This window comes from Psychromonas sp. MB-3u-54 (assembly GCF_002836415.1).
In the GTDB taxonomy this organism is placed as follows: Bacteria; Pseudomonadota; Gammaproteobacteria; order Enterobacterales; family Psychromonadaceae; genus Psychromonas.
The window spans coordinates 1-57671 of record NZ_PJBP01000085.1 but is presented as its reverse complement, the minus strand read 5'-3'; the positions used below and the strand labels follow the sequence as shown (position 1 = coordinate 57671).

Here is a 57671-nt window from a genome sequence, read left to right as displayed (position 1 = left end):
CACTTTTAACTTGGAGCGTTATGACATAAGGTGTGACGAGTGAACACCATTGAAGAATCAACAGTGCTAAATTAATAAACGACGGCGCAGACGCCTGCCGTTCAAAAAATTTAATTAACGAAAGATTCGCTTTGACTGACATTCAATAATCAAAAGATAGGGAAAAATCATGAACAAAGTTGTTTTATTAGCGCTTATCTCCACCTTGAGTGCTTCACCGCTATGGGCTGATCATTTTAAGGGTCATGTTGATGTAAAAGTAGGGGAATTGTCACCGCGTGCGGCAGCAGGTCAGACGATTTTCAATCAAAACTGTGGCGCCTGCCACGGCATCGACGGTGAAGGAACACACGCAGGGCCACCGTTAATTCATGATATTTATAACCCTGGTCACCATGGTAATGGCGCTTTTTCCAGAGCGGTAACTAAGGGTGTTCAGCAACACCATTGGCCATACGGAAATATGCCGGCACAACCTGAGATTGGATTCTCAGACATGGCCGGAATTGTATCTTTCATTCGAGAGGTTCAGAAGCAAAATGGCATAGTAAAGAAAGTCCATAATATGTAGAAACCGCGCTGTATTATTCCCTTGCCTTGAATCGAAGAATCAGGTTTAGGTTTAATTCATTCAAAATCAGTTTGCGCCTATTTACGATCTGGAAAGCTAAGTCGCTAACGCCTCCTAAGCGTTACACACTAAAAATAAGCGACTAACTTAACTTGGCTATCGGGAAAACTCAAGCGTGGCGATAGCTTGAGTTTTCCCGATTTGAGGCACGTCGAAGAAAAACTTCCACTTTTGATTCTCTAAAATCAACTTATCAGTCCATGTTTTAAAAAAATGAAAGGTTATCAACCTAAAGCCCCCTAATTATCATAGCGTTAAATACTATAAAATAGCCCTCCGTAGAGATCCGTAAGCGCACGACTAACGTATAAAGTTCTGTATAGAGCCAAAAAAGTGAAACAGGGTGATCGGTAATCATTTGTATAATTGATAAATATTCTGATTAATTTTGTTCTGCACTGCCCGTTGAGATAACTTCCTTTTTGGCTACCTGTGCTTAATGTTTTATTGCCTATTTTTTTGGCAAAACGGCGAAATTCAGCAGCTGCGTTTACACTGGTTGTACAAAGGATTTAATAAACGACATGGCCGGCAACGTTATCATTAGAGTATTTTCAAATTGAGGCACCAAAAATTAGCATACTTGTAGATTGCTACCAAAGCATGTTTTGAAAAAATGGGGTGTCATCTAAAGTGCTTACTTTGGGTGATTATGTTGTGCTGTTAATTAAGATTCATGTATGTCATCTCACCAGAGGAAAATGAATATGAACAAAAATGCGACAAACACTGGCGGTAAATGTCCCGTTATGCACGGCGGTGCAACCGAGAGCAGCATGTCGAACGTGGCATGGTGGCCGAAGGCACTGAACCTCGACATTCTGCATCAACAGGATAGCAAGACCAATCCCATGGGACCGGACTTTAACTATCGGACAATGGTCAAAAAGCTTGATATCACCGCGCTCAAGAAAGATATGCACGCACTCATGACCGAGAGCCAGGACTGGTGGCTGGCGGACTGGGGGCACTACGGTGGTCTTATGATCCGCATGTCCTGGCACGCGGCGGGAACCTATCGTATCGCCGATGGACGAGGGGGTGCCGGCACCGGCAACCAGCGCTTTGCGCCAATCAACTCCTGGCCGGACAACGTCAATCTTGATAAGGCACGACGCCTGCTCTGGCCAATCAAGAAAAAATACGGCAATAAGCTCAGCTGGGCCGATTTGATTGCCTATGCGGGTACTATCGCTTATGAATCGATGGGCTTAAAAACCTTTGGTTTTGCCTTTGGGCGTGAAGATATCTGGCATCCGGAAAAGGACACCTACTGGGGTGCGGAAAAAGAGTGGCTTGCGCCCAGCGGCAGCGAAGGCAGCCGCTATTCCGGTGAGCGTGATCTGGAGAACCCGCTGGCCGCGGTGATGATGGGATTGATTTACGTTAACCCCGAAGGTGTGGACGGTAATCCCGATCCGCTTAAGACCGCGAATGATATTCGAGTCACCTTTGAGAGAATGGCGATGAACGATGAGGAAACCGTCGCGCTGACCGCAGGTGGTCACACGGTGGGCAAATGTCATGGCAATGGTGATGCCGCGCTACTTGGTTCGGAGCCTGAAGGTGCGGCTATTGAGGATCAGGGCTTTGGCTGGTTAAATAAGACCAAACGCGGCATTGGCCGCGATACTGTATCCAGTGGCATTGAAGGCGCATGGACAACAAATCCTACCCAGTGGGACAACGGTTACTTTCAATTGTTACTAAATTATGAGTGGGAACTGAAAAAGAGCCCCGCCGGTGCATGGCAATGGGAACCTATCAACATTAAGGAAGAAGACAGGCCCGTCGATGTTGAAGACGCCTCGATTAGCAACAATCCAATCATGACCGATGCCGACATGGCGATGAAGATGGATCCTGAATATAGAAAAATATCAGAGCGTTTCTACAATGACTTTGAATATTTCTCCGAAGTTTTCGCCCGCGCATGGTTTAAACTGACCCACCGTGATATGGGGCCAAAAGTCCGTTATCTCGGTCCCGATGTGCCGCAAGAAGAATTGATCTGGCAGGATCCGGTGCCCGCAGGAAGCACTGATTATGATATTCAGGCGGTGAAAGATAAAATAGCAGCCAGTAGTCTGAGCATAAGTGAAATGGTATCTACGGCATGGGACAGTGCCAGAACCTTCCGTGGTTCCGACAAACGCGGTGGTGCCAATGGCGCACGTATTCGCCTTGCTCCGCAAAAAGACTGGCAAGGTAACGAGCCTGCGCGTCTCGGTAAAGTGCTGACGGTGCTTGAAAAGATTGCGGCCGAAAGTGAGGTAAGTGTCGCTGATATGATTGTGCTGGCAGGTAACGTCGGTGTTGAGCAGGCAGCAAAAGCCGCTGGCTTTAATGTGACGGTACCCTTCTCCTCGGGACGCGGAGATGCAACCACTGAAGTAACCGATGAAGATTCTTTTGACGTACTAGAGCCCCTACATGACGCCTATCGCAACTGGCTCAAGCAGGACTACATTGTTAGCGCTGAAGAGCTGATGCTTGACCGTACGCAATTAATGGGCCTAACCGCTCATGAGATGACGGTACTCATTGGCGGAATGCGGGTGATTGCTACCAACCACGGAGGCACTAAACACGGTGTATTGACCGAGCATGAAGGAGCACTGACCAACGACTTCTTCGTCAACCTGACGGACATGAATTACACCTGGAAACCGACCGACAATAATCTCTATGAAATCCGCGACCGTAAAACAGATAAGGTCAAATGGACGGCAACACGGGTTGATTTAGTCTTTGGTTCGAATTCGATTCTGCGCGCCTATGCCGAAGTGTATGCACAGGATGACAACAAGGAAAAGTTTGTGCGAGACTTTGTAACTGCATGGACTAAGGTGATGAACGCTGATCGTTTCGATCTGCTCTGATTTTTGAGCACTAATTCCTATGAGGCTGATCGCTGCGCCGTAGGATCGGCAAATAGCGGGACAGATCTGGACGCTGCACATCTGCTCTGCTAAAAAAAAGGGAAAACCGTTAGTAGTTAATATAATAATCGCCTTAAACAGGCTAAAAAGATCGAAAAACGGGGTTATGTTCGCACATAAACCCCGTTTTTTATCCTGTTCAGAATACTTCAATTCTCTCTTTAGCGCGCTTTAAAACTATTCGAATGCAGCTGAACCATCAGAATTGTGCTTTATCGACGGTTTTTAGCCATATTGGATTTGAGAAAGCTTTCTGTTCTTGCTTATCTTCTACGACTAAACTTACCCAGCCTGATTTTTGTGGAAGATCAAATACGACCGATGCCTTCTCGCCCGATAACGTCTGCTCACTGATCACACCCTCATTGCCGATTAACTGCACCGACTTAAGCCCATTGACCGACAGCAGATCAAAATCGATTGATTGCGGCTGATTTTTAGCCAGCTTTAGGGTGTCGCCAAACATAACGTCTTGTGGGTATATGACAGGACCAAAGGACACATAAGCGCGGCCATTTTTCATTGCCTGAGCAAATGCTTTAGCGTTTGGTTTACTTCCTGTATAGACAAACATACGGTTAAGACCGGTTGTTTGATTCCAGACATCATGGGTGTCAGAACCGGCAGTATAGTAATAAGGTAAACCTTCAGACCATAGCTGACGTGCTTTATTAATCGCTTTTTTATAGTCCACTACCGCATTTATCTCGATCAGATCAATGCTTGGATTAAAGCCGCCGGGTGCCGTATTTTTTTCCAGGCTGCTCAGATAACCATAAGGAATATAGGGATGGTTAGAAGCGACTGCAGTTGCACCCATAAAGCGGGCATCTTTAATAATGCTGTGGATATCATCCACACCGGGATCCACCGATAACTGCGCACCAACCTCAACAGGGAAGACATTAAAATGCCCCCACGATGCTGAGATTTCTATCGATGGAATAAAGGGTACACCACGCTTATCCGATAGCGCTTTAATAGCCGCATTGTTTTTTGTTGAGTCATGGTCACTCACAAAAGTAACACTAAGACCCGCTGCCAGCTGTGAACGTACCAGATACTCAGGTGATGTCGACCCTTCCAACACATCGGCATGATGATGCAGATCACCCGCGTACCAGCCTTGTTGCGTTGGATAGGTACTGACCGGGATTGCGCTGGTCAGATTAGTTGTTTTATTGGGCACAATGCTGGCATCAAGCAATACAGGTTTAGCTAAAAAATTATCACCCGCAGAAACTTTAAGCTGATAATCGCCGGGAGCCAATGTAAATTTGGCCTGACCGACACTGTCTAACCCGGTGAAGAATGTTTTCGCGCCAAAAAATTCAATCAGCGGTTTATTACCCTTTTCAATCTGAATTTTAGCGTCTAATGCAGACCTTGTTTGCGCATCCGTTACCTGAATATTAACTTTACCCGGAACCAGAAGATCAGCAAATGAAAGCGTTTGTGACTCATTATTTTTGATACTGATATTATGCTTTGTACTGTCTGAATAACCTTTACCCGCTGCATATACCTGGTAATCTCCCACGGGCAGATCAAAATTATACTGACCATTCTTACCTATTACCCAAATGTACGGCACATCATCTTTAAGCACGACTACCGCTGGCTGATCGACAGATTGACCATTTTTAGTTTTTACGCTGCCCGTCAATGTTCCGGCCTGCAGATTTTTACGCTCAATCTCAGCCTTCACCACCGGTGAAAGGTCGCCGCTGGCCAGTACCTGATAGTCACCTTCAAAGGTCATTGATTGTGACTTTTTCAGGCTATGTTTTGTATATAGATCCCGAGATTTGTATTTCAGTTCTGTCATATACGGCGCATGCAATGCAATTGCCCAATCAGCGTCATAGCCAACAAAACGGTCTGCGATAGGATTATCAAGCAGCGCTTCATCTTTACCCGCATAACCCGGCACGGCAAACTTATAACCACCATCCGGCCACAATGTATAACCGGATAACATATCAGCGACTGCTTCACCTTCGTTGGTCATGGTGGTTTTAACATGAATGAGATCAGAATCGGATGCCAGGCTATAAACAGTACTAATAATAACCTTACCAAAATCACGGGTAACCTTAACTATCGCCTCATCCTTACTGTCTTTAATTATCTCAACGTTTTGATAAGTGTTCGGCCAGCTTGACCAGTTATTCGGAATAAAATCTGCAAAGGCGACACGATCATTGCTTAAGGATCCATCTTTTTTAACATTCGCAATATCAACAATACAACCGCGCGCTACACCCCAAGGAGGCGCGGAACCGATCGCTAACGAAAAGGCTAACTTGTCATTCCTGACGGTTAAGTCTTGATCAGAAGTTGCGTTACCGGCGGGGATAATAGTCTTGCCTTGAATAATACTGACCGCTGCATGACTTTGCGTCGTGGTAGCCAAACCAGAAGCTAATATAACGGCACTAACAAGCAGGGTTTTACGAAATGACTTTATCATTACTGTTTACCTTACGCAGACACGGTAGCCTGCTTTTTATTTACATGAGTGTTTCGAAAAAAGCAGGCTACCGTGTCTTTAACACAAGTGCAAAAAAGCCAAGTTCTTGATTTTTAATGAAATATATAAAATTTGCAAATTTGAAATTAACACGCTGAGCCGAACAGCATACATGTTTTCAAATTTCAACGTTGGTTTGGGGCGAAATAATCCAAGAAGTGCATGATCATTCAAGTGTTATTAAAAAATGCGTAAGTGCTCGGCATTGAATTAAGATCATAGTTTTTTGTGAATACCACTGTATTTAATTTTTTTCATTAACAATTAATTGAACTATAGTTGATTAAATATTGATTAAGTTTTTGGCAGAAAAAGCGTCACAGTAAAGATTATTTCACACGAGAAGTAGATGTTGTGCTGATTAATTTAAATAGGTGGCATGTGTTTTTGTGCACAGTGCCGTCTGTAAGCTGTTAGCTTATAAGCCCTTTCAATATAATGGCGACTTCTTTAAAAAAGTGTATTACAAAAAGTTACTTGTAGGCTGTAACGATTTTAATGCCTGATTTTAATAAAAGTTATTGGTTGATTTTGATTGATAAGGATATATCACTATGTGTAATGACTTATGCATAATGCCCCCCTCTCCGGATCTGCACAACAAAATAGACGAGTCTAAGCGTGCATTCCTAAAGGGAAGTCTTCTTGGTGTAGATCAGGTCGATTTACTCGACATGCGAACATTTACCTTGATCACCGGGCGTCCGGCAAAAACCCGTTCACACAACAATTCGCTAGAGTCTGCTTCTGTAAAAGGCGTGCGTAAAGCGCTGGTTTTATTAGTGGACTTCTCTGACAAAAAAGCCATCGAACCAAAAAGTCACTTTAATGATCTCATGTTTTCATTAGGTAAAAAAAGTATGCGGGATTACTACCGCGAGGTTTCCTATAACAACCTGGATGTACAAGGTGAAGTAGCAGGCAGCGGCGCAACTAAAGATTGGTTTCGTGCACCCAAGACAAAAAGTTATTATACCAATAATGACTTTGGCTTCGGCAGCTACCCGAAAAACGCACAAAAACTGGTTGAGGACGTCATTGACTTAGCGGCATCCCACGTCAACTTTGCCAATTATGACAATTCCGGCGATGGGAAAGTTGAGTCGTTAGTAATTATCTGCGCCGGCATCGGTGGCGAGCAATCTGGTAACAAGAGTGACTTCTGGTCACATAAATGGAGCATAGCGCCAAAGTCGGTCGATGGGGTGATCGTTGATCGTTATTTCATGGCACCGGAGAATGGCAAAGTAGGCGTAATGGCACACGAGCTTGGGCATCTGCTAATGGGGTGGCCTGACTTATATGATACTGACTACTCCAGTCGAGGTACCGGACGCTGGGATCTCATGGCCGGAGGTAGCTGGAATAATAATGGCGAGACCCCTGCTCACCCTACTGCCTGGTGTAAAGAAAAAGCGGGCTGGATCACGCCAACGGTTATTTTTTCTGCCGATCAGGCGATCAATCTGCAACCTTATGCAGATCATGCCCAAGCTTATAAATTGCCTATTGGTAGTGCAGGCAGTAAAGAGTATTTTTTGCTCAGTAACCGAAAAAAGCGCGGCTTTGATCTGCATTTGCCCGGTGAAGGACTGATTATTGAGCATATTGATGACAATAAAATCAATAACACCGACGAGAACCATTATCTGGTAGACATAGAACAATGTGATGGACTGAGGGAGCTAAACTTAAACATTAATAGCGGAAATGTTGGTGATGCTTACCCTAGCACTGCTAACAATTCATTCACTAATAGTACTTCGCCAAGCAGCAAAAGTTACGCTGGCGCAGACTCCAAGATAGCGGTAACCAATATCACTAAGTCCGGTGACAACGTGACAGCTAATGTCAATGTTGGTGGTGCTACGGCTAAGGTTTGGAAGAATAATGTGACCGTTAGCAAAACCTATGCGACTTACCACAGCAAAAATGCCTGGGCATACATTGCCGGTTCCGGCTGGCGTAAAATAGACGGTCTATCAACCGATGGTGTTACCAATGTATTTATATTGCTGGTCTATGCACAAGCATTCAACAGGAAAGTTTCAGTGCAAATTGATAGCAGTAAAATTTATATCGCTTATATGAACTAGGAGAGATCAAATGAATTTTTCAAACAAGGCTGTAACACGTACTTTCGCATCACCTAATTCTCAAAATTGCTGGGGTTATCTCGCCACGATTGGCTGGAGAAAAATAAAAACAAGCACTAATGATGGTTCTACTAATCTATTTATGATGCTGAATGCCGCCAAAGCCAGTGGCAAAACAGTTTCTGGAACGATTGAGGATAGCACCAGCCAAATTACTATCCTTTACCTTAACTAGGAGATTGTAATGGCACAAACCATCAATATTAATATAAATGAAACCGGCGGAAGTGCTGGAGGTTTAAGCATTGAGCAAGCGGCTGAAGTAGATACTCCAAGTCCTGATATGACAGAGATAAGCTCATCGGATAACTTTGATGGGGCTCCTGCACCGGAAGGTGCTGACATTCCAAAAATAGGATATGGCGAAGCTCCAAGCCCTGATATGACAGAGATAAGCTCATCGGATAGCTTTGATGCAGCTCCTGAACCAGAAAGTGCTGACATTTCACAAATGGGATATGGCGAAGCCCCAAGCCCTAATATGGCCGAGGTAAACTCATCGGGCAACTTTAATGATGATCCTGAACCGGAGGGTGATGGCATGTCGCAAATAGGACATGCCGAAGTCCCCAGTCCTGACTTAGCAGAGATAAGCTCATCGGACAGCTTTGATGATGCTCCTGCGCCCAAAAGTTGAGGTTATATAACGCAGTAGATGGATTACCTTCTCCGCTGGGGGCTATAACGTCCTTGTCTGAAAGGCAGTTTTAATTATCGGGCTCTGCAGCTACCGCTCTAGAGCCCGAAAATTTTCCAAAGACAAAAGTCATGGAGAAACACGTAGAAAACAAGTCTGATGAATGAATAAAGCAGGCGGCCTACTCGCCAAAAAAGATGAAAATCACCCTTTTCAGCAGCGTTAAAAGCAGCATGAGTAATTACGTAGCAGCAAAGTTCGTAGGTATTACGAGATCCTATTAAAGCGGTTTGTTGCGTTCTAAAATTGAAATCCTATTAAAGCGACTTTGGAAAAAGATGAATAAATATGCTCGAAATGATCGATATTTAATATTGCTGCTGTTTAAAACAATATGATTATTTTCACCCTGGATCTTGAAGTCAATCCGTTATATCGAGGCTGGATTATAGGCCTATGTCTTTTTTTTACATTATCGGGAATATCTATGGCAAACGTAAGTGCTGCACCCAATGAATCAATCTTGGTTGGCCGGGTGATTCGGTTAGAAAAACAAGCTAATGGCAAGACGGAAATGCAGCTAAAAATAGAAGAAGTTGAGTGCATTTACGGGCCCTGTTTTTCTGAAAAAGATCAGGAAATAACTTGTTTTACCTTTCAAGACACTAAACACGTGATCGTCGGAAGTCGCATTAAGGCAAAGGTCGAATATATAGGCGGCCCACACCATGGTCAATATCAATTATTAAAAATTGACGAATAACCGCTTCAAGAGACGGAGGTGTGAACATGAATAATTGGGCTCATGATATTACCTAATGATTTCCAGATATCCCCTCAATATTATTATTTAATTAAAATAAATCAAAGGGAATTGATTAATCTAAAGCATATGACAGTCAGAATATCTAAGGTCCTCTTTTGCGACTTGAAAGCTAACACTAGTTGACCCCATACGCTTTATAAAAATGAACTCAACTACACTAATAGTCTGTGATCTGCTGGTTATTATTCGCCCGGAGTGAAATGTAATAGTCAATTAAATAACTAATTACTTCTGCCGAAAAAGCTTAATAAATAGATCTATAACTCAATTTAATCAGTCTATTATTGAAAATAAAACAATTCATTGAATATCAAATAAATATGAATTACCGTAATTTTCAAGCCCAAAGACTGGAAATGAAAATATCTACAGCCTAGCAAGGTACCCATCAGGAGCATTCATGTTTGAAGCATTAAAGCTTAGATTTTTTATCTCGAAAGTGCAGGCAGAGCTATTAGCTCAGCACCGAGATCAGGATTTTACAAAAACTATATGCCAACTGCCATCAAATATGGAACAGCTCAATTTGCTGCGTAAGCATGCATACTTCCGAAAAGATAGCATGGCTCCGTTTATGGCCGTTTGTCACCTATTAGGTGAAAGTATTGAATCAGACAGCTTAGAAATAGAAATAAAGAACACATGTGCAGCCCTACTTGCTGAGCGGCTACAAAAAGCAAGAACCGATCTTAAATTTCATCGCCGTCACTTTAAGATTTTTGGTAATTTAGAGAGAAAACTAGCGCCATGGATCGAAGTTAAAGACACCTAACGAAGTCGTTCGCTACGCTCACTAGGAAGCCCTTAACCGGAACCTGTTATAAATCAAAGTGAGCACTATGAAATTATTCAAATCTGTCATATCACAGTAACTTCACCGGAATCTTTTCAAAATCACTGTAATGAAAATATTGATGCGTTAGACACCCAGTTTGCAAAGAGCATACTTTCGGAAAAGTCGATAAATCAAAGTATTAGACTAAAAGTAAATGGGCTTTTGCCTTTTCAAATTAATATTCATTTCTCACTTATCAGCGCCCCTCATAAAAACAGGCTATCGCCTTGAAAGCTTCGTATAAACAAATAACGATAAGAAAATAACACTGGCACCTATTATTTTTTGCGGCTCAACTGTCTCACCCAACATTGTTATACTGAGTATTAATGTCCAAATAGGCTCTAAAATCATAATCAATGAAGCGGTTTCTATATTCACTGAATACTGCCCTACTGCCTGAAGTAAATAACGCAGTGAGGTTGCGACAATGGTAGACACAATAAACCAGCCTATAACGCTGTTACTTAGTTCGTAGGGGGCGTGCTGGGTCAAGGAAACAAAAATTGCACTGCTGATCCCGACGGTGAATAGTTGTAAACATATAGAGACTAACGGCTTAACATCTTTTGTCACTTTTTTATTAAACACAAAATAGACGGAAATTAATGCTGAAGCGAGTAAAAAATACCACTGACTTTTCTCAACGTGCCAACCATTAGACAGCGTCAGCAGCATCATTCCGATTATGGCAACCGGTAATGCCAACCAAAAGGCCTTATTGGGTCTTGTTTGAAAAAATAGCCATGAAGTAAAGGGAGCAATTATCATGGCCAAACTCATAATAAAAGCGCCCCCTGAAAGGCTGTTAGTGATAGAAACAGCATACACCCAGACCTGCATTGAGAGCGCTAAAACAAGGCCAACAGCGCAAGCTGAAATCACTTGATTTGTATTCAAACTAAGCACATTTCGGTAGCAAAAAGGAAATAAAATAAGACTGGCAATCAGAAATCTAGCAGCAATAAAAATATCACCAGGCATCTCTACAACAACTGATTTTGATGCAATCCATCCAACAGCCGCAAGCAGTGTTGCCAGTAATAGATGAAATTCTCCGCGCATAGTGTTTTCTCTTGTTAGGGATTGTCAGGCAGTCACGAAATATTTCAAAAGAAATCACAACAACTTGCTTTTATTATAACTTTTGTAACACTGTATGTCTTTGATAAATAAATTTAAACTAGTGCCTTCGGACTTAAATACGAACATTCATTTTCATGATCAAGTGTGCGTGGTCATTCTTTGTACTACCACAGAGGGCAGCGCTACACAGAGAAAAAGTGAGTGGTAACCGACATAAGTTCATATAGAAAAAGTTATTGTCTATACGCCTTTTATCAATTGGTTATGGTTTGTCAGGTTGTTAATTTATAATGCAAACTTAAGTCCGAAGACACTAGGTCATAGAAGTTTAAGAGCAATCTCGCATATGTGCAGGGTTGCTCTTAGAGAGTAGATGTTAGGCGATGCTTGGCGGTTATAACCTACTGGTTATATTCCGGGTAATCAGTCAGCCCCTTTTGTGCACCACCAAACAGAGTCTCCGGATCGTGCGCTGCTAATGGATAACCTTCCTTAATACGCTTTGGAAGATCCGGGTTAGCCACAAAGGATCGCCCGAAAGCAATCATATCGGCGACGCCTTCAGTAATAGCCTGTTCAGCTTTCTCGGCATGATAGCGACCGGCATAAATTAGAACGCCTTGATAGGCTTCACGTACGGCTTGTTTAAATGCTTGCGGCGTATCGGGTGCATCATCCCAATCAACTTCTGCAATATGAAGATAAACAATCTTGTGTGTATTAAGTAAAACCGCCGCTGCCGTGTATGTCTCAATTGGCGTGGCATCAACGGTACCATTTAGAGATGTAAAGGGCGCTAAACGTACACCAACACGGTCAGCGCCTATCGCATCAACCATAGCGCCAACAACCTCTCCCAAAAAGCGCAATCTATTTTCGATGGAACCTCCGTATTGATCGGTTCGATTGTTGGCTTCTGAATCAATAAACTGATTGATCAAATAACCATTTGCAGAATGCAGTTCAATGCCGTCAAATCCAGCCTCAACCGCATTGAGTGCAGCTTGACGATACTCTTCCACTACCTGCTTTATATCTTCTATTGTCATTGCTCGCGGCTCGACAACGTCAACAAATCCATTCTGATCTGTACCGTTATCGATAAACACTTTTACCTTTTCAGCTTTTATTGCAGAAGAGGATATGGGCTGTTCTCCTCCCGTATTATCCGGGTGAGAAACACGTCCAACATGCCAAAGTTGAGCGAATATGACGCCACCTTTATGGTGAACAGCATCGGTAACTTTCCGCCAGCCATCAATTTGCTCAGGTGTATAAATACCGGGAGTCCAGGCGTAGCCCTGGCCGAGTGCCGATATCTGCGTACCTTCGGTGACAATAAGACCTGCAGTCGCACGCTGTGCATAGTATTCAGCCATCATATTATGGGACACATTACCCGGCTGATCGGCTCGAGCGCGCGTCATTGGCGCCATAACAATACGATTTTTGAGTCGAATACTGCCTAATTGTAAGGGTTGAAATAGTAAGTTTGTCATTATCTTTTTCCTTGGAGAATTAGTTTGCTTGAATTAGCTCAATTTGGTATCCCTCAGGCTGGCTAGTAAAAGCAATATGCGTTGCGCCGCCTTTAACTTGTCCCGACTCACGCATAACGTTGCCGCCTAATGTTTTTTCTTCGATAAGGAGAAATATACGCCGATCGAACATATGTTTGAAATTATCATTAATTCTTATTACAATAATTTTTTGTTATTAACATAGGTCGACCTCATCATGATCAATCCTCTTTGGCTTAATACATTTAAAACCTTGATAGAAGTTGGCCACTTTACTCAAACGGCTGAAAAGCTGAATATGACTCAGCCGGGTGTCAGTCAGCATATAAAAAAGCTGGAAAATGCGTGCAGTCATTCTCTAATTAGGCGTGAAAAGAAGGGGTTTGAACTCACTGAACAAGGAAAAATGGTTTATGAATACGCGCTAAAATTCGCTGAAGATGAAGCAAAGCTAATCGAAAATTTGAGTTTTGATAATCCCTATTCAGGACAATGTACTTTATCTTGTTCAGGATCTTTGGCGTTGCTTATCTATCCGAAACTTTTATTATTACAACAACGATATCCGGATTTGAGTATTCATCTTGAAGCGGCGCCCAATCAAAAAATATTAAGTGAAGTGCAATCCGGTAATATCGACTTGGGCATAGTCACCCACATTCCAAATGGTAGCTTTTATCAAAGTGAAATCATTGGTCGCGAAACCTTATGTTTGCTGCTGCCAAAGGCATATCAGAATAAAAAAATCACCTCCGAGTTGCTGTTTAACTGTGGGTTAATTGATCATCCTGATGCAATGCATTACTTATCACTTTACTTTGATTTATGCGGGGAAAAAGAATTGGCGAATATAAATTTGAATGCGTTACCAACCTCAAGCTATATCAATCAACTTAACCAAATATTACTTCCCGTTGCTAAAGGGCTTGGGTTTACGGTACTGCCAGAAAGTGCAGTAGAAAACTTCTCGCAAAAAAAGAGTCTTTATATTGTTAAAACGGCAAAAAAAGTGGAAGAAACTCTTTATTTAGTACAAAAAAGGAACCGAAATTTAGCACACCGTTACCACTCGATATACAGGTTATTACACAGTGTTCTTAAATAAAGAAAAGCTTGAGTAGATTACGGTACCTTGATAATTTGAGGAATAAAATCACATTGATAGATCTCAAAATGACATTGTATTTTTTAATTTACAAGGGTGATATGACAGACTTTATTCATTAATAACGGCTTTGTTACGTCCCAATGATTTCGCCTTATATAAGTTTTTATCAGCATTTTTAATGAATGTTTCTGCCGCAGAATCTTCGATCGATGGAATTTTTATATAAGCGCCAATACTCACCGTAACATAATCAGAGACAGCTGATTTTGGATGCGTAATTTGACATAACTCAACATTATTTTTTATCAACTCGGCTAACTGTAATGTCTTCTGCGCACTCGCCCCGGTAAAAAAAACAATAAATTCCTCTCCGCCAAATCTTGCAACAATATCCGTTTTTCTGGATAAGGCGTTTTTAATGGCATCGGCAACCTGCTTTAAGCATTGATCGCCCTTCAGGTGACCATAAGAGTCGTTATATAACTTAAAAGAGTCAACATCTATCATTAACACCGCCAGCTCAGTCTGATCTCGTTGCGCTTTATCAAAGCTGAAATCGAGTAATTTCATAAAAAAACGTTTATTACCTAACCCTGTTAATGGATCGGTTTCACTTAATCTTTTGAACATCTTATGTCGTGCTTTTGTCCTTCGGTGCTGGCGTTCGATTGCGGTGGTATCTTCAATAACGCCATAAATGATGGCGACCTCACCTTGATCGTTCAGTTCAAGTACCTTAGCTCGGCTTGTAAAGTAATAAGTGATATTTGTTCTTGGATCAGAATAGGGAAATTGATTTTTGTACTCTTCGGTTTCTTGACTGAGTAAGGCCTGATATTCAGCGAATATTAATTTCGCCTGCTGAGATGATTTTAGCTCAACATTTTTAAGATAATCGCCAGCGATTGGGCAAGTGTCAGAAACAGAGTGATAGGGTAAAGATTTATCAAGGTTAAAAACATCCTCCATATACTGATTGCAATAAAATAGACCGGGCGAGTTTTCAATATCAATAATCCACCAGCAAACCTTATGGAAATTAAGATAGAGATTTAGCGCTTGAATATGTTTTTCCAGGGAAGATAACCTCATAAATTCGAACCTTCTTTGTACACGATTTTTAGCTGTGTTTTTCTCGCCAGAAGATCATTACTCGATGCTCGATAAATGAGCACATTGCTATTTACAGCATAAATATCAAGGTCAAAACTAGCGATAAGATGTTTGCAAGTTAAGCTAATTAGCATTATTTGTCCCGAATTATGAACAAAGACACGCTCGTAATCAAGGGCTAAAATCATCCAATTTTGCGCAACTATTGGTATCGGGAGAAAGCGAGCGCAAATGAGATTATCTCAACGGATAAAGAGTAAAAAATTTTCAAGTCGCAATCCCCCTTTGCACCTTACAAAATCATCAAGAACGATGCCACCCATCAAGAACGATGCCACCCATCAAGAACGATGCCACCCATTTTTCTAACCAATAACATAGCCTCTTTCTGCATTCATTTAGATAAAATGTTATGACTATTTATACATACCAATTGAACGTTTTCAATAAATGGGGCTTAGAGGGTAAAATATGAGGAAGATGGCCGTTTTAAATCAGCAGAACAGGCTTGATCTTAATCAGGCGGGGATGAGTTACCGATAATTGAAGAATTCAACTTTAAGCACACAACCAGCGTTGGCAGTTTGCTGCACCTTGGCACCGCTTTCAATCTAAATGTTCACAGTATTCAGTTAATGCCGTATGGCACCTACCGCCCCTTTAAATAAATGACCAAATTCGGTCATGATTTTAAGCCAATTGTCTGCAGGAATATTAAGTCTATTGAGGATATCTTGACTGTTTGAACTGATGGCTCCGCGCTTATCTTCTCGTATGATTCGGCCGGTCTCTTCAACAAGCATAATGTAATCCTTCACACTGAACATTAACCCGTTAGACATGTTCCGGTGCTCACTGCCTACGAATGGCAGTCATTCTGGTTGCTCACCTTTTATAACGGAGTGAATTCGGCGTTGAATGCTGGTGTAATCTGAGGTTTCAGGGGTTGTCGCTATCTTGGTGCGAATCGGGTTTAAATCAACATACGCCATACAAGCCAGTATTGCGGCTTCATCAAGTAATGCCTGAGATTTAAAGCGCCCTTCCCACTCATTTATAAGGGATAAATGAGAACAGCTTTAGCTGACCTGTCTGGCAATCGGCTCACTGAGTGAACGCATAAACCAGCTAATATCAATTAAACGTCGACGATATTCGGTAATGCAGTCATGAACGGTTTCAAGATCAAACGCATTGAGGTCTTCACCTTTAACAAACTTTTCGTCAGTACCGTCCCTTTAAAGCCTTTGTGCCATTGATCAAACACTGCTTTATTTAACCAGCTTTCAGCTTTATCAGCATTCACTTTAAGGACAACATGTAAGTGATTACTCATGACTGCATAAGCACAGAGATCAATTGCAAAGATGGTCGCAAGCTCAATAATGCGAGAATCAACCCACTCTCGGCGATGCTCATAGTTGTCACCTGTTGTGATATCAATGCCACACGAGAATGCTTTGCACACAACACGTGAACAGCAGTGATAGTAAGGCGTGTCATCTAAGCTCACAATGGTTTTTCTTGGCTTGGCCATCATTCATCACCTGAAAGTAAATAAAGATAACTAAAGACCAGACCAGTGGAAAAATATTCGCCAAAAATGATGGGTGGCTAAGTTAAACTCAATTTAAACTCATTTTGCAAGGTACTTAAAATCGAAAGCCAATCAAAAAGGTAATCCACTCGGTGAACAGCACCATAAATACCCGTTCTTGACCGTTAAAATAACCGCCCATGGCTTTATTCTTGACTTTATGAGCCCCTTTGATGCAAGCTGCGTTTTTATCACTATCGTCTAAGGCAATGTTGCCGTGAGTGATAACGTAATATTTAATGATATTTTTAATAATGGCTTGCAACTATCGCTGCCATGGGCTTTTTGAACAATAAAATACCCAACATAAGTGGCTGGGTTTAGCTTCATTGAGACTTCGTCGACCTAACGCGGCCCAGTTGAACGTTTCGGTGATAATCAGGCCGATAAGAAATACTGAGGCCAGAATTTTGACATCGGGTCAGGCGCGCATTGGGGTTGATAGATTTGAGTGCGTCACTCACTTTTTCAATAAATAAGGTCACAAGAGGAAGTTAATTAATTCTGGCCAGGCTTGAAGTTGGAGTCACCGCAGAAATCTTGTCTCGCTTTCAGCATAATACTTTCAATAATTAAAGCTGCTAGAACTGCTGTATCGAATGATACTATTGCGGGTACTTATATCCCTAATACTGTTGCCTTATTTTAAGTGAGGCCCACTCATAAATGATAAAACTGTAATGACAATTACTAAATATTTTCACTTCAATTTAGCTGTGGCGATGCCGTTGTTAACGCTGTTGGTCACGTTTTTCATGACCTATGTGGCATTCGATACCGCCAAGATTGAACTCAAAAAAAATACGCAGACCTATTTTGATTTTCGTGTACGCGATGCCATCAGCCTTATCAATAATCGCATGCGTATTTATCAGCAGGTGTTGTATGGGGCGAGTGGTTTATTCATCGCCTCAAACAGTATCGAACGTAATGAATTCAAAAAATATATTGCAACGCTCAATTTAACTAAGAACTACCCTGGCATACAAGGTGTAGGATTATCCCTCATTATACCATCAGCGACAATAACTCAGCACATTGCATCCATTCGTAGCCAAGGGTTCCCTGAATACACTGTTTGGCCCGAGGCGCAGGGTGATTTTTCCACCGCTATCGTCTACCTGGAGCCATTGATTGATCGTAATCTGCGGGCTTTTGGCTATGATATGTTCAGCGAGCCAGTGCGACATGCCGCCATGCAAAAAGCCACTGATACGGGGCTGCCTCAGCTGTCAGGCAAGATAAAGCTGGTACAGGAGACTGGCGAGCAAGATCAAGCGGGATTTTTGATGTATCTCCCTATCTATCAGAACGGCACTAAGCACAAAACCCTCACAGAACGGCAAGCGCATATTCTGGGCTGGGTATATTCACCTTTTCGAATGAATGATCTTATGGATGGGCTCTTTGGTGAACGGGCTAATGATATGGACATTCGTATATTCGATGGTGAAATTATGTCGAATGAAGCATTACTGTATGATTCTAGTGGCCTTAATGTCACGACTAATAACGCGCTTGAAGCTACTCATGTCTTACATATTGCCGACCATCCATGGACTGTTCGAATCCGCCCTTTAGTGTTAATGACCTCACGCGTTAAGGCTGTTAGTCCAAATTTAGTGGCAGGTATTGGGATAATCCTAAGCGTCCTTTTCACATTATTGATTTGGTTCCTTGTGTCAGGCCGAGAACGTGCTATCAATACGGCACGCTATATAAATAAAGAATTGAGCGTTGAGCGACAACGCTTAAGTGACATCATTGATGGAACAAATGCCGGCACTTGGGAATGGAATTTTCAGACCGGTGAAGTATTCTTTAATGACCATTGGGCCCGAATCATTGGTTATGAACTGAGCGAGCTTGAACCTGTTTCTATTGCCACATGGCTAAATTTTTTACACCCAGACGACGCAAAGCTCTCGATAAAACGTTTACAACAGCACTTCTCAGGCGAGTTAGCTTATTACGAATGCGAAGTACGCATGCGACATAAAGATGGACACTGGGTATGGGCGTTAGGTCGGGGAAAAATAACAACATCGACGCCTGATGGCAAGCGATTATTGATGTCTGGAACGCATCAGGATATCACCGAAAAAAAGTTAGCTTCAGAAAAGCTACAGGATAGTGCTGCCCGGATCAAAGCTATCCTCAACACGGTAGTGGACGGCATCATCACCATGAATGAAGACGGCATTGTAGAGAGCATCAACCCAGCAACCGAGCACATTTTTGGCTATAGCGCTGCTGAAGTGGTTGGGCATAACATCAAGATGCTGATGCCCGAACCTTATCGTAGTCAGCATGACGGTTACATTAAGCATCATGATGCCAAAGATGAGTCGAAAATAATTGGTATTAACCGCGAGTTTGAGGGGAAACGCAAGGATGGTAGTATCTTCCCAATGGAATTAGGAGTGAGTAAAGTACTTCTGGGTAAAAAGAAACTTTTCACGGGTGTTGTTCGTGATATCACCGAGCGAAAACGGGCTAAGGAGGCGCTAATGGTTGCCAAGACCGAGGCGGAAAAGGCTAATCTGGCCAAGTCACAATTCCTCGCGGCCATGAGCCACGAAATCCGTACCCCCATGAACGGCGTGATTGGTATGGTGGATGTGCTGCAACAAAGCAGCCTCAAGGGATTTCAAGCAGACATGGTTGATACCATCCGTGATTCTGCGTTTTCATTGCTGTCGATCATCGAAGATATTCTCGATTTTTCTAAAATTGAAGCCGGCAAACTGGACATTGAGCATGAACCCATGGCGGTAGCCGAAATAGTAGAGAAGGCTTGCTTTATGCTGGCTCATTTGGCTGAGAACAAAAAGGTAGAACTGACACTGTTTACTGATCCCGCGATTCCTGACATCACCCTAGGCGATGCCAATCGTCTGCGCCAGATTTTAATTAATCTGACCAATAATGCCATCAAGTTTTCCAGCAGGTCGCATCACCCCGGCCGCGTTTCGATACAGGCCCTGATGACAGACACTACCATGTTGGAGATCCGCGTGATTGATAACGGTATCGGCATGAATGAGTCCGCCCTATCGGCATTGTTCATGCCATTTTACCAAGCAAATGTCACCACGACACGACGCTTCGGTGGCACCGGGTTAGGCCTCACTATCGCCCATAATTTAGTGCAATTGATGGGCGGTGAAATTACCGTGCAGAGTACACTGAATCAAGGATCTACTTTCAGTGTGCGCTTGCCTCTGAAGGCCAGCAATGACGTAGATCTAGCACAACCCCAACGAGAGGCTTCAACGGGAATAACCCCCGATCGATTCACTGGGCTTTGCTGCTTAGTGATAGGTAACGCAGAGGGGCTGGCTGATCATCTGGCGGCTTATCTGAGGGCCGCTGGTGCAGTGGTTGATCAGTCACCCAGCTTGGCGGTAGCAAAGAAGCAGGTCATTACGACGACATCTGGACCGTCGGTATGGCTGGTTGACGCCAGCAATAGGCCTCCATCGTCGGCGGAACTCCGACTCATAGCAAGTGCCCGGCCAGAACAGACGATTCGTTTTGTCATCATCGGCCGAGGTACACGTCGATACCCGCGTTGGCAAGATGTCAATTTAAGCGTTTCTGTGGATGGTAATGTCCTGATGCGGCAGACCGTGCTGCAAGCGGTAGCCATTGCTGCCGGGCTGGCGCAGCCGGAAGTAGAAAGGCTGCATGCAGGCAAAGGTGAGCAATCATTCGTGGCACCTTTGCGTAGCGACGCGCTAGCGCAAGGCAGATTGATTCTGGTAGCAGAAGATAACCAAATCAACCAGAAGGTGATTGTGCAGCAGCTTGCCTTGCTTGGCTTTACCGCTGATATTACGAGTAATGGCCTTGAAGCATTGGCCCGTTCGCACAGCGGCGATTATGCCCTGCTGTTAACTGATTTACACATGCCGAGGATGGATGGCTATGAACTGACCGCCGCCATCCGCGCCGAAGAAAATGGCCGCCGTCATCTTCCAATCATCGCTATCACCGCTAACGCACTGAAAGGTGAAGCACAACACCGTCGCGATGTTGGTATGGATGATTACATTAGCAAGCCAGTACCATTGGAAAGTCTGAGGGTCATCTTAGAAAAATGGCTGCCGCTTGCCGCAGCAAAACCCGTTGATGTAAGCGTACTTGCGGCGCTGGTAGGCGACGATCCTGTGATAATAAGCGACTTTCTGCAGCATTTTAATGATAGCGCAACGCAGATTGCCGCAGAGTTAACCACCGCTTGTGCCAACGGTGAGGCACTGCGAGCTCAAGCTGAGGCGCACAAACTAAAATCATCAGCCCGCGCTGTAGGGGCACTAGTTTTAGGCGAATTATGCAAAGAAATAGAACTGGCGGCTAAGGCCAGTCAGCTTGAGGCCCTAACCGTATTAAAACGCCGTTTTGAGGTAGAAATGGCCGCCGTGAAAATATATTTAGATAGGTTATAAGCGACTAAAATTAAATATAAAAATATAATAAGGAAGTAATTGTGATTAATAGTTCGCCACTCAACATTATGATCCTCGATGATGAATGCTTTATGCTCAAACTGCTTAAACATATGCTGACTAACTTGGGATTTAATCAGCTGACAACCCATGACAACGGGAAAAAGGCCTTAGCATCGTTAGACAGTGCCAGTAGTCAAACGAATTTAATCCTGCTCGATCTCAATATGCCAGAAATGGACGGCATAGAGGTCGTACGACACTTGGCTGAAAAATCTTATTCTGGCAGTATTATTCTGGTGAGCGGCGAAGATTCTCGTATGTTGCAAACCGCAGAAAGACTGGTGAGGGCGCACAACATACCGCTGCTTGGCTCCTTGCAAAAACCCGTTAATCCACAAAATCTGTCCACCCTAATCGATAGCTGGAAGCCTTCCTGTTATGTAAGTCCACAGGTCGTAAAGAAAATTTATGATGCCGACGATGTACGTGCAGCCATTGTTAATCATCAACTGGTGAATTACTACCAGCCCAAAGTAGATGTTGCCAGTGGCAAGGTAATGGGCGTCGAGACGCTGGTACGCTGGCGTCACCCCCAATATGGACTGGTGTTTCCAGATCAATTTATTGGTGTGGCGGAAGATAATGGGTTGATTAACGATTTGACAAGAGAGGTCATCAGTGACGCATTCTCTCAAACAAAGATTTGGCGAGATGCGGGCTTGGCTCTGCGAGTAGCTGTTAACCTTTCCATGGAAAATCTTGACTCACTGGAATTTACAGATTACCTAACGATGGCTGCCGCCACCGCAGGTATCGTACCGGACGACATAGTATTGGAAGTAACTGAAAGCCGGTTAATTAAGAATTTAACTACGCCAATGGAAGTCCTCTCCCGTTTGCGCCTAAAACGTTTCCACTTGTCGATTGATGATTTCGGCACCGGCCATTCATCGCTTATGCAGTTGCGAGACTTGCCCTTTAATGAGCTTAAAGTGGATCAGGGCTTTGTCCATGGTGCCGCCAACAACGAAACTTTATTCATTATTTATAACGCAAGCCTGAGTTTGGCTCAACAACTCGGCATGAAATCAGTGGCTGAAGGTGTCGAAGATCAAGCTGACTGGGATTTTATACGCAGCTCAGGCTGCGACTTAGCCCAAGGTTACTACATCGCGAAACCCATGCCAGCAGATGAAATTCACGATTGGCTCATAAAATGGGAAGCGAACAGGGTAAATCTCATTACACCCTATGAATAGTTTTTTATAGCCGGAGTAATAAAAAATGCCCACCCTACTGATAGCAACAGATAACAACAAAATATCGGGATTTTAAATCTCATTAGCCCGATATTTTGGTGTTGGGATTTAAAATACTATTTCGGCCTCAGCAGCCTAGTACATATATATCCGCATCGAACACTCATTATATGTAGTAACACTCGTGTCAATAAGCTGTGCAATAAAAATTATTTTGACGATTGTATTCAATTCTGACGGATAATGTATGAGACTCCACAACGGGCAATCGCTGTACATCATGCGATGCGTGATCTGGCTAACATCAAATCTAGTTCTTCTGCAGTGGAGCTTGCCACTCAAGCGCGTCCTTCTTCAGGAATGTAATGCTATTATGGTGATGAGATTATATAGGGGCCAGGCGTCATTTCCTAGCAAATACAGAGTAATAAATGCAAGCTTCACTAGGCAGATTTTCACAATGCCTCACACAAGAAGACGTTGCCAATCTCGTAGGTATAAAGAATGATCAAAGTTTAAAAAAGTCTGGATATCCATTAATTACACTGACTATAATTTAATGGAAAAACTTATAAATATCAGCCCTAACAAGAAAAATTTAACACGTATTTAAGTGCCTCAACGAGCAGAGATGCATAGGTTGTCATTAAAATATTTTAAATCAGGGGGATTAATGTAAAGATCGATGCAGTACATTCTTCTTGGCACCAGTATGTTCAGCGTAAGAGGCTAATTCTTCTAATGACCCCAGCGCACTATGATAATATTTTCCAAACGACTCGCTAATTCACACTAGGTTTGATCATCAATTCCTAATACATCAAGTCATTGTGGCCAAGCACCTAATCCGCTTATCGTCCAATCCAGTCACGCAAGATAATCAATCAGCCCAAAAGAAATGCCTCGAATATATGCTGAACCTTCTCTCCCACAAAACCATACCAAGGTTTAATGGCGCATATTGGGAATCAACGTAAGCCATGCAGATAATTAACGCATTTTCATCTAATAAAGCCTGCGCTTTAAAACGCCCTTCCATTCATTTTCAGGGAAAAAATGAGAATAGCTTTAACTGGCCCGCAGGGTAAATTCCATGGATGCCAGAGAATCGAATCGAATTGAATCGATCAGTGCAATTATCTTCTTTAGTCGCTTACAAGCGATAAATTCATTTAATGAACACAGACTAATTTATTGGGAAAAAATGAGAACAGCTTTAGCTGGCTAAAGGGTGAGCCCTGGATGCTGGTTAATCAACCAAAAGATCTCCATTAATCTTTCTCACCATCTATTGATCACCGTTTTTACATTCAAATACTGCTGCTATTGGCTTAACAATCCTGGCATTAAATAAAGGCCGTTCCAACGCAGACAAAATTCTTGATTGATAACGCTCTGTTTTCTAATTCATCAACATGAAAAACCAGATCATAGCGATCAGATATAATGGCATAAGCGCGGGTATTCACCGTAAAATAATGTATTATTCAGCGATTAAAAAATGCAGAAAACTAAGGGTTATATGACCAAAAAATGGGAAAGTTGGAACAAAAATATTGTTCATAATATCGAACATATTTATTATCCAACGACAGAAGTTGAATTAGCTGAAAAAGTACAACATTCAAAATCAATTCGAGTTGTAGGAAATGGACAGTCTTCCTCGGATATTGCAGCTGGAACAACTGCTATAATTTCTCTTGAAAAATATTGTGCGGTTACAAATGTAGATCGCGATCAGTACAAAATTACTATTGAAGCCGGTAGTTCACTCAAGGGGCTATTAGAAGCGATTCAGCACGAGGGGTGGACATTACCAGCACTTCCAGATATCGATACAATTACCGTTGGAGGCGCACTCGCCACTGCGACTCATGGCACAGGTCATGATGCGAGAATCCTAGCACAGTACATGATTGCTTGTAGATTTGTGAACGCAGATGGAACGGTGGCGGAATATACTGAATTTTCTGAAGAGTTTGATGCTATTAGGGTATCTTTAGGTGTATTGGGTATCTTTTCTACCGTAACATTTCGATGTGAACCATTGTGGAATTTACAATTGGAAGAGCGACCTATGAAAGACCGCGACTGGCTAAAGTCTTACCTATCTATGCTGGATAACCATCGTTTTCTGCGGATTTTATGGCTTCCTCATACCAATTATGGATATGTCATTACTGGCGATATTGCAGATTCACCGTCCAAACAGATAGAAATTCCATGGTATGTGAAATATCGCCGTTCACTGTCTGCAAAACTGTACCGACGAACGGTGAAGAAACCGCGTTTTACAGTCACGGCAAATAAAATCATTCAAAAATTATTTTTCAATCATAGTCAAAATAAATTTGGTTCCCTCTACGATGCGACGGTTACAAAATCGCGAGGATCTACCTTAGAGCTTGCAGAATGGATTGTTTCATTAGATCGCTTTGAAGCGCTCTTTCATGACCTCAAAGATGCACTGAATGACTTGAGTAATGATGCTTATGCTCATATTCCCATGGACATTCGTTTTTTAAGGAATGATAAAAGCTGGCTCAGTTATGCATACGGACAAGATTGTGTCTCTATTGGATGTGTATCTCGTATTGCAGAAGTAGCTGATCAATATGAAGCATTTGCCGTGATTGAGACCGTTTTCAGACGTCATGGCGGAAGACCACACTGGGCAAAACGTCATAAGATGGCTGGCGATGAATTTAGTGAATTGTATCCAAAATGGAACAACTTTATTGCGCTTAGGGAAAAATTGGATCCCAGTGGGAAATTTCTCAATGCGTATTTGACAAAGTTATTGGGATTGTAATGAAACCAGTTGCGCTGATATTTGATTTTGACGGCGTTATTGTTGATAATTTTGAGATCCATCTCTCAGGATGGATCTCTGTATTTGAAAAAGAGTATAGTGTGAGTTTCCGACAATCAGTTCAACGTTATTGACAAAAAAAAGGGCGCACATGCATTAATTACAATGGCTATTATTTAATGCGAAGTCTCATAAATATTAGCCCTAACAAGCTGAATTTAAAGGGGCTTAAGTAACCCAACGAGCAAAGATACAATACATTGTTTCTGGTAATTCAACATTTACCCGAATGTTCAGTGTAAGAAACGAATTATTCTAACGCCCCCACCGTACTATGATAATTTTCACCAAAACGATTCGCTAATTAACACCAGATTTCAGCATAAATTCCGAATGCATAAAGTAATTGGATAGTAAGGCATATCACGCCCAAGGAACCCTGTGCTGCATGAGATTGCGTCATAATCATTCAAAACAGTGCTGAATAAAATAGAGCAGCAGATTAATATTTAGTCAATTAGATGGGTGTTCGGCTATGACTGTCTTACAAAAATAAAAATCAGGGCCCAAATTTACTTAGTTGCCATTACCCGCACAATCCGTACGAAGCGGGCATAGTGCGATCGACCTTTTAGGCTCTATAAATTATGATAAGATAATCAAGTGATGACACATAGGTTTTCACATATATAATCCACATTGCTTCTATCTCTCACATTGATATATAAACATTAAAGGTGTTTTATTTTATATGTTCACCTACTTAGTTGTGTATATTTAGCTGCTGGTATTTATTTCCCAGCATAGCCCCTGAAGCTCCTTGGAAATTGATTATAAGCATATTAGTAACGCGTTTAAATGTAATCTAAAAGCAGAAGTGAAATGCATAAAAATAAGGATTAAATCCGCAAAAATAAAACCAACAAATATTGAGTTGAAAAAAATAATCTCATAGAAGCAGTTAAACAGGATAAAATCATATAAACGCTCAAGCATGGTCTGATTTATTTGCTTAATCGGCATTAACAAGCGCAGATCTAATTAAAAAATAACTTATCAAACTGCCCTTAGTAGAAAAATTACAATGACAAAATTTAACCAGAGAAGAGTTTCCTTGGGTTAGTTTAAAACACCTCTTTTACGGCCTGTCCAAAGAGGATTTATGCAATTAATATTTCGGAGAAAATAACGATGTCAGAAATAAATAAGTATTCAAAAACAGTGACTTTAGATGAATCACAACCGGCTTCACAGGCCATGCTTTATGCTATTGGTTTGAAAGAAGAGGATATGAAAAAAGCGCAAGTTGGTATTGTTTCGACAGGATGGGAAGGAAATCCATGCAATATGCACTTAAACGAATTTGCTAAAGATGTGAAAAAAAGTGTGACCGCCGCTGATTTGGTGGGATTAATTTTTCACACAATCGGAGTGAGTGATGGTATTTCAAACGGGACTACCGGAATGAAGTACTCTTTAGTGTCTCGTGAGATCATTGCTGATTCTATTGAAACTGTTGTCAGTGCGCAATTTTATGATGCGATTGTTGCCATCGTAGGATGTGATAAAAACATGCCCGGCGCAATGATGGCATTGTCGCGTTTAAATCGTCCGGGAATATTGGTTTATGGCGGTTCGGTTAAAGCTGGGAAATGGAAAGGTGAAGACTTAAATATCGTTTCTGCTTTCGAAGCTTATGGAAAAAAATTACAGGGTGTTATCTCCCATGAAGATTATAAAGGGGTAATTCAAAATGCTATCCCGGGTCCGGGTGCTTGCGGTGGCATGTATACGGCAAATACCATGTCTTCTGCTATTGAAGCCTTAGGCATGAGTTTGCCTTACTCTTCATCTAACCCGGCGGTTAGCGATGACAAAAAAAGAGAATTAACAACAGTGGGTGATGCAGTTAAAAACCTGCTGGAAAAAGATATCAAACCAAAAGATATTATGACCAAAAAAGCGTTCGAAAATGCCTTAAGAATTATTATGATTTTAGGGGGCTCTACCAATGCAACTTTACATATGATTGCCATGGCCCGATCATCTGGTGTTGACTTGAGTTTGAATGATTTCCAAAAGATGGCAGATAAAACCCCATTATTGGCAAATTTAAAACCTTCCGGAGAATTCCTAATGCAAGACTTGCATGAAATCGGCGGGATCCCTGCGGTAATGAAATACTTATTGGCAGAAGGTTTATTACATGGGGATTGCTTGACCGTTACAGGTAATACTATTGCCGAAAACCTAGCTGATTTACCCGGCCTTCCAGAAGATCAGGACATTATTAGACCTTTGTCTAACCCATTAAAAGAAACTGGTCACTTACAGATTCTTTATGGAAACTTGGCACCTGAAGGTTCAGTTGCAAAAATAACCGGTAAAGAAGGCGAAGTATTCGAAGGCCCGGCAAGAGTTTATGAAGATGAATTTTCAGCAATAAAAGGTATCGGAGACGAAGTACAAAAAGGGGAAGTTATTGTTATCCGTTATTCAGGACCAAAAGGTGCTCCTGGCATGCCTGAGATGCTAAAACCAACTTCAGCGGTAATGGGGGCGGGTCTTGGAAAAGACGTGGCATTAATTACAGATGGTAGATTCTCCGGAGGTTCTCACGGTTTTGTTGTTGGACACGTGACGCCAGAGGCATCGGAAGGTGGATTGATTGCCCTGGTCCAAAATGGTGACATGATTAGAATTGATTCTGTTACTAATAAATTGGAATTGAAAGTCGATCCGGCTGAAATCGCTAAGCGTAAAGCTGCTTGGATAAAACCTGCTTACCGAGCGACAAATGGTGTATTAAGAAAGTATATTGCCACGGTAAAATCGGCATCTCTGGGATGTGTTACCGATGAAATCGATGAACTGTAGTCTCTAAGTATATTGGTTATTAATTTGTTATCTCGAAGACCTGGCAGGATCCGTTGGCTTTTTGAGTACAAATTGCGTTCAATCTAAAAGTGTTCTGAGCAAGGCATGCCTCGTTTACATAGTTATTCTATGTAAACGAGGCGCAGGACGCTTTTAGATGGATTCGAAGGGCAATCATTGCTGAAAAAAACACACTAAAGATCAACAGTCCCTAATTCACCACTTTCTCCTCCTCTCCACTCACTTTGTTAATATACTTGACGTGACTTTATGAGCAGAATTAAGCACACGACCGAACTGCTTTTTAATACCGCCCCCTTTATACATTGCCTCTACACGCTGTCGATTTCTTTGTACGTTACTTGCATTAGTAATTTTCTGAGCAATAGTGTGCTTAAGCGCTTCAACATTGAAGCTCTTTTTAGTTCAAAGGCATCCCCGACTTCTACGGAAGACAGACCAGTAACCGCTTGAATGAATAACGACTTCCCAGCGCCCGTTTTCCCTAATAACCACAAAGTAGGTAAATGCTTGCGCTGAAGTTCATGAGCTTGAGCCAAGTCAGGATTTTTAATGGGATTTATAAATTCTTTTATTTGCTCAAACATGGTGAATTCAACTCGTTGGGAAGATTGATAGGATTGGTATCAGGGTGATAGAAAGTTATTTACAGGGGCGAATCAAAAGAAGTCTCGCCTGCTTGTCTCATTCTATTAGTGGAGAAAAAATACAATAACACTTGAGTCTGCAAATAAGCTACCGTCACTGATGAGGATAGTTTTATTGCAGGAAGCAATAATGACAACCAAAATAATATATTAAACATCTTTAAAATATTATTCAACAATAAAAAAAGAAAAGAAAACAATAGATCGAGGTGCTTTCTTTAGAAATACGACAGTCCTTGTTATCACTAGAAAAATCATATATTAACAAAAAATCAGGTCTCTGTAATATCACGCATTACTTTAAAGCACATGCTCAACCCATAGAAAACTAACACTATAAAACCGTTAACGGGTGACGTGTTTTTTATTCTTCGTCTGTAATATGCGGACATAGCATCAAAAAAACAGGTCACTTTGTGCCTCTTTTCGCCTTCGAAAGCTGTATTGCTTTAGCCCCCATTGAGTTAGCAACTTATTATCTTGAAAGCTCTTTGTTCCTATTGTACATAGTTTTGGTTAATTTTTTATTTTGTTTAATTTCAATAAGTTGCGACTATTTCCATTGATTTATTCAATGGCACATAATGATGACGGGGATGAAGAAAATAATTTTTATTCATCAGCTGTGCTTATTACAATTAAACGACAAAAAATGCCAGTCAGGTGATAGACATTTTGATTAAAAGCGAACAAGGTTATCGCCGTAACGCCCTGAATTATCATATTGTCAGATAGGATAATACTCAGCCTATGGCTTTCCTGTCAACGCTTGACTTGGCATCTTACAATACAAAGCCCATCAATCTGGATTTGGCGGTTCGCTAACCTTGTCGAACTGAAAAATTTCACCTATATACCGATTTATCTCGGCGCCCTAGGTATCTTTTTATTGTTCTTTTACTTTGAATTTTGGGTCATTGAAAATATCAATATACCCCTTCAATTATATTAAAAATAAGGAATAAGTCTTTGCTTATTCCCTATTATAACCAAAGCGCTTTATTGTATTGTTACCCCTGCAACACCGAAGCCACTGTAGCCTCCTAATTCACCCACCGGATGGATATCTATATCGACGATGCCTTCAAATTCAATATCAACTTTCATAAAATGCCATCCATAACCTGAAGGCACCTCAATAAATTCACTTTCACCGTTGATAACAAGCTCAACAAATGCGGCATCATCGGTCCAAACTGCTGCAATAAAATAGACAGAAGCAGTATTTATCTGTTGACTAGCACTTTCAAGTTTAATTTTAGCACCGTTAGCCTCCTTCCAAGACATGCTTTGATAACCTGAATTTATTTCAGTTCTATCATTAATAAAAGAATACGTGCCATCACGGTATTTTTGTTCACCATAAAAAGAGAAATTTTGCAGAGAAGCATTAGAGAGTTCTTCATTGCCCTTAATCGAGTTTGCAGTATAAAAAGTGACATCTGTAGTATCAATTATTGCACCAAAATTTGTATCTATATCAACAAAAGCTGCATAGTTAAAAACAGAAGAGGCAACAGGCGCATTTGTTTCTAAATTTTCTTCATCAAAAACAATGCCAGCAAACATAACTGTGCTGTAACCGGAACGATCGGACTCTGTCGCTATATGGACAGGCACTGTGCCATCAAAAACAATATCAACGGTAAAGGAATGCCAAGCATAACCATAGGGAAGCGTAATAACCTCAATCTGATCACCCGCTGTTACAATAATATTAGATTGCTCGTCAGACCATGCACCTGCTTGCATATACAAACGCGCAGTTTGTTCATTGCCCGTACCCTGTAAAACAAATGATAGGCTATTATCGCTGTTAAATTCCATACTCGCATAGCCACTGTCAATTTCAACCCCTTGATTTTGAAAGCTAAAATGATCTTTATCTGAATACCTTATTTCACCAACATTAGCCGTAAGGCTGCTGTTATCAAGCGTGTCTCTGGTATATTCCTGATTATATGTAATATCACTTTTAAAGGAATAAAGTTTCTTTTCACCAATCTCAAGATCATCTGATTGTGCAATAATCTCATGCGATAGAACAACCTTCCCGGTAAAATTAGCTGAACTAGTACCCTGTTCAGTAACAGTATCCTGATCAGTAACAGTATCCTGATCAATAACAGTATCCTGATCAGTAACAGTACCCTGATCAGTCGCTGTCACCTGATCAGTAGCAGTGTCTTCATCTGGAATAAAATCAGTCGGCACTTGATAACATAATTCGTTAGAATTTGCCCTTCCAGCTTCATTAAATGCTGTAATGCGATAGCAATATGTCTCATTGCTAACAAGATCTAAATCATTATATTCTTGGCTATTAACGGGTAATATCGTAATATTTTGCATCTTATCATCGCCTAAAAGGCGTTTTTCGACTAAAAAACCATCTTCATTTGATGAGTTATCATCCCAAGTAATATGTAAACTTGCAGATAGTACAGTAGGACTGATAACTAATAAGAAAATTACAATTAGGCGGTTATAAATTAAATTGACTAGCTGACTCATTTTGTCTCCACAAAAGTGATCAAGCAGTTATTTATAATTTGCAAATTAGAAGGGATGATAAGAAGTATTATCGCCTTGGTAACTCCGCTGCCATAGACTAAATAGCCAGTCAACAGGCCGGTGGTTTTGCGTATTAAGGTTTCCCTTAATTTGCTTTTTTCCAGCTACAATATTTAAACAACTGAATAGAAATAACAGGATTGATTAAATTCGAGCGTATTTAAACAGAAAAGCGTACAAATTAACAGCAAAAGTCATATGTTGATCATTATTTTATAAAACATATGTAATACAGAAAGGCATGTGCAAGTACACTTTTATTAGTACTTTCTTACCGTATTCACATTTTTAATAGTTACATTCCTAAATATAACTATAAAAAAAACAAGTGTTAAGATGATTAATAGTGCAGGTCCAGGTAGTTGTAGAAGACATTCTGAATTTTAAGTATCTTCAGCTAATGAGCGTGGAAAAAATTATAATAAATAGACTTAATTTTTACATGAAGTTCCTGTTTTTATGCGCGCAGCCATTTAAAATTACAACCAGACAATAAACATTCATGGAAATCACTCTCATCTGAATAACACATAAGCGTGCGCGGCAGATGCTTCAAATCGATCATTAACGGCGGTATCCTGAATGCAAAGAGACACAATTCCCAAACAGAAGCACCGTCGATCATTGTGGACTTGATAGTCACAACCCGAAAATCTCGAGAGTATGTTTAAAGTCAAACTATAAAAATGGTGGTTGAAAATGCTAAGTTTGCTGAATTAAGCCTTCCAATGAATATGGTATAATGAACAAAACGGCTTATTGAAGTAGTCAAGTAACAGATTTTTAACACGTTTGGGCCGAAATAGTTCAATAAGTGCATAGCTCAACGCCATTCCCGACTTCTAAAGAAGACTCCCAGCGCAGCAAAGAAAAACACAGCAGCAATAGCAAAAAGAAAATACAAAAACAACAGTTCGAGGTGGTTTCTTTAAAAACGCGGTCGCCCTTGTTATCATTAGGGAATTATCCATTGACAAAAAATCCGGTCTCGGTAATATCACGCTTTAATTTAAGGCGCATGTTCAAACCATAGAAAGCTAACGCTATAAAAACGTTACCGGGTGACATATTTAAAGATACAACCTATAAGCTCAGGAATGAATGTATTTTTAACATATCCCATATTCCGCACCTATAACCAACTGATGCAAATAACAATCTTATTTTTGTGGCACTGAAAATGAAAAATAAATTTTATTCAAGCAATTCGCTATACCTTGACCGGAATATCGGATAATTCTATTTGGCTGAGTGTTATAGGAAACAGGCAATATTTAGGCGGTTTTTTCAGTAAGACCCAATGGACTCAGTCAATATTACAAAAAATCAGGGGGGTAATTTGAAACAACTATCTGTGTTGAAAGAAGAAACTTTAAAGCGTTTTATGGATATTTTCGAAGCTTCTCACGAAGGGCTGTGGGGAATGGGGCCGGATTTTCAGATTGATTTTTTAAATCGCAGTTTCTATAACGCCTTTGCTGTCAGTACCGAAGGCGCCAACCTGAAGGAGTGGACTTCACTTGTTCATCCCGATGATGTTCATCTCTTTACTCAAAAGGTAGAACAAAAAAACGACAATATGACCACTGTTGTTGATAGTGAATATCGCGTAAAGAATAAAGTTGGCGAATATCGATGGATAGCGGCTAAGGGAACCTCTCGATTTGATCCCGATGGTAGCTTTATTTATATGGCCGGTTCGCATAAAGATGTGACCGAAGAAAAAGAAAATCAACACCGACTCTATCAAACCGCCTATATAGATCCCAATACAGGTTTGATGAATGCGCACAAGTTACTTCAGGATTTAAAGGGTAATGTTAGCCGACCAGTCGGTGCCCTGTTATTTATCAAATTGATGAACTTTAATGTCTATATTGATTCTTATGGCGCTCATGCCGGGCATAAAATAGTGCGAAAATTATTAACTTGTCTTGAGCAGCTATTTGTTGGTGATGGTCAATTTTATCGCCAAAAATCGAGTGAATTTGTGATCAGAATAACTAATCCGGTTACTTCAGAGCAGATAGAAAAGTCGATTGAGCAGTTGCTGGCAATATTTAAAAATACTGGCAAAGACCTTCAGAATAACGATATACCAAATTTGAGTGTGGGCATTTGTATGTTGCCATCAAGCGCTGAATGCGAAAAAACACTTCTGCATCAGGTCAAACTGACCATGATATATGCGCACGAACACACCGAACAGAAATTTGCTTTTTTTAATGAGCAAATTAAACATATTGTAAAAAAGAAACTTTATATAAAAACAGCTATGAAATCAGCTCTTCACAATAATGAATTCCTATTGAAGTTTCAGCCACTCATACAGTCTCAGACGAAAAACGTGGATAGTTTCGAGGCACTTATTCGTTGGGAAAGCCCTATTTTTGGCGAAATCATGCCGGATGAATTCATCCCTGCAGCCGAGCAAAATCTAAATATCATTGACATTGGTTACTTTGTGATCGAACAGGCCTGCACTTTTATTTGCCACTATCATCAAGTCAACGACCGCCGGGTAAAAATAGCCATTAATATTTCAGGGATACAGTTACTACAACATGATTTTGTCGATCGGGTACTTTCTATTGTCAGTCAATTTATGCTTAATAACAGCGATATCGTTCTTGAGATCACGGAATCGCTGTTGTTGGACTCCAATCACTTCGCAAAAGAGCAGATAACAAGATTAAGAGATAAGGGATTTTCTATCTCTATGGATGATTTTGGCAGCGGATATTCATCACTGAATAATTTTTTTACTCTGCCTTTTACGCAACTAAAAATCGATCGTCAAGTGGTCAATCAGTCGATGATGACCACAGAAGCCAGGGCCTACCTTGTCTTCCTGATCCAACTTTGCCAGAATAAGGATATTGAAGTCGTTGCAGAAGGAATTGAAACCCAGGAAATGAGCGAAGCGATGCTGGCAATAGGCGTTAATCTATTGCAGGGCTATCTCTTCTCCAAGCCAGCATCCGCCCCCGCCGCCCTAAAATTTGTGAATACAGATTGTAGCCCATTATAAGGAATGAGAATTTAAGCTGTCGTAATACACATTTTCGTTAACAACGTCATTATTAACGAGGTAATTTCTAACAGCTTTAAAATCACCACGACAGCAAATTCTCGAAGCAAAGCAGAAAAATCAAATGACAGCTCGAAAAAACAAAAAATTGTCTCGTAAAAATCTCTATATGCAACGACTTGACGTTATAATCGACGCGTTAAAAATAGCGTCATGGAGGGTTAGGCCTTTTTATTTGCTAACCCACTACAGTTCACTGCTAGCAATTATTTTGTTGAATAAAGACGCTTACCTATTATTACGGTAACTCAGTGATAGGCGTATGTTATGAATAAAGGAAAACGAGTGAGTCAGAAGCAAAAGCACCCATTAATTTTTAATTAAATAAGCTGTGCAACCCGATTGCGGCCATTTTCTTTTGCCAGATAAAGTGCCTTATCGTCTCGTTTTAATGCTTCATCCAATGATTCGTTTTTTACGTCTAGACGAGTGACACCAAAACACGCGGTGATATTTAGTGGCTGGTCATCAATAATTATATCTATTTTTTCTATGCCTAATCTAAGGCGTTGCGCTAGTTCAATTGCCATTTTCAGATCAGTATGGGGCATGATTACCGCAAACTCATCTCCCCCTATCCGTCCCATGATATCCACATTGCGCATCATCGCTTTTAATGTATTAGCAACTGATAACAGAGTAGTATCACCTGCTGCATGACCATATTGATCATTGATGGACTTGAAGTGATCGAGATCAATCATCATAACAGCCAGTGATGATTGATAGCGTAAACTGCGTTCAATTTCTATTGAACCACACTCAAAAAAGGCGCGACGATTTAACATCTTAGTGAGGCTGTCGGTTCGTGCTAATAACTCGGCTCGATCTCTGGCTTGCTCCAGTTCTTCGGTACGCACGCTGACAAGTTGTTCCAGTAGTTGCTGATCTTTTTCTAGATGCTCAATATGAATTAATTCAATTTCTTCTTTTTCTTTCTTGAGTTGATTAAAACGGTCTGCAGAGCGAAAGAGAGAAGAGCGGCTTCAATAGAAAAACACAGTCCAGTGAATAGATCAGAGTATAGGCTTACTGGCATCATGCCGATATGCTGTAACACGCCTAAAATCAGACCCAGAGACCAAATAGTCCATCCTAAAATATAAAAGCGAGCATATAACCTGCCTTTTAAATAGATGATCCAACCGATAACGGGGAAAAAAACGGAAAGTAACATGTTAAGGAGATCTAAAATAACGGCATAGTCACGATAACCTATCAAGCTGAAAAAAATGGAAAGTCCGGCTGCAACAAATATTAATTGTAAGAGCCTGTCGATAATCACTGATTCAGTCGCGGTATTTAAAAATGAGCGGGTAAACTGAGTTGCCATTATCATCACGAAGGCGGTGAAAAAAACAGGAGAAAAATCACTAAACCAGTTTGAATTTGACCACAGGTAGCGATAGCCAAATCCTGTGCCAGTCAATAAAGCCAGCAGTGCGCTAATAAGGTATGCGCTATACCAAAAAAATTCGGCAAAGCGAGTCGAATAGCCAATAAATAGATTATAAAAAAACAGTATAATGCCTAAACCGAACATGGCGCCGATAATAAAATATCGGTTTGCATAATACTGACTATATTCATTTACTGTCCATAGTCTAATCTGTGTTTCAGCTTGGCCTGCTTGTTCATAAGAAAAATGAATCAATAATTGTTGTTCTGCCTTTGCAGGGGTAATTATTTCAAAGACATTGCTTTCGAATGCAAAAGCACGTTGTGTAAAGGGCAGATGATCTCCGCCATAAAACTTCTTTTCTCCGTTAATATATACGTTCACATAATCCCATTGCTGATGAACTGACTCCAGCAACCATAACAAATCAGTGTCTTCCGTATTTCTAACTGTCATTTTAAGCCAGTAATCTGAGGTACTGATGCCAAAACCACTTTTTCCATCGGGCAGGGGCTGAAATTTTGAGAATAAGGGGGCTGATTGTACTTGATCAATGTTATAAGTTTTTTCCGAATCCTCTAAATAATACATACTTAAAGCAGAGCTTTCTCCCTGCATCACTTGCTTTAAGTTAACCGTTGATTTAGCAAGACAATAGTTAAGATTAATAACAATGCCAGCAAAGGTATAAATAGGAATGTTAATCTTTGACAGACTGGTTTTTTAGGATTGTTATGATAAGGCATTGGACAGGTATTCCCCATTTTATGAAAAAAGAAAAATCAATCCATTGCAAAAAATCACAAACTTTAAGTGAAATTTCCTTAAATATATCATCAAGAAGATCTGTATAAATTTAATCATTTATATTGGGGATTATGCAAAATTTGTTCAGGATAATTATGAACGTTTTTGCTTAAAATTACTACACTCTATGCCTAAAATGAGAAATTGCTGATAGTGAAAGATGAAAAAATACCCCCCCCCTTCTAGCAGATTTATACTTATAGCTATCCTATTAGCGTCCTGTGGTAATAGTTAAAATTCGGCTAAAACGCCTCTGCGCTTACAACTAAACGCAAGCAAAAAATCGTTGTGAGCGCTTGTGAAAAACCATACTCAAGGCGGCCATATTTTGCTGAACTATCGCCTTATGTAGAACTTGTCGAGGAAGCTGAAAAGATGGTCTTACAAACCTTCGCCGGTAAAAGTTTTATAAAAGCCAGCCCTGATACCAATAATCAGTGGGCTTGCAGAGAAACAATAAATTTTTCTGCAAACTAGTCTGCGCAGCAAAGATACCTGTGCCCAGACATGATCTTCGAGCACAGTTTGTCCATTATCAAAAAATTCCCGTTCGCTAACTTCCCGTGCAGCGATCCAACCTAATGCTAGCAGTTTGGTATCACCGTTTATAAGTGCCCTACTTTAACCAATATAACGGTTTCTTGTTCAACATATGGAGTGTGCTCACTTAAGTGTGGGCTGCGAAGCCAAGTTCCTTGGGGATAACGACCATATTCATCAATAAACTCGCCACTGATAACAAATATTTCTTCGCCACCAAAATGGCGGTGCCTTTGAAAATGCTCTCCCTTAGGCCATTTAACCAGCGCGGTCGATTCTCCTTTATAGTGGTGAAGGGGCATAACTGACAAGCCCCCTATTCCCGGTGACCAAGCTGTTTTTTGCGTATTTATAACAACATGCTGATCATCACCTGCTTGAAACTGGTGCAGTTTCACCAACAGCACACAGCCTTCTTTGCTAAAAGGCGCGTGTTTAAATCCTTCAGGATTTCGAAAGTAACTGCCCGCATCATAATCACCCGTGTGATCAGAAAAAGTACCTGACAATACCAGTATTTCTTCACCCAAAGGGTGATCATGCTCTTTAAAACTGCTGCCGGGATCAAACTTAACCAAGCTGGTTGCATGACCTCTTTCAGCGTCTTCTCTGGCTAAAGGCTTACGCCAAACACCAGCATGCGGACTGGCAACCCAAGATTGAAGTTGGGTTTGAATAGCAATTTTTTTGTCAAAATTCATATTTAACATCTATTTTACTCCATTTTTATGGTTGCTGCGGTTGCCTAAAATAAACATAATAGGTTAATAGCCAAGGTATCAAGTGGTTATTTGATCTGCCAAAGAGAGCACCAAATGAGTTAATACATAATATAATACCACCAGCAATGATGGCAACTACCAATGCTTTGAGGAAAATAGGCATCTTATTTGAATCCTGATAGCCAGTTGGAAAGCCCAAAATTCAAACCTTTCTATGGCGAAGAAGGGGGTAAAGACAGACGCCATTGAACCTATTCAACGCAATATTTTTTTCCATCCATTAGTTCTTACTGGCGCAAAACGACCCAGAAAGTTCTAAGTGTGGTGCTTGCTTTACGCTAAGCGCACGGTTATTCTGCTCCTATTTTATGGATAACAGATTAAAGTATTACGATGAAAAAGCAGTTTAGATTACCGATAATTCTTGATGGTGGAATGGGCCGTGAGCTTAAGCGCATTGGTGCGCCTTTTCAGCAGCCTGAGTGGTCAGCTCAAGCGTTAATTGAATCCCCTCATTTTATCTCTCAAGTACATCAAAGCTTTATAGAGGCAGGGGCTGAGATTATTACCACTAATACCTACGCATTAGTGCCCTTTCATATTGGCGAGAAACGTTTTAACAAGCAGGGGGCTGACCTTATTAAGCTTGCCGCCAGATTAGCACGAGAATGCGTCAAGAATCATCCTGAGGTGTTAGTCGCGGGTTGTATTCCGCCGGTGTTAGGATCTTATCGGCCGGATCTATTTTCAGAGGAACAAGCAAAGCCATTGCTTGAGTTATTGATAAAAAATCAGGAAGCTGATGTGGATATTTGGTTAGCTGAAACCATCTCTTCTATCGCAGAAGCCGCCATGATCAAGGCACGCACCCTTGTCACCGGTAAACCTACCTGGATTTCCTTTACCGTTAAAGATGAAATAAGCACCGAGCCGGCCCTGCGTTCAGGCGAATCGGTTTATGATGCGGTTAGCCAAATCGCAGGGCAAAATATTGCGGCGATTTTATTTAATTGCAGCTGTGTCGAAGTGATGGAGAGCGCGCTTATCACCGCTAAACAGGCGTTATTAGATAAAGGAATTGAAGATCAGATTCAGTTAGGCGTATATGCGAATAATTTCCCTCCGATCGGTGAACTGCACCAGGCGAATCAGGATAATGGCGTCTCCGGCATAAGAGATGATCTTACTCCGGAAAAATACAATGAATTTGCATTATCCTGGATTAATGCGGGTGCATCTATTGTCGGTGGATGTTGCGGGGTTTCACCAGCACAGATCAAAAAATTAGCCGAGCTTAAATAGCCTTATAGCTTTCGAGCTTTCGAGCTTCGAGCTTCGAGCTTTCGAGCTTCGAGCTTTCGAGCTTTCGAGCTTCGAGCTTCGAGCTTTCGAGCTTCGAGCTTTCGAGCTTCGAGCTTCGAGCCTTATAGCTTCGAGCTTTCGAGCTTTCGAGCTTCGAGCTTTCGAGCTTCGAGCTTCGAGCCTTATAGCTTCGAGCTTTCGAGCTTCGAGCCTTACAGCCTTATAGCCTTACAGCTTTATAGCTTGAATGTCAGTCCTTCCTGAGACATCATTCGCTTGATAGAGTCGCGTTGCAGCATAGCTTGCAAATGACGACGCAGGTTTGGAAAGTCCTGTGCACGACTGTCATAGCGGCAACTCCAGTAAGCGACCATAAACAGATGAAAGTCTGCGCCGCTTACTCTATCACCCAGAACCCATGGGCCTTTGTTGCCCAGATCATCATTAATGATCGACCAACAGCGGTTCAGCTCCTGAGTTGCTTTATTCACCACCGGGGTCAAATCGCTATCGCCACCGACGCAGTGCTCCGGGTGAGCCCAGCGGTTGGCAGCTTCCTGCAAGGTGTTCGACATCCAGGTGAGATATTGGTAATAGTGGCCTCGTTGCGGCGAATGCAGTGCGGGTGCCAAACCCGCATCCGGGTGCTGGTCAAGCAGGTACATCAGAATCGCCGCCGATTCATAAATGACCTCGCCGCGGTGCGCTAATGCGGGCACTTTGCCGTTGGGGTTAATTGCTAGATACTCAGGTGTGCGCTGCATGCCTTTCGTCAAATCGATCTCGATCAACTGATAAGCTGCGCCCAACTCTTCCAGTATGGCGTGAGTGGCCATGTTGGCCCCACCGCGATCCCAATACAGTGTGTAAATAATACTTCTCCTTTCTGCAATTAAATGTGCAACTGTTATAAATGTACAACTTCTAAATATGTACAACGGCTAAATGTGCACCGAAATGAAGCAACTAGATCACCTTGCCTCAGATTTTTAGTGAGCGCTGGCTTTGCTTACCAAATCTTGAGCTTGACGCCGTAACATTCCTTCAGCACCCAGCCTAAGTGCTTTTTGAGCCAGAGAGATGGCTTGATTATAAGCACCTTCTAGATAACGCAGTTCTCCTAAACGATAATAACTTTCAGGGAAACGAGGCGCCATTCTAAGCGCTCTTTCAAGAGAAGACGCGGCGGCCTTAGGGTCGCCATTTTGCGCCTGCTGCTCGGCACGCTTAATCAAATATACGACCGCAGAGGGCGCCCTAGCCGCGCTATCAACCGGCGCTTCCTGAGGGGAGACAACGGGCGGTTGCACAGGTTCAGGCGGAGTCTCGATGACAGCCGGCCGTTTAGTTTCATCCATCGGTTGGGTGGGTATTGTGCCACAAGCAACCAACACCCATGGCAAACACAGTACTGCACATTTATTAAAAAAATTCATCATTGCCTCACATTTTATCTACTAATTTTTTAAACCAATCGATCACTTTTGCCGCTCCCTGTTGACAACGAATCTCTTGATCCGGCTCGGTGCCCACCAAAAAGGGTAACGGAATGCTGTTCGTACAAGACGGCTCGCTACCCTGGCCCGTATCCCTGTCAACCCACACCATTTTGATATCTTCAGGGGGTAAATTTTGAATGGGCAACCGTGAACGCTGCCTAAAAATATCAGCCCAGACACGCAGCGCACCACTGGAACCGGTCAAGCCCGTACTGGTATTATCATCATTCCCTAACCACACAACCGCCATCATATCCCCGGAAAAACCGGCAAACCAACTATCACGCAAATCATTGGTTGTCCCTGTTTTTCCTGCGACGGGGAAATCAGGTAATAACCATTCTAAAGACTTAGCCGTCCCTTCATGGGTAACAGCCTGCATTGCATGACTCAACATATAAATAGATGCAGCATCAAAACGTTTATCAACTTCCAGCGGGTAACTGGTCAATAATTCACCGCCGGGTTCGAGCACCGCATTGATAGCCATTAAAGGCGTGTAAAAGCCATCAGCAGAAATCGTCTGGTATATCTGTGCGACCTCAATCGGCAGCAGATCCACCGCTCCCAGTGTGACAGAAGGTAATGCGGGAAAGCGCTGCTTCACCCCCAAACGATGCACGGTATCAACCACCTTATCCACTCCGATAGTATTACCTAAACGCGCAGTGGCCTGATTATAAGAGTGGGCCAGCGCTTTATATAACAACACATCACCATGGTCCTCAAGATCATAATTTTTCGGGGCCCACTGATCACCATTAGGCAACGGTAATATATACTCGTCATCACTTATCGGTGTCGCGAGTGTATAACGTTCCGGCTGTTCAAGGGCCGTCAAATAGACAGCAGGTTTAAGCAATGAACCGATTTGACGGCGCGCATCCAGGGCACGATTAAAACCGGCATAACGCCCATCTTTTCCGCCAAGAACGGCAATCACGGCTCCCGTGTTGGGCCTTGTAATAACTACGGCCCCCTGCAATTCGTCACTCTTTCCACTGGACGCGTGTTTGGCAATATTAGCGGCCAGACTTGATTCGGCACTCATCTGTACAAGCGGATCAAAATGGGTGAAGATTGCCAGTCCGCTGGAACTAAGATCTTTGTCTTTATAGTCGCGCTGCAACTGTCGGCGCACCAGATCTAAGTAAGCCGGATAGCGTCTATTACTTGCAGCACTAGTTCCGCCAATGCCCAACGGACGTTTTTTAGCTTTCTCCGCCAAATCAATATCCAGACGTTCTTCGCGAACGGCAATATCTAAGACCAGATTTCGACGTTCCAAAGCCCGCGCAGGGTTACGCCAAGGGTTGTAATAACTTGCTCCCCTGACTAAAGCCACTAGCAACGCCTGCCGCTCTATCGACAGATCAGACAATGGACGATTGAAATAATACTGGCTTGCGAGGCCAAAACCATGGATAGACCTTGGGCCATCCTGACCAAGATAGACCTCATTAATATAACCCTCTAAAATTTCAGATTTACTGAAATGCAGTTCGAGCAGTAAAGCCATGACAGCTTCTCGCGCTTTACGGGTTAACGTTTGCTCTGAACTGAGGTAATAATTCTTAATCAGTTGCTGAGTCAACGTCGAAGCTCCCTGAGAGATACCGCCCTCTTTAATATTGGCTATTAATGCGCGGACAATACCGCGCGGGGAAATGCCAAAGTGACTGTAAAAACGGTTATCCTCGACAGCGACGAGCATATTTTGTAACGACTCAGGGACGTCAGACAGCTGAACCAATAAACGATCTTCATGATGTGAAGGGTAAATGCCGCCGATGGCAAGGGGCTCTAAACGCAGTAACTGCGCACCATCATTGCTAACGACTTGAGACACCCTGCCGTCTTGTATACGCAAAGTAACCTGACGAGCTGGCTCAAGGTCATCACTAAACTGAAATCCGGGGGTATAAATATTTACTGTATTACCATTAATATTGGCCTGACCGGGATTTTCAAGACGATATACAAAACGATAACCCAACATGCCTAACTCTTTTTTGAGATCTTGGACAGTGAGCGGTGCTCCTACATATAACTCTAAAGGCCGCGCATAAACCGTTGATGGCACAGACCATTTTTTACCGGTAAAGGTAGTTCGAATGGTGGAATCAATATATATAATGGCCATCAGTGCAATCACCGAGAAGACCAGAAGTAACTTCCACCATAATGCCAATTTGGATTTTTTCTTTTTATTTTGAATCAACACACCCACCTCTTTTTATGCCACTAAAGCCTGGCACTTTTGCTAAAAGCACTTTTATAAATCAAATTATACCTATGCGATTATTTTTTTGTTTTATATTTCAGCTGCCATGGTCTTTTAGTCAGTATAGCGACCCTAACGGCCATCGATTTTAATCAGTATACATGATCAGCAGATTGCTCTTATTTCCGAGGCTATTATATAGAAGTGAGGTTAACAGTCATTAATGCACAAAAAATTTATCTTCACAAAATGCTTAACTGTCAAGTGCTGAAATACTCATGGCTTTAATATAAGCAAAAACATTTTGACCAACCGCTAACCTTAATTCATTTAAGGATTTTATGGTTATTTTAGCCAGTATTTTTTGGTTTCCCGTGTTTAAGGTTAATAATACACTGCTGGTCGGCAGCTGTTCTATTTGTTCGATTCGCACGCGCAAACAGTTTTGCAGTGAACTAAATTCTAATTTTTGGGTCGCCAGAATCACATCTTTGCTTTCAATTTTGATTTGAATATCTTTCAGGATCAGGGGTTTTTCCATCGCGACAAAAACCGCCTGCTGATCAATTAAACCGTGCAGGACAGAAAACTCATCATCCCAATGGACAGCTTGTACATTGACCATTAAACCTGAATGGTTATGTTTTGCTAAGCTTAAATCCAGATTTAAAAACAATGACTGGGGACAGCCAATACTTTCAATCTCCCCCTGATTCATGAGGATCATGGTCTGGCTCAGGTAAAAAACTTCCTGCATTGAGTGGGTAATATAAATAATCGGAATTTTTTTACTGAGCTTTTTGATAAAGGGTAATAATAACTGTCTGCTGTGCTGATCTAAGGATGACATGGGTTCATCCATCAGTAATAAATCGGGGCCGGTTAAAATGGCTCTGGCAATGGCAATTCGCTGTTTTTGGCCTCCCGATAATTGCTGAATTTTTTTATTAATGAGCGGCTCAAAATCAAGTAATTCGGCTAATTCAGTAATAGTGTATAAACTGTTTTTTGCTTTTTTAGTGGCGAGTTTAAGATTACCCAGCGCATCAAGATGCGGGAATAAGCGCGGCTCTTGAAATACCATACCAATATGACGTTTTTCTGTTTTAATAAAGGTCGCATTATCCTGCCAGGTTTTTCCCCGCCATTCTAAAGCACCACAAAAACTATTATCCAAGCCAGCCAGAACACGGAGAAAAGAGGTTTTTCCCGCCCCCGAATCGCCAAAAACCGCACAAACGCCCTGCAGTTCCACTTGCCCTTGAAAATGAAACAGGGGTTTGTGCTGTGCTGATTTTTTAAGATCAAATTTAAGCATGGATCATTCTCTGTTGGCGTTTTTTTAATACACCGTAAATAAGCACCAGCAGGGTCATCGAAAAGGCTAATAAACCGAACGACAGCAGATGTGCCTGCTGGTATTGTAATGTTTCCACATGATCAAAAAGCGCAATGGACAGCAGTTGCGTCTCCCCCGGAATATTTCCGCCGATCATCAGCACCACGCCAAATTCTCCGACCGTATGCGCAAATCCGAGCGCGCCGGCAATAATAAAACTGGGTAAAACCATCGGAAAAACAACTTTGTAAAAGGTTTCTATCGGATTAAAACCCAATGTCGCTGCAACTTCGAGGTAATCTTTATCTAAATTGACAAAGGCACTTTGTAAAGGTTGCACTACAAAGGGTAAGGAATAAATAACGGAAGCAATTAATAAACCGACAAATGAAAAAGCCAGTGTATCACCGGTTAAGCTTAGCCAGAATCCACCGATAAAATTATCGGGTGAAAATGAAATAAGCAGATAAAAGCCTAATACTGTCGGGGGTAATACCAGGGGCAAAGCCACTAAGGCTTCAATAAAGGGCCGCAAGACAAAACGACTGCGGGCAAGCCACCAGGCTAATGGCGGCGAAATAATCAGCAAAATGAGCGTGGTTAACCCCGCCAGTTTAAAGGTCAGTATAATCGCGCTGTAATCTAATTCAGTTAACATATTTTATTGACAGATACCCTTTTGCCCGAATCAACCTTTGTATTGCTGTCGAAGTTAAATAAGCGATAAAATCAGTCGCCTCAGCCCTTTTTTTTGAACCGCTCAGCAGTACACCTTGTTGTAAAATAGGCTGATAATAGCTGGTTGGAATTAAAAAAAAGTTAAGTCCCTGATGCGCTAGCAATAGTGAATAGGCCACAATACCGGCTTTAACATTACCCGAATCTATAAATTGATAAGTCTGATTGATGTTAGCCCCTTGTACATAAGAGAACTGCTTCGATAAATTCAGGTGGTTAAGGGTTTGTTCAGCCGCCAAACCATAGGGTGCAAGATTCGGGTTGGCAATGGCTATCCGCCCTTTAATTTTTTGCAGGGTGCGCGCATTAACCGGCCCCTTATATTGTGGTGCCCAGAAGGCTATTCGCCCTTGTGCATAGGTAAAACGCGAACCGCTCACGCCTTTATTCGAGTCTTCGGTCAATTTTGCCCTTTTCAGATCAGCAGACAAAAATAGATCAAAGGGCGCCCCCTGCTGAATCTGATGATATAAAATACCCGTTGACGCACTTGATATTAATATCTTCTGCCCGGTTTCTCTCTCATAAAGTGCAGCAATTTCAATCAGAGTTGTTTTAAAATTACTGGCTACCGCAACTTTAATACTCGCTTGTACTGAAAAGCTGCAAAGTAAAAGAATAAAAAGCAGGCTATGGCTCATTTTTCTGAACATTTTTATGACCATTTATCCAGGGCACTATTGTCTGATTCTCGCGCATCAACCCAATAACTTATCCCCTGACTATTACACTCTTTTTTCCAGAAAGGAGCCTGGGTTTTGAGATAATCCATAATGTATTCGCACGCTGCAAAAGCGTCCTTACGATGCGCAGTGGCGATACCGACAAAAACAATCTGTTCGCTTAGTGTTAACTCACCAACACGATGGATCAGAGTACAGGCCAGAATATTCCAGCGCTGCTTTGCCTGAAGAACAATTTGAGCTAAGGATTTTTCTGTCATCCCAGGATAATGCTCCAGGGTTAAACCCGCCACTTGTTCTCCCTGATTCATATCCCGTACTAAGCCCGTAAAAGTGACCACTGCACCGACGCTCGATTGTTCACGTAGACAGTCGTATTCACGCTGTTGATTAAAATCTTCAGTTTGCACTCGAATCATCTTTAACCTCCCGTAACCGGAGGGAAAAAAGCAACTTCATCACCACTGCAAAGTACGACATTATCGGCCTGCATGGTTTGATTGACCGCGACCATTAATGACCCTTTTGAAAGTACCGACAACCAGTTGTTATCACGCAATTTCAAGTTTTCAAGCAGGGTCGTCAGATCGTTATTTTCAGCGCTCGGCAGCTGCAGTTCACTGAGACCTAACTGATCGCGTATTTGTGCAAAAAATAAAACCTTAATCATCACAATTCCTTATTTACTGGGATTTAAAGTGCCCGGATTTACCACCGGTTTTCTCAAGCAGTTTAACCTGAGTTATCACCATATCTTTTTGTACCGCTTTACACATATCATAAATCGTTAATGCGGCCACGGACGCCGCAGTCAAGGCTTCCATTTCAACCCCGGTTTTGCCGCTTAATCGGCATAAGCTCTGAATACGCACACGGTTAAATTCAGGCTCCGCCACTATCTCGACCTCTACTTTAGTCAACGCTAAAGGGTGACAAAGCGGGATAATATCAGAGGTTTTTTTTGCCGCCATAATGCCGGCTATACGGGCAGTGGCAAAAACATCACCCTTATGGTGCTGTCCGTTTAAAATTAATGCCAGCGTTTCAGTTTTCATTTCCACATAGGCTTGCGCAATAGCTTGACGCTGGGTGCTACTTTTGTCCGTGACATCAACCATATTGGCTTTGCCATCTTGATTAATGTGAGTGAATAAAGGGGTCATATTTTACCTTCTAAGTAATAGCTTATAAGTTTTCGAACATGTAAATCAACACTGCGTTTATGTATTAGTTTAAAACATTAAATTGTAAAGATGTTTCTAACTATGTTCACCGATTTAAAGACCAATATGGGGCATAAAATTACACGGCTTATGCTGAGAATTTAACTGTTCAACAATGATTTTAGACCAGGCGGTTTTACAGGCCCCAGTAGAGCCCGGCATACAGAAAATAACTGTTTTATTGGCAAAACCGGCCACTGCCCGACTTTGAATCGTCGATGAACCAATTTCCTGATAGGATACATGACGAAAAAGTTCACCGAAACCTTCAACTTGCTTGTCAAATAAAACCGCCACCGCTTCGGGTGTGGTATCACGAGAAGTAAAACCGGTGCCGCCGGTGATTAATACCGCTTCAATTTCCGGATCGGCAATCCAGATCGAGACAATGGCACGAATTTTATAGAGATCATCAATAACAATCTTTTTATCCGCCAGTAAATGACCCGCTTGTTGTAATGCCTGAGCCAGGTAACCGCCCGAGGTATCGGTTTCTTCGTTACGCGTATCAGAGACGGTTAATACTGCCATCTTTGAGGCTTTAAACTCTGTTGTTGAAAGGTGACTCATCTTTATTCCTTAGTATTTTGCAGTTTTTGATGGATTTCCAGACAATTTAACCATTGATCCGGAGTATTGCTGTTCTGGAATCTGTAATTCTGCTGTTGTATAACATTAACCGGTTGTATTTCCAGTGTTTTAAGCAAGCTGTAAAGGGAGTAATCTTTTTTCTGCGTTGCAGCTAAGGCTTCAGTCAGATAATTTTTTAGTGCTAAAGTAAGCGCTAATATCATGGGAAAGTTAGCCTGCTCATAAAACACGCCCTGCGGGTGTTTTTTAAATTCTGATAATAAACCAGCACATTGCGGTTTACCCATTAAGGGCATATCGACGGGTAAAATAAACAAAGCATCGTAATCATCATACAATGCTTCAACGCAGGCATGTAACCCGCCAATAGGTCCGCACTGCTGATGAATATCGGTAATACAGTTGAAATCAGGATAAAAACCACTGACCAAGGTTTTATCAAGATCAAGACCTTCAAGCAAATCGACAGCACGTGTTAATAAACTTTGTTCGGATAATTGTAACTTGGCTTTATCCTGCCCCATTCGGGACGACAAGCCACCCGCTAAAACAATGCCTGCAATTTTCAATCTATTATATCCAGCTGTCAAAAAAAAAGGAGCATAAATGCTCCCTTACGGTACCGGCAGTATACGCCATAAAAATCAGAATGATAACTTGATTACCAGCCTTCTATGCCCTCCATATTCGGCAGTCTGTGGGCAATCCCTTTATGGCAGTCAACACAGGTTTTTTCGCCCGACGCAAGTGCTGTAGAGTGTTGCTTTTTACTGCGGGTACCTTGTTCACTGAAATCCATAAAATCAAATTCATGACAGTTGCGACATTCCTGAGAGTTGTTTTTTTTCATTCGATGCCATTCACGATTTGCCAAATACCCCCTTCTAGCTCGAAATTTCTCTTCAGTATCAATAGTTCCCATGGCAAAAGCGACTAACTCTTTAGATGCTTGAACTTTGCGGATGATTTTGTCAGTCCAGTTATGGGGTACATGACAGTCGGAACAAATTGCACGTACGCCTGAACGGTTAGCGTAGTGGATAGTCTCTTTGATTTCTTTGACAATCGGCGCATGACAACCTGAACAAAATGCTTCTGTATTGGTCGCTTCCATGCCCGTATTAAAACCACCCCAGAAAATCACCCCGCCTAAAAAACCAATCAACAGGATAAATCCCATCGCGGCAGAAGAGGGTGATTTCATAATGGTCCATAACCGTTTCAATAAATTTAGCATAAGTAGTTTGCTCCTAACTTACTGTAGCGAGTCAACGGGTCGGAAAGTATTTCCCACCAAGGGTTTCGCATCTGCTTGAGTAACATGGCATTGTAAGCAGAAATAACGACGCGGTGATACATCGGATAACGTTGTGCCCTCACGCGTTTCAAAATGGGTAACACTGATTTTTGTTGCCCCCATGGCGCCCGCATTTTTAAAACTGTGGCAAGATAAACATTTATTGGCGTTCAGATTAACCTGATAACCACGGGTAGTATGAGGAATAACAGGCGGTTGTTGTACATAGTTTCGATCGACCGTTGAATGATCTCTCGGTACGCGTTTCATCGCTTCTGATTCATTGACTTCTGAAATTTGCTGGTAACCCCGCAGTGAAGTAACTCCCCCGTTATCGGTTTGCATTACCTCCCCAGCACTCCATACGGATGTACTAAGAACAAATAGACCTAAAGCCATCATCCCGGTCAGACATTTTTTCATAACTTTCTCCATCTTGCTGTTAATGCTAAATAACAACGAAGAATTTAAATATTCTACGGCACCAAAACAGACCTGCCTGGAAATTGATGCCGTAACTCGCGGATTAAACTTTCTTAGTGATTTTCACTGCGCATTTTTTATAATCCGTTTGTTTCGACAGCGGATCCGTTGCATCAAGTGTAATTTTATTCACTAACTGTTTCGCATCAAACCAGGGCATAAATACCAAACCTCGAGGCGGTCGATTTCGTCCACGCGTTTCAACACGAGACGTTAACTCACCACGACGTGAAGCCAGTACTATCTCATCACCACGTCTGACACCGCGCGCTTTAGCATCATCAGGATGCATAAACACCACAGCATCCGGGAATGCTTTATAAAGTTCAGGCACGCGACGAGTCATGGATCCTGAATGCCAATGTTCTAATACACGGCCGGTGCTTAACCACAAGTCATATTCTTCATCGGGTGATTCAGCGGGCGGCTCATAGGGCAGTGCGAAAATAACCGCTTTCTTATCCGGATGGCCATAGAACTGAACTTCACTGCCTTTTTCGACATAGGGGTCGTAACCTTCACGGAAACGCCACAGGGTTTCTTTGCCGTCAACAACAGGCCAACGCAGACCGCGCGCTTCATGATACTGATCAAAAGGCGCTAAATCATGGCCGTGACCACGTCCAAATGAAGCGTATTCTTCAAACAAACCTTTTTGAATGTAGAAGCCAAAATCACGCGCTTCGTCATTTAATCGCTCATCAGCGACTTCCTCTAAACCAAAAGCATCAACCTGACCATTTTTATACAGCACATCATATAAAGTTTTACCCCGCACTTCCGGCATTTTTGCGATAAGATCTTCCGTCCAAACTTCTTCAATTTTAAAACGTTTAGAAAATTCAACTAATTGCCATAAATCAGATTTTGCACCTTCGGGTGCTTTAACTTGTTGATGCCAGAATTGCGTACGACGTTCTGCATTACCATAAGCGCCCTCTTTTTCCACCCACATGGCAGTCGGTAAAATAAGATCCCCCATTTGTGCGGTGACTGTAGGGTAAGGGTCCGACACAACAATAAAATTTTCCGGATTACGGTAACCCGGAATAATTTCTTCATTAATGTTAGCCCCCGCCTGCACGTTGTTATTACACATTACCCAGTAGGCATTTAATTTACTGTCTTTAAGCATACGGTTTTGTAATACAGCGTGATAGCCAGGTTTAGGTTCGATTGTACCTTCCGGCAGTTTCCATAATTTTTCGGCAATGGCACGATGTTTAGGATTTGCGACCACTAAATCAGCAGGTAAACGGTGAGAGAATGTACCCACTTCACGTGCAGTACCACAAGCTGAGGGTTGACCTGTTAATGAGAAAGGTCCGGATCCGGGTTTAGAAATTTTACCGGTTAACAGATGCACGTTATACATCAAGTTATTTGCCCAAACACCACGGGTATGCTGATTGAACCCCATGGTCCAATATGAAACGACTCTCTTAGCCGGATCAGCATAAACTTTGGCCAATTCAATCAATTTCTCAGCAGGGACGCCTGACATTTTAACAGCATAATCAACATCAAATTCAGAAACATACTCAGCAAATTCATCAAAACTTATCGGCGTTGACGCGCCAGAATCTGGATTTTCAGCGGCTTTTTGTAAAGGGTCAGTCGGCCGTAAACCATAACCTATATCCGTTACACCTTTACGGAAATTGGTATGTTTTTCTACAAAATCTTTATCAACCGCATCATTTTGAATAATGTAGTTAGCAATAAAGTTTAGAATCGCCAAATCAGATTGCGGCGTAAAAATCATGCCATTATCTGCCAGTTCAAATGAACGGTGAGTGTAGGTAGACAACACATGTACGCTGACATCGGGGTTGCTTAAACGACGATCGGCTAAACGCGACCAAAGAATAGGGTGCATCTCCGCCATGTTAGATCCCCACAGCACAAACACATCGGCATTTTCAAGATCGTCATAACAGCCCATTGGCTCATCGATACCAAAGGTGCGCATAAAACCACCCACCGCAGAAGCCATACAATGACGCGCATTTGGATCTAAATTATTGGTACGAAAACCCGCTTTCATTAATTTAGAAGCAGCATATCCTTCCCATAACGTCCATTGACCGGAACCGAACATCCCGACAGATGTAGGTCCTTTTTTCTTTAAAGCATCTTTAAATTTATCAGCCATGATATCAAAAGCAGCATCCCATGAAACAGGTTCAAACTCGCCATTTTTATCATAGACACCATCGGTCATACGCAGTAAGGGAGTGGTAAGACGATCCTTGCCATACATGATTTTTGACAGGAAATAACCCTTTACACAATTTAAACCTTTATTGACCGGTGATTCAGGGTCTCCTTGTGTTGCCACTACTCGGCCATGTTGTGTGCCTACCAAAACACTGCATCCCGTACCACAGAATCTACAAGGTGCTTTTTCCCATTTTATTTTTGTTAAATCTTGACTTGCAATTAAATTACTCGCTGTTGCCGGTAATGCAATACCTGCAACAGCAGCTGCTGATGCTGCAGCCTGCGCTTTCATAAATTCACGTCTTGTAAATTTCATGTTGCTTCCCTACTCTTTGATGAAACCAAATGATTTAATTGAGTTTCCACTGTTTAACCAATTAATATTAAGATTCTAATTTTTCAAATTCATGATAGACAAGGCCGGTACTAAGCACCCCGTCTAACGCATTGATGGTATCAATCACTTCCATAATAACGCGTTGATGAGGCGCTTCTAGCACCACCACGGCCTTACCAATAGGTGACACAGTGATTAATTCAGCACCGTCTAATGCATTGATACTTTTTTCTATTTCCTGCCGTTTTTCAGGCCTGATATGAACAATTAAACTGGATACGTGCAATTCTTCCGTTTTCATTCTAATTCCTTTATAAGGACAGATGCAGTTGGACAAGGTGCCACACAGGCACCACAACCAGTACATAGATCAAGATTAATTTCAGGGACGGCACTTAACCCTATTTGGAAAGTGAGAGCCTGCGCTTCACAACTTTCACTGCAACTGCGACAATAAACATTTTCATAGGCTAAGCATGACCCGTCGATCTGAGCTTTTTTTAACCAGGGTGATAGTTTTGTAGAGATAAAAATTTGTTCCTGGCAAATATCAGCACACTGTCCACAGAAAGAGCATTCACCAACAGTGAAATCGATATTGGGATAACCACCATCACCCTTGACGATAATTTTTTCCGGGCAAGCGGTTATGCAATCGCCACATTGAGTACAATTTTTCAAAAATAAATCTACATTCGCAATCCAAGGCAATAAATGATTAACCGTCACTTGGTTATTCTTTTTAAATAATCTTCTTTTGCTGTTATCAAACTTCACTAAAAGACCTTATTTATTATGTGGCTATTGGCTAATGATTTATTATTAAGTAAAATAAACGATTGAGAAAAATATTCTTTACAGACGTGATTACTATTGATTTAGATCAAAAACTGAATACAAAAAAAGAGAGGTTGATCACAGTTTTACTTTATTTTATTTTTTATAGTATCTTGTATCTTTTTTTAGAGGCTTGGTTAGCTGTTTTTTTTAGAGGAGCGGTTGTCTTTTTTTGAAGGCTTGATTATCTGTTTTTAGAGGTTTTGTTATCTGCTTTTAGAGGTTTTGTTATCTGTTTTTAGAGGAGCAGTGGTATTTTTAGAGACTGAATTATCTGTTTTTTTAGCGGTTTTGTTATCTGTTTTTAGAGCAGCTGCTGTCTTTATTTTAGAAGCTCTGTTCCATTTTACTGTTGTTTCAATTTTAATACTTTAAATTACAATGTGTTAGGCATAAATAAAGCGAGCAACAAGCATTTGGAACAGAGCCGTTTTAGAACATATTATTATAAAAATTCAAGTTTAACCGCCAATAGATGCAAGGTGTGGCGTACCTCCCACTTCTCCGTCTGCCAAATAATGACTCACTTTTTTGGTTTGCAGTGACGCTAATATTCGTTGTTTGAGCTTTTCTTTATCTGCAGATGATCCTAATAGATCGCGTAAATCAACCCCTTCTTCACCGAATAAGCACAGATGCAGCCGACCTACCGATGAAACCCTTAAACGATTACAGCTTTTACAAAAATCTTTACTGTAGGGCATGATCAAACCAATCTCCCCCTGATAATCAGGATGGCAAAAAATTTGTGCAGGTCCATCATGACTTAGCGACTCTTTTTTCGACCAGCCATTTTCTAACAGATTTTTTTTAATCCATTCGCCGGAAAGATGATGTTTATTAAAGAATTCACCGTTATCTTCTGTCTGCATCAATTCAATAAAACGTAATTGAATGGGCTGATCTTTTATCCAGTTAATATACAAATCAAGGTCAATATCATTAAGACCCTTCATTAATACACTGTTAATCTTAACCTGTTTAAAACCCGCCTTGACCGAATCATTGACACCCTGCATGACTTTTTGAAATATATTTTTCCCGGTAATAAGGTGAAAAGTTTTTGCATCTAAGCTGTCGACACTGACGTTAATGGCATCGAGACCGGCATCAAACCAGGCTTGAGCATTATTACTTAAATTGTAACCGTTAGTTGTAGTGGCCACTTTTTTAATGCCTGGAATAGTGGCAATAGCTTCAATTATTTGCGGGAAATCTTTGCGTAAAGCGGGTTCTCCGCCTGTAATACGCACTTTATTAGCACCCAGTTCTGCAAAAGCATTGACTAAGTTGGTTATCTCCTGCTTGCTCAAAAACTGTTTTTCATGGGTTCGCTGATATCCATCGGGCAGGCAGTAATTACATTTAAAATTACAGACATCGGTTATCGACAGGCGTAGGTATTCAAACTTCCGATCGAAGTTATCAATAAGTTGTTGGCTCATGTTAAGTTCCTTTCCAAATACGGGAGGCAAAGACATTTCTCTCTTTACCCTTCTTGCACTGACCAAAACGTCAGACAAGCGGCTTAACAGACTTATTTACCTTAAAAAGGAAACTTAGTTTTATTAAGCTCGGAGCTGGTTTTAAAAAATGAGATTTATTTACCAAGGTAAATAAATCTGGAAACAGACAGTAAAATCTGACTTATTAATCATAAAAAGATCTGCTGCGCTTACTTGCTTTTTTAGTTATACTTTATTTTGGAGTATATATATACATCTCCTGAAGGACTTATCAATAATCGGTTATAAGATCTATGACTCAAGCACACCATAAAAGTATGAGAGAAATTCTGTTTAGTGCCGATATTTTTGTTAAAATACTTTTTTTACTTTAACCGCGAAATATATGCTTCCAGATTCCCTAAAAATAAAGATCCGGGCAGGTTATGCGCTTATTACGCAGGCTTTACCCCATTTTTCAACGCGTAAAGCACAGAATTATCTGGTCGCTGAAATCGCAAAAGTACTTGCGGGTGAATATGACAAATCACGACGCATACTGGTTGCAGAGGCCGGTACCGGGATTGGCAAGTCATTAGCTTATATACTTGCAGCGCTACCTGTCGCGCAACATGCAAAGAAAAAACTAATTATTTCGACTGCGACAATCACTTTGCAGGAGCAATTAATGGTTAAAGATCTGCCTTTTTTTTTGCGTCATAGTGAATTTAAATTCACTTTTACCTTAGCTAAAGGACGTCAGCGTTATTGCTGTGAACATAAACTGTTCAGCACCCAAGAAAACACTGAACAACAGACTCTATTTACCGAAAAACCACAAGCGGGTGATCAACCATTACTAACACGTCTGCATAAAGCGTATCTTGCGGGTAAATGGTTAGGTGATCGTGATAGTTGGCCGACGCCCATTCCAAATCGCGTCTGGCAACAGATTGTTTCCGATAAATTCAGCTGTAAACGCGCCCTGGCTAATCATCGCCAGTGTCCTTTTCATCGTGCTCGCGATGCTATTAATAAAGCGGATATTATTGTTGTAAACCACGCGTTACTGCTTGCTGATCTGGAGTTGGGAGGGGGTATTATTTTACCTGAACCGGATAACTGTTTTTATGTGCTGGACGAAGCCCATCATTTGCCAAAAATATCCAGAGATTTTTCCAGTGCACGTGCCAGTATTAAGGGCAGTCAAGATTGGCTTAAGAAAATCAACCAGCTAAGCCAACATATCAATAAAGTCATTAAACGCCACACGACTATCACACCGGGCATTAATATGCTCGAAAGCGCACAGGAAATAATAAAGGAGCTGAAAATTGTGGAGTTATTTTTTAACAATAACCCCAGCTACTTTAATGAATCAGATAAATACCGGTTTGCATTGGGGGAGTTACCCGAAACATTATATATCCCCGCCTGTAATTTAAAAGAAGAAAGTAAAAAATGTTTATCTGCTTTAAATAAATTGTCAAATATTATCAGTGAAGAAATCAAAGACGGTAATATTAAAACAAAAGATATTGAACCCTTGATGATTGAACTGGGGTTTTTCCAGCAACGCATTGAAAATATGCGTACGCTTTGGGTTATGCTGACCAGGGAAAAAACAACTAAACAAGCGCCTATCGCTGCATGGGCAGAAAGAGAGAAAGCAGAGATTTATTTAAATGCTTCGCCGATCGAGGTCGGAGGAATATTAGAGAAGATGTTTTGGTCACAGGCCGCAGGGATTATTTTATGCTCCGCCACGTTGACCTCGCTGAATAATTTTGAATACTTTAAGCGCCAAAGCGGGTTGAAAAGCAATGACGGCACACAATACTTGCGCTTAAAGTCGCCCTTTAATTACCCCGCTGTCCCTTTAATCGTAGCGGATATGGAACACGATCCGACTCAAGCGGGTTTTGATGATGAACTGCTTGAAAAAATAGAACATTATTTGCAGGATAAAGAGGGTAATTTAGTTTTATTTGCCTCCTACTGGCAAATGAATTTAGTGGCCGATAAACTCAATAAAAAATACCAAGAGGCTTTATTAATACAAGGTGTATTATCGCGCAGCAAACTTATCGAAACGCATAAGCAGCGCTGTGATCAAGGCAAAACAAGTATCATCTTCGGTACCGGCGGATTATCCGAGGGGCTGGATTTACCCGGTCATTATTTAACTAACTTGATTATTACCAAATTACCTTTCGCTGTGCCAAACTCTCCCGTTGAAGAAGCGCATTCTGAATGGATAAAAGCCCAGGGTGGCAACCCTTTTTTACAACTTTCGATTCCAGAAACAAGTAAAAAACTGATCCAGTCGTGCGGACGATTGATTAGAAAAGAAAATGATACAGGGCAAATTGTTATATTGGATAAGAGAGTAAAAACAAAACGTTATGGAAAAGGTTTGCTGGATGCGCTCCCCCCTTTCGCTATTAAATTTGAGAATAAATATTAATGACTGACATTTTTTTCGACCCCGGCACTTGGGCTTTACTTGTTTTTGTAGGCTTGATCGCAGGTTTTATTGATGCGGTCGTTGGTGGAGGAGGCATGCTGACGGTGCCTACATTATTAAGCTTAGGGCTACCTGCACATTTAACCCTTGGCACCAATAAATTATCGGCTTGTTTTTCTTCGGGTACCGCATCTTATACTTACTTTAGAAAACAATTATTTAATCCACAATTTTGGCGAAATAGTTTCTACAGTACCTTAGCCGGTGCATTTATTGGCACTGTGTTTGTTAATTTAATTGATACCCAATGGCTAGAAAAAATACTGCCTGTTATTATTTTAATTGTCGCTCTCTATACACTATTAAATCAGATGCATGATATTGATAATTATAAACTGCCTGAAAATAAATCTATTTTTCGCATAAAACAGATAATTCAAGGCGTTTTGTTAGGCTTTTATGATGGGTTCTCCGGTCCGGGAACAGGTGCATTTTGGGTGATTTCAAATATGCGCCTTTATAAACTAAACATTTTGCTGTCTAGCGGCATTGCAAAGGCAATGAATTTTACCAGTAATTTAACCTCCCTATTAGTGTTCATCTGTTTTGGTCAAGTAGACTGGTTGATTGGTTTAACAATGGGAGCCTGTTTGATGTTGGGTGCATACATAGGGGCTCATTCTGCCATTCATTTTGGCGCTAAATTTATACGTCCCGTTTTCATATTAATTGTGGTAATAATGGCCATTAAATTAGGGTACAGCGCATGGTTCAGTTAAGTTCAATTCAATTCAAT

43 protein-coding genes, 3 pseudogenes and 2 riboswitches are annotated in these 57671 nt (G+C 41.5%); of the genes and pseudogenes, 17 read left to right on the top strand and 29 right to left on the bottom strand.

All coding sequences use genetic code 11. The features are described 5' to 3' along the window. Positions 1-169 precede the first annotated feature (169 nt). Together CXF72_RS01285 and katG are read left to right on the top strand one after the other, a co-directional pair. Positions 170-571, top strand: coding sequence for a c-type cytochrome (locus CXF72_RS01285; protein ID WP_101036197.1), 402 nt, complete (start codon positions 170-172; stop codon positions 569-571). A gap of 767 nt (positions 572-1338) precedes the next feature. Beyond that, positions 1339-3513, top strand: a complete 2175-nt coding sequence (katG, locus tag CXF72_RS01280) for a catalase/peroxidase HPI (protein WP_101036196.1) — start codon at positions 1339-1341, stop codon at positions 3511-3513. A 259-nt stretch (positions 3514-3772) separates the two neighbouring features. Here the strand turns inward: katG and CXF72_RS01275 are convergent, their stop codons facing one another. Then, complete coding sequence (locus tag CXF72_RS01275; RefSeq protein WP_101036195.1) at positions 3773-6046, bottom strand: CehA/McbA family metallohydrolase; 2274 nt, start codon at positions 6044-6046, stop codon at positions 3773-3775. A 614-nt stretch (positions 6047-6660) separates the two neighbouring features. Between CXF72_RS01275 and CXF72_RS01270 the strand changes: the two genes are divergently transcribed. The 5 genes from CXF72_RS01270 (at position 6661) to CXF72_RS01250 (ending at position 10497) form a co-directional block, all read left to right on the top strand. After that, positions 6661-8202: a M6 family metalloprotease domain-containing protein gene (locus tag CXF72_RS01270; RefSeq protein WP_101036194.1), complete on the top strand. Its 1542-nt coding sequence runs from the start codon at positions 6661-6663 to the stop codon at positions 8200-8202. A 10-nt stretch (positions 8203-8212) separates the two neighbouring features. Next, a complete protein-coding gene (locus tag CXF72_RS01265; protein WP_101036191.1) occupies positions 8213-8437 on the top strand; it encodes a peptidase M6 in 225 nt (74 codons plus the stop codon). Between the two features lie 9 nt (positions 8438-8446). After that, positions 8447-8899 (top strand): hypothetical protein, encoded by a 453-nt coding sequence (locus CXF72_RS01260; protein ID WP_101036189.1) that lies wholly within the window; start codon positions 8447-8449, stop codon positions 8897-8899. A gap of 487 nt (positions 8900-9386) precedes the next feature. Then, positions 9387-9662 carry a hypothetical protein gene (locus CXF72_RS01255; RefSeq protein WP_101036187.1) on the top strand — a complete coding sequence of 92 codons (276 nt, stop codon included), beginning with the start codon at positions 9387-9389 and terminating at the stop codon, positions 9660-9662. Between the two features lie 463 nt (positions 9663-10125). Then, positions 10126-10497, top strand: a complete 372-nt coding sequence (locus CXF72_RS01250) for a hypothetical protein (RefSeq protein ID WP_101036186.1) — start codon at positions 10126-10128, stop codon at positions 10495-10497. A 282-nt stretch (positions 10498-10779) separates the two neighbouring features. Here the strand turns inward: CXF72_RS01250 and CXF72_RS20170 are convergent. The 3 genes and pseudogenes from CXF72_RS20170 to CXF72_RS01240 all read right to left on the bottom strand — a co-directional run. After that, a pseudogene (locus CXF72_RS20170) lies at positions 10780-11181 on the bottom strand (DMT family transporter); the annotation flags it as partial. 105 nt (positions 11182-11286) lie between these two features. Further along, positions 11287-11625: pseudogene (locus CXF72_RS20165) on the bottom strand (EamA family transporter); the annotation flags it as partial. Between the two features lie 422 nt (positions 11626-12047). Further along, positions 12048-13145, bottom strand: coding sequence for an alkene reductase (locus CXF72_RS01240; protein WP_101036179.1), 1098 nt, complete (start codon positions 13143-13145; stop codon positions 12048-12050). 238 nt (positions 13146-13383) lie between these two features. Between CXF72_RS01240 and CXF72_RS01230 the strand changes: the two genes are divergently transcribed. Continuing rightward, positions 13384-14271: a LysR family transcriptional regulator gene (locus tag CXF72_RS01230; protein ID WP_101036175.1), complete on the top strand. Its 888-nt coding sequence runs from the start codon at positions 13384-13386 to the stop codon at positions 14269-14271. A gap of 111 nt (positions 14272-14382) precedes the next feature. On the opposite strand, the gene CXF72_RS01225 is transcribed toward CXF72_RS01230, so the two are convergent. The 3 genes and pseudogenes from CXF72_RS01225 to CXF72_RS01205 all read right to left on the bottom strand — a co-directional run bounded on the left by CXF72_RS01225 (position 14383) and on the right by CXF72_RS01205 (position 17249). Then, the gene (locus tag CXF72_RS01225; protein WP_101036174.1) at positions 14383-15366 is read right to left on the bottom strand and encodes a GGDEF domain-containing protein; all 984 of its coding nucleotides are present in this window, start codon (positions 15364-15366) and stop codon (positions 14383-14385) included. 627 nt (positions 15367-15993) lie between these two features. Further along, a pseudogene (locus tag CXF72_RS19710) lies at positions 15994-16924 on the bottom strand (transposase). 115 nt (positions 16925-17039) lie between these two features. Beyond that, a complete protein-coding gene (locus CXF72_RS01205; protein WP_101036171.1) occupies positions 17040-17249 on the bottom strand; it encodes a hypothetical protein in 210 nt (69 codons plus the stop codon). 415 nt (positions 17250-17664) lie between these two features. On the opposite strand from CXF72_RS01205, the gene CXF72_RS01200 reads away from it, so the two are divergent. The 5 genes from CXF72_RS01200 to ilvD all read left to right on the top strand — a co-directional run bounded on the left by CXF72_RS01200 (position 17665) and on the right by ilvD (position 28386). Then, positions 17665-21435 carry a CHASE domain-containing protein gene (locus tag CXF72_RS01200; RefSeq protein ID WP_101036170.1) on the top strand — a complete coding sequence of 1257 codons (3771 nt, stop codon included), beginning with the start codon at positions 17665-17667 and terminating at the stop codon, positions 21433-21435. Between the two features lie 41 nt (positions 21436-21476). After that, the gene (locus CXF72_RS01195; RefSeq protein ID WP_101036169.1) at positions 21477-22697 is read left to right on the top strand and encodes an EAL domain-containing response regulator; all 1221 of its coding nucleotides are present in this window, start codon (positions 21477-21479) and stop codon (positions 22695-22697) included. A 243-nt stretch (positions 22698-22940) separates the two neighbouring features. Continuing rightward, entirely contained in the window at positions 22941-23063 is a 123-nt protein-coding gene (locus CXF72_RS19960) for a hypothetical protein (protein WP_269801137.1), read from the top strand. A gap of 1156 nt (positions 23064-24219) precedes the next feature. Beyond that, on the top strand, positions 24220-25509 hold the full coding sequence (locus CXF72_RS01190; protein WP_198552464.1) for a D-arabinono-1,4-lactone oxidase: 1290 nt from the start codon (positions 24220-24222) through the stop codon (positions 25507-25509). Positions 25510-26700: 1191 nt separating this feature from the next. After that, positions 26701-28386 (top strand): dihydroxy-acid dehydratase, encoded by a 1686-nt coding sequence (ilvD, locus tag CXF72_RS01180; RefSeq protein ID WP_101036166.1) that lies wholly within the window; start codon positions 26701-26703, stop codon positions 28384-28386. A 332-nt stretch (positions 28387-28718) separates the two neighbouring features. Here ilvD and CXF72_RS01170 read toward each other — a convergent pair whose 3' ends face one another. Together CXF72_RS01170 and CXF72_RS01165 are read right to left on the bottom strand one after the other, a co-directional pair. Further along, on the bottom strand, positions 28719-28994 hold the full coding sequence (locus tag CXF72_RS01170) for a hypothetical protein (protein ID WP_232784848.1): 276 nt from the start codon (positions 28992-28994) through the stop codon (positions 28719-28721). A 1059-nt stretch (positions 28995-30053) separates the two neighbouring features. Next, the gene (locus CXF72_RS01165) at positions 30054-31568 is read right to left on the bottom strand and encodes a fibronectin type III domain-containing protein (RefSeq protein WP_101036165.1); all 1515 of its coding nucleotides are present in this window, start codon (positions 31566-31568) and stop codon (positions 30054-30056) included. 74 nt (positions 31569-31642) lie between these two features. Beyond that, positions 31643-31733: riboswitch (cyclic di-GMP riboswitch) on the bottom strand. A gap of 1234 nt (positions 31734-32967) precedes the next feature. Here CXF72_RS01165 and CXF72_RS01160 point away from each other — a divergent pair. Further along, a complete protein-coding gene (locus CXF72_RS01160; RefSeq protein WP_198552463.1) occupies positions 32968-34659 on the top strand; it encodes a putative bifunctional diguanylate cyclase/phosphodiesterase in 1692 nt (563 codons plus the stop codon). Between the two features lie 380 nt (positions 34660-35039). On the opposite strand, the gene CXF72_RS01155 is transcribed toward CXF72_RS01160, so the two are convergent. The 3 genes from CXF72_RS01155 to CXF72_RS01145 form a co-directional block, all read right to left on the bottom strand. After that, complete coding sequence (locus CXF72_RS01155; RefSeq protein ID WP_101036163.1) at positions 35040-35579, bottom strand: GGDEF domain-containing protein; 540 nt, start codon at positions 35577-35579, stop codon at positions 35040-35042. Positions 35580-35632: 53 nt separating this feature from the next. Then, positions 35633-36736 (bottom strand): 7TMR-DISM family protein, encoded by a 1104-nt coding sequence (locus CXF72_RS01150; protein ID WP_101036162.1) that lies wholly within the window; start codon positions 36734-36736, stop codon positions 35633-35635. Positions 36737-37530: 794 nt separating this feature from the next. Continuing rightward, positions 37531-38175: a cupin domain-containing protein gene (locus CXF72_RS01145; RefSeq protein ID WP_101036161.1), complete on the bottom strand. Its 645-nt coding sequence runs from the start codon at positions 38173-38175 to the stop codon at positions 37531-37533. Between the two features lie 405 nt (positions 38176-38580). On the opposite strand from CXF72_RS01145, the gene CXF72_RS01140 reads away from it, so the two are divergent. Beyond that, positions 38581-39489 carry a homocysteine S-methyltransferase family protein gene (locus CXF72_RS01140; protein ID WP_101036160.1) on the top strand — a complete coding sequence of 303 codons (909 nt, stop codon included), beginning with the start codon at positions 38581-38583 and terminating at the stop codon, positions 39487-39489. A 236-nt stretch (positions 39490-39725) separates the two neighbouring features. On the opposite strand, the gene CXF72_RS01135 is transcribed toward CXF72_RS01140, so the two are convergent. The 17 genes from CXF72_RS01135 to moaA form a co-directional block, all read right to left on the bottom strand. Next, positions 39726-40427, bottom strand: a complete 702-nt coding sequence (locus CXF72_RS01135) for a glutathione S-transferase family protein (protein ID WP_269801136.1) — start codon at positions 40425-40427, stop codon at positions 39726-39728. A gap of 51 nt (positions 40428-40478) precedes the next feature. Continuing rightward, positions 40479-40928, bottom strand: coding sequence for a tetratricopeptide repeat protein (locus CXF72_RS01130; protein ID WP_232784846.1), 450 nt, complete (start codon positions 40926-40928; stop codon positions 40479-40481). A 4-nt stretch (positions 40929-40932) separates the two neighbouring features. After that, on the bottom strand, positions 40933-43212 hold the full coding sequence (mrcB, locus tag CXF72_RS01125) for a penicillin-binding protein 1B (protein ID WP_232784845.1): 2280 nt from the start codon (positions 43210-43212) through the stop codon (positions 40933-40935). 253 nt (positions 43213-43465) lie between these two features. Further along, on the bottom strand, positions 43466-44530 hold the full coding sequence (modC, locus tag CXF72_RS01120; protein WP_101036157.1) for a molybdenum ABC transporter ATP-binding protein: 1065 nt from the start codon (positions 44528-44530) through the stop codon (positions 43466-43468). After that, the gene (gene modB, locus CXF72_RS01115) at positions 44523-45209 is read right to left on the bottom strand and encodes a molybdate ABC transporter permease subunit (RefSeq protein ID WP_101036156.1); all 687 of its coding nucleotides are present in this window, start codon (positions 45207-45209) and stop codon (positions 44523-44525) included. The genes modC and modB overlap by 8 nt, the downstream gene beginning before the upstream one ends. Further along, positions 45199-45942: a molybdate ABC transporter substrate-binding protein gene (gene modA, locus CXF72_RS01110; RefSeq protein WP_232784844.1), complete on the bottom strand. Its 744-nt coding sequence runs from the start codon at positions 45940-45942 to the stop codon at positions 45199-45201. Before modA ends, modB begins: the two co-directional genes overlap by 11 nt. Positions 45943-45944: 2 nt before the next feature. Then, entirely contained in the window at positions 45945-46391 is a 447-nt protein-coding gene (moaE, locus tag CXF72_RS01105) for a molybdopterin synthase catalytic subunit MoaE (RefSeq protein ID WP_101036154.1), read from the bottom strand. 2 nt (positions 46392-46393) lie between these two features. Next, complete coding sequence (locus CXF72_RS01100; protein WP_198552462.1) at positions 46394-46642, bottom strand: MoaD/ThiS family protein; 249 nt, start codon at positions 46640-46642, stop codon at positions 46394-46396. Positions 46643-46655: 13 nt separating this feature from the next. Beyond that, positions 46656-47135 carry a cyclic pyranopterin monophosphate synthase MoaC gene (moaC, locus tag CXF72_RS01095; protein ID WP_101036152.1) on the bottom strand — a complete coding sequence of 160 codons (480 nt, stop codon included), beginning with the start codon at positions 47133-47135 and terminating at the stop codon, positions 46656-46658. Positions 47136-47249: 114 nt separating this feature from the next. Then, positions 47250-47765 (bottom strand): molybdenum cofactor biosynthesis protein B, encoded by a 516-nt coding sequence (moaB, locus tag CXF72_RS01090; RefSeq protein WP_101036151.1) that lies wholly within the window; start codon positions 47763-47765, stop codon positions 47250-47252. A gap of 2 nt (positions 47766-47767) precedes the next feature. Beyond that, complete coding sequence (locus CXF72_RS01085; RefSeq protein ID WP_101036150.1) at positions 47768-48355, bottom strand: molybdenum cofactor guanylyltransferase; 588 nt, start codon at positions 48353-48355, stop codon at positions 47768-47770. Between the two features lie 92 nt (positions 48356-48447). Then, a complete protein-coding gene (locus tag CXF72_RS01080; RefSeq protein ID WP_198552461.1) occupies positions 48448-49023 on the bottom strand; it encodes a NapC/NirT family cytochrome c in 576 nt (191 codons plus the stop codon). An 18-nt stretch (positions 49024-49041) separates the two neighbouring features. After that, positions 49042-49506, bottom strand: coding sequence for a nitrate reductase cytochrome c-type subunit (locus CXF72_RS01075; protein WP_101036149.1), 465 nt, complete (start codon positions 49504-49506; stop codon positions 49042-49044). 103 nt (positions 49507-49609) lie between these two features. Continuing rightward, a complete protein-coding gene (gene napA, locus CXF72_RS01070) occupies positions 49610-52105 on the bottom strand; it encodes a nitrate reductase catalytic subunit NapA (RefSeq protein ID WP_101036148.1) in 2496 nt (831 codons plus the stop codon). 67 nt (positions 52106-52172) lie between these two features. Continuing rightward, positions 52173-52427 (bottom strand): chaperone NapD, encoded by a 255-nt coding sequence (locus tag CXF72_RS01065; protein WP_101036147.1) that lies wholly within the window; start codon positions 52425-52427, stop codon positions 52173-52175. Then, entirely contained in the window at positions 52424-52903 is a 480-nt protein-coding gene (gene napF, locus CXF72_RS01060; protein ID WP_101036146.1) for a ferredoxin-type protein NapF, read from the bottom strand. Before napF ends, CXF72_RS01065 begins: the two co-directional genes overlap by 4 nt. Before the next feature lie 521 nt (positions 52904-53424). After that, on the bottom strand, positions 53425-54408 hold the full coding sequence (moaA, locus tag CXF72_RS01055; RefSeq protein WP_101036145.1) for a GTP 3',8-cyclase MoaA: 984 nt from the start codon (positions 54406-54408) through the stop codon (positions 53425-53427). Then, positions 54399-54555: riboswitch (molybdenum cofactor riboswitch) on the bottom strand. It overlaps the preceding gene by 10 nt. A gap of 259 nt (positions 54556-54814) precedes the next feature. On the opposite strand from moaA, the gene dinG reads away from it, so the two are divergent. Together dinG and CXF72_RS01045 are read left to right on the top strand one after the other, a co-directional pair. Then, the gene (gene dinG / locus CXF72_RS01050; protein ID WP_101036144.1) at positions 54815-56875 is read left to right on the top strand and encodes an ATP-dependent DNA helicase DinG; all 2061 of its coding nucleotides are present in this window, start codon (positions 54815-54817) and stop codon (positions 56873-56875) included. Beyond that, complete coding sequence (locus CXF72_RS01045) at positions 56875-57654, top strand: TSUP family transporter (protein WP_101036143.1); 780 nt, start codon at positions 56875-56877, stop codon at positions 57652-57654. The genes dinG and CXF72_RS01045 overlap by 1 nt, the downstream gene beginning before the upstream one ends. Positions 57655-57671 lie beyond the last annotated feature (17 nt).

Coding starts and splice junctions, on each gene's coding strand:
- CXF72_RS01285 (WP_101036197.1), top strand. CDS start 170: ATGAACAAAGTTGTTTTATTAGCGCTTATCTCCACCTTGAGTGCTTCA.
- katG (WP_101036196.1), top strand. CDS start 1,339: ATGAACAAAAATGCGACAAACACTGGCGGTAAATGTCCCGTTATGCAC.
- CXF72_RS01275 (WP_101036195.1), bottom strand. CDS start 6,046: ATGATAAAGTCATTTCGTAAAACCCTGCTTGTTAGTGCCGTTATATTA.
- CXF72_RS01270 (WP_101036194.1), top strand. CDS start 6,661: ATGTGTAATGACTTATGCATAATGCCCCCCTCTCCGGATCTGCACAAC.
- CXF72_RS01265 (WP_101036191.1), top strand. CDS start 8,213: ATGAATTTTTCAAACAAGGCTGTAACACGTACTTTCGCATCACCTAAT.
- CXF72_RS01260 (WP_101036189.1), top strand. CDS start 8,447: ATGGCACAAACCATCAATATTAATATAAATGAAACCGGCGGAAGTGCT.
- CXF72_RS01255 (WP_101036187.1), top strand. CDS start 9,387: ATGGCAAACGTAAGTGCTGCACCCAATGAATCAATCTTGGTTGGCCGG.
- CXF72_RS01250 (WP_101036186.1), top strand. CDS start 10,126: ATGTTTGAAGCATTAAAGCTTAGATTTTTTATCTCGAAAGTGCAGGCA.
- CXF72_RS01240 (WP_101036179.1), bottom strand. CDS start 13,145: ATGACAAACTTACTATTTCAACCCTTACAATTAGGCAGTATTCGACTC.
- CXF72_RS01230 (WP_101036175.1), top strand. CDS start 13,384: ATGATCAATCCTCTTTGGCTTAATACATTTAAAACCTTGATAGAAGTT.
- CXF72_RS01225 (WP_101036174.1), bottom strand. CDS start 15,366: ATGAGGTTATCTTCCCTGGAAAAACATATTCAAGCGCTAAATCTCTAT.
- CXF72_RS01200 (WP_101036170.1), top strand. CDS start 17,665: ATGACAATTACTAAATATTTTCACTTCAATTTAGCTGTGGCGATGCCG.
- CXF72_RS19960 (WP_269801137.1), top strand. CDS start 22,941: ATGTATGAGACTCCACAACGGGCAATCGCTGTACATCATGCGATGCGT.
- CXF72_RS01190 (WP_198552464.1), top strand. CDS start 24,220: ATGACCAAAAAATGGGAAAGTTGGAACAAAAATATTGTTCATAATATC.
- ilvD (WP_101036166.1), top strand. CDS start 26,701: ATGTCAGAAATAAATAAGTATTCAAAAACAGTGACTTTAGATGAATCA.
- CXF72_RS01170 (WP_232784848.1), bottom strand. CDS start 28,994: ATGTTTGAGCAAATAAAAGAATTTATAAATCCCATTAAAAATCCTGAC.
- CXF72_RS01165 (WP_101036165.1), bottom strand. CDS start 31,568: ATGAGTCAGCTAGTCAATTTAATTTATAACCGCCTAATTGTAATTTTC.
- CXF72_RS01150 (WP_101036162.1), bottom strand. CDS start 36,736: ATGCAGGGAGAAAGCTCTGCTTTAAGTATGTATTATTTAGAGGATTCG.
- CXF72_RS01145 (WP_101036161.1), bottom strand. CDS start 38,175: ATGTTAAATATGAATTTTGACAAAAAAATTGCTATTCAAACCCAACTT.
- CXF72_RS01140 (WP_101036160.1), top strand. CDS start 38,581: ATGAAAAAGCAGTTTAGATTACCGATAATTCTTGATGGTGGAATGGGC.
- CXF72_RS01130 (WP_232784846.1), bottom strand. CDS start 40,928: ATGATGAATTTTTTTAATAAATGTGCAGTACTGTGTTTGCCATGGGTG.
- modC (WP_101036157.1), bottom strand. CDS start 44,530: ATGCTTAAATTTGATCTTAAAAAATCAGCACAGCACAAACCCCTGTTT.
- modB (WP_101036156.1), bottom strand. CDS start 45,209: ATGTTAACTGAATTAGATTACAGCGCGATTATACTGACCTTTAAACTG.
- modA (WP_232784844.1), bottom strand. CDS start 45,942: ATGTTCAGAAAAATGAGCCATAGCCTGCTTTTTATTCTTTTACTTTGC.
- moaE (WP_101036154.1), bottom strand. CDS start 46,391: ATGATTCGAGTGCAAACTGAAGATTTTAATCAACAGCGTGAATACGAC.
- CXF72_RS01100 (WP_198552462.1), bottom strand. CDS start 46,642: ATGATTAAGGTTTTATTTTTTGCACAAATACGCGATCAGTTAGGTCTC.
- moaC (WP_101036152.1), bottom strand. CDS start 47,135: ATGACCCCTTTATTCACTCACATTAATCAAGATGGCAAAGCCAATATG.
- moaB (WP_101036151.1), bottom strand. CDS start 47,765: ATGAGTCACCTTTCAACAACAGAGTTTAAAGCCTCAAAGATGGCAGTA.
- CXF72_RS01080 (WP_198552461.1), bottom strand. CDS start 49,023: ATGCTAAATTTATTGAAACGGTTATGGACCATTATGAAATCACCCTCT.
- CXF72_RS01075 (WP_101036149.1), bottom strand. CDS start 49,506: ATGAAAAAATGTCTGACCGGGATGATGGCTTTAGGTCTATTTGTTCTT.
- napA (WP_101036148.1), bottom strand. CDS start 52,105: ATGAAATTTACAAGACGTGAATTTATGAAAGCGCAGGCTGCAGCATCA.
- CXF72_RS01065 (WP_101036147.1), bottom strand. CDS start 52,427: ATGAAAACGGAAGAATTGCACGTATCCAGTTTAATTGTTCATATCAGG.
- moaA (WP_101036145.1), bottom strand. CDS start 54,408: ATGAGCCAACAACTTATTGATAACTTCGATCGGAAGTTTGAATACCTA.
- dinG (WP_101036144.1), top strand. CDS start 54,815: ATGCTTCCAGATTCCCTAAAAATAAAGATCCGGGCAGGTTATGCGCTT.
- CXF72_RS01045 (WP_101036143.1), top strand. CDS start 56,875: ATGACTGACATTTTTTTCGACCCCGGCACTTGGGCTTTACTTGTTTTT.